This window comes from Brenneria populi (genome assembly GCF_036016195.1).
In the GTDB taxonomy this organism is placed as follows: Bacteria; Pseudomonadota; Gammaproteobacteria; order Enterobacterales; family Enterobacteriaceae; genus Brenneria; species Brenneria populi.
Genome location: NZ_JAYWTM010000033.1, coordinates 1 through 51,425, shown reverse-complemented (window position 1 = coordinate 51,425; position 51,425 = coordinate 1). Strand labels below are relative to the sequence as shown.

At 57.5% G+C, this 51,425-nt stretch carries 39 protein-coding genes and 1 pseudogene; 17 read left to right on the top strand and 23 right to left on the bottom strand.

The window, feature by feature from the left end:
• Positions 1–1,887, top strand: a 1,887-nt coding sequence (locus VSX58_RS20530) for a TonB-dependent siderophore receptor (RefSeq protein WP_327619730.1), incomplete at its 5' end; no start/stop codon positions are given.
• Positions 1,888–2,018: 131 nt separating this feature from the next.
• Entirely contained in the window at positions 2,019–2,885 is an 867-nt protein-coding gene (locus VSX58_RS20525) for an alpha/beta hydrolase (RefSeq protein WP_327619729.1), read from the top strand.
• A gap of 86 nt (positions 2,886–2,971) precedes the next feature.
• Here VSX58_RS20525 and VSX58_RS20520 read toward each other — a convergent pair whose 3' ends face one another.
• The gene (locus VSX58_RS20520; protein WP_327619728.1) at positions 2,972–4,591 is read right to left on the bottom strand and encodes a methyl-accepting chemotaxis protein; all 1,620 of its coding nucleotides are present in this window, start codon (positions 4,589–4,591) and stop codon (positions 2,972–2,974) included.
• A 542-nt stretch (positions 4,592–5,133) separates the two neighbouring features.
• Between VSX58_RS20520 and acnB the strand changes: the two genes are divergently transcribed.
• Positions 5,134–7,731 (top strand): bifunctional aconitate hydratase 2/2-methylisocitrate dehydratase, encoded by a 2,598-nt coding sequence (gene acnB, locus VSX58_RS20515; RefSeq protein WP_327619727.1) that lies wholly within the window; start codon positions 5,134–5,136, stop codon positions 7,729–7,731.
• Between the two features lie 336 nt (positions 7,732–8,067).
• A complete protein-coding gene (locus VSX58_RS20510) occupies positions 8,068–9,135 on the top strand; it encodes an alkene reductase (protein ID WP_327619726.1) in 1,068 nt (355 codons plus the stop codon).
• 30 nt (positions 9,136–9,165) lie between these two features.
• Here VSX58_RS20510 and VSX58_RS20505 read toward each other — a convergent pair whose 3' ends face one another.
• The 6 genes from VSX58_RS20505 to VSX58_RS20480 all read right to left on the bottom strand — a co-directional run bounded on the left by VSX58_RS20505 (position 9,166) and on the right by VSX58_RS20480 (position 16,439).
• Entirely contained in the window at positions 9,166–9,993 is an 828-nt protein-coding gene (locus VSX58_RS20505; protein WP_327619725.1) for an ABC transporter ATP-binding protein, read from the bottom strand.
• Between the two features lie 24 nt (positions 9,994–10,017).
• The gene (fepG, locus tag VSX58_RS20500) at positions 10,018–11,052 is read right to left on the bottom strand and encodes an iron-enterobactin ABC transporter permease (RefSeq protein ID WP_327619724.1); all 1,035 of its coding nucleotides are present in this window, start codon (positions 11,050–11,052) and stop codon (positions 10,018–10,020) included.
• An 11-nt stretch (positions 11,053–11,063) separates the two neighbouring features.
• Positions 11,064–12,068, bottom strand: a complete 1,005-nt coding sequence (gene fepD / locus VSX58_RS20495) for a Fe(3+)-siderophore ABC transporter permease (protein WP_327619723.1) — start codon at positions 12,066–12,068, stop codon at positions 11,064–11,066.
• A 419-nt stretch (positions 12,069–12,487) separates the two neighbouring features.
• Positions 12,488–13,507, bottom strand: a complete 1,020-nt coding sequence (gene fepB / locus VSX58_RS20490) for a Fe2+-enterobactin ABC transporter substrate-binding protein (RefSeq protein WP_327619722.1) — start codon at positions 13,505–13,507, stop codon at positions 12,488–12,490.
• Positions 13,508–13,683: 176 nt separating this feature from the next.
• Positions 13,684–15,975 carry an excinuclease ABC subunit UvrA gene (locus tag VSX58_RS20485; protein ID WP_327619721.1) on the bottom strand — a complete coding sequence of 764 codons (2,292 nt, stop codon included), beginning with the start codon at positions 15,973–15,975 and terminating at the stop codon, positions 13,684–13,686.
• Positions 15,972–16,439 carry a MarR family winged helix-turn-helix transcriptional regulator gene (locus tag VSX58_RS20480; protein ID WP_327619720.1) on the bottom strand — a complete coding sequence of 156 codons (468 nt, stop codon included), beginning with the start codon at positions 16,437–16,439 and terminating at the stop codon, positions 15,972–15,974. The genes VSX58_RS20485 and VSX58_RS20480 overlap by 4 nt, the downstream gene beginning before the upstream one ends.
• A gap of 367 nt (positions 16,440–16,806) precedes the next feature.
• On the opposite strand from VSX58_RS20480, the gene VSX58_RS20475 reads away from it, so the two are divergent.
• Positions 16,807–17,019 (top strand): hypothetical protein, encoded by a 213-nt coding sequence (locus tag VSX58_RS20475; protein WP_327619719.1) that lies wholly within the window; start codon positions 16,807–16,809, stop codon positions 17,017–17,019.
• A pseudogene (locus tag VSX58_RS20470) lies at positions 17,012–18,178 on the top strand (PDDEXK nuclease domain-containing protein). Before VSX58_RS20475 ends, VSX58_RS20470 begins: the two are co-directional and overlap by 8 nt.
• Positions 18,179–18,320: 142 nt before the next feature.
• Here the strand turns inward: VSX58_RS20470 and VSX58_RS20465 are convergent.
• On the bottom strand, positions 18,321–21,074 hold the full coding sequence (locus VSX58_RS20465) for a LuxR C-terminal-related transcriptional regulator (RefSeq protein ID WP_327619718.1): 2,754 nt from the start codon (positions 21,072–21,074) through the stop codon (positions 18,321–18,323).
• Between the two features lie 214 nt (positions 21,075–21,288).
• On the opposite strand from VSX58_RS20465, the gene VSX58_RS20460 reads away from it, so the two are divergent.
• The 5 genes from VSX58_RS20460 (at position 21,289) to yacL (ending at position 26,769) form a co-directional block, all read left to right on the top strand.
• Positions 21,289–22,251: a thiamine pyrophosphate-dependent dehydrogenase E1 component subunit alpha gene (locus tag VSX58_RS20460; protein WP_327612097.1), complete on the top strand. Its 963-nt coding sequence runs from the start codon at positions 21,289–21,291 to the stop codon at positions 22,249–22,251.
• Positions 22,252–22,261: 10 nt separating this feature from the next.
• On the top strand, positions 22,262–23,281 hold the full coding sequence (locus VSX58_RS20455) for an alpha-ketoacid dehydrogenase subunit beta (RefSeq protein ID WP_327612096.1): 1,020 nt from the start codon (positions 22,262–22,264) through the stop codon (positions 23,279–23,281).
• A gap of 2 nt (positions 23,282–23,283) precedes the next feature.
• The gene (locus VSX58_RS20450) at positions 23,284–24,816 is read left to right on the top strand and encodes a 2-oxo acid dehydrogenase subunit E2 (RefSeq protein ID WP_327619717.1); all 1,533 of its coding nucleotides are present in this window, start codon (positions 23,284–23,286) and stop codon (positions 24,814–24,816) included.
• Positions 24,817–24,824: 8 nt separating this feature from the next.
• Entirely contained in the window at positions 24,825–26,222 is a 1,398-nt protein-coding gene (lpdA, locus tag VSX58_RS20445) for a dihydrolipoyl dehydrogenase (protein WP_327619716.1), read from the top strand.
• A gap of 184 nt (positions 26,223–26,406) precedes the next feature.
• Positions 26,407–26,769 carry a protein YacL gene (gene yacL / locus VSX58_RS20440; RefSeq protein ID WP_327612093.1) on the top strand — a complete coding sequence of 121 codons (363 nt, stop codon included), beginning with the start codon at positions 26,407–26,409 and terminating at the stop codon, positions 26,767–26,769.
• An 11-nt stretch (positions 26,770–26,780) separates the two neighbouring features.
• Here the strand turns inward: yacL and VSX58_RS20435 are convergent, their stop codons facing one another.
• From VSX58_RS20435 to VSX58_RS20410, 6 genes are all read right to left on the bottom strand, one after another.
• A complete protein-coding gene (locus VSX58_RS20435) occupies positions 26,781–27,269 on the bottom strand; it encodes a YhcH/YjgK/YiaL family protein (protein WP_327619715.1) in 489 nt (162 codons plus the stop codon).
• A complete protein-coding gene (locus tag VSX58_RS20430) occupies positions 27,269–27,994 on the bottom strand; it encodes a TerC family protein (RefSeq protein WP_327619714.1) in 726 nt (241 codons plus the stop codon). Before VSX58_RS20430 ends, VSX58_RS20435 begins: the two co-directional genes overlap by 1 nt.
• Before the next feature lie 188 nt (positions 27,995–28,182).
• Positions 28,183–29,469, bottom strand: a complete 1,287-nt coding sequence (locus VSX58_RS20425; RefSeq protein ID WP_327619713.1) for an SLC13 family permease — start codon at positions 29,467–29,469, stop codon at positions 28,183–28,185.
• A gap of 479 nt (positions 29,470–29,948) precedes the next feature.
• Complete coding sequence (locus VSX58_RS20420) at positions 29,949–31,121, bottom strand: sialidase family protein (RefSeq protein WP_327619712.1); 1,173 nt, start codon at positions 31,119–31,121, stop codon at positions 29,949–29,951.
• A 105-nt stretch (positions 31,122–31,226) separates the two neighbouring features.
• Positions 31,227–32,114, bottom strand: a complete 888-nt coding sequence (locus VSX58_RS20415; protein ID WP_327619711.1) for a dihydrodipicolinate synthase family protein — start codon at positions 32,112–32,114, stop codon at positions 31,227–31,229.
• A gap of 38 nt (positions 32,115–32,152) precedes the next feature.
• A complete protein-coding gene (locus VSX58_RS20410) occupies positions 32,153–33,289 on the bottom strand; it encodes an iron-containing alcohol dehydrogenase (protein ID WP_327619710.1) in 1,137 nt (378 codons plus the stop codon).
• Between the two features lie 215 nt (positions 33,290–33,504).
• On the opposite strand from VSX58_RS20410, the gene dtnK reads away from it, so the two are divergent.
• The 3 genes from dtnK to VSX58_RS20395 are packed head-to-tail and all read left to right on the top strand — an operon-like array spanning position 33,505 to position 36,670.
• The gene (gene dtnK, locus VSX58_RS20405) at positions 33,505–34,836 is read left to right on the top strand and encodes a D-threonate kinase (protein ID WP_327619709.1); all 1,332 of its coding nucleotides are present in this window, start codon (positions 33,505–33,507) and stop codon (positions 34,834–34,836) included.
• 16 nt (positions 34,837–34,852) lie between these two features.
• Positions 34,853–35,809 (top strand): D-threonate 4-phosphate dehydrogenase, encoded by a 957-nt coding sequence (locus tag VSX58_RS20400; RefSeq protein WP_327619731.1) that lies wholly within the window; start codon positions 34,853–34,855, stop codon positions 35,807–35,809.
• A gap of 45 nt (positions 35,810–35,854) precedes the next feature.
• Complete coding sequence (locus VSX58_RS20395) at positions 35,855–36,670, top strand: DeoR/GlpR family DNA-binding transcription regulator (RefSeq protein WP_327612085.1); 816 nt, start codon at positions 35,855–35,857, stop codon at positions 36,668–36,670.
• Between the two features lie 73 nt (positions 36,671–36,743).
• Here the strand turns inward: VSX58_RS20395 and VSX58_RS20390 are convergent, their stop codons facing one another.
• From VSX58_RS20390 to VSX58_RS20365, 6 genes are all read right to left on the bottom strand, one after another.
• Positions 36,744–38,171 carry a coniferyl aldehyde dehydrogenase gene (locus VSX58_RS20390; RefSeq protein ID WP_327619708.1) on the bottom strand — a complete coding sequence of 476 codons (1,428 nt, stop codon included), beginning with the start codon at positions 38,169–38,171 and terminating at the stop codon, positions 36,744–36,746.
• Between the two features lie 42 nt (positions 38,172–38,213).
• Positions 38,214–38,891: a type 1 glutamine amidotransferase domain-containing protein gene (locus tag VSX58_RS20385; protein ID WP_327619707.1), complete on the bottom strand. Its 678-nt coding sequence runs from the start codon at positions 38,889–38,891 to the stop codon at positions 38,214–38,216.
• Between the two features lie 47 nt (positions 38,892–38,938).
• A complete protein-coding gene (locus tag VSX58_RS20380; RefSeq protein WP_327619706.1) occupies positions 38,939–39,553 on the bottom strand; it encodes a TetR/AcrR family transcriptional regulator in 615 nt (204 codons plus the stop codon).
• Positions 39,554–39,715: 162 nt separating this feature from the next.
• Positions 39,716–40,594: a metal ABC transporter substrate-binding protein gene (locus VSX58_RS20375; protein WP_327619705.1), complete on the bottom strand. Its 879-nt coding sequence runs from the start codon at positions 40,592–40,594 to the stop codon at positions 39,716–39,718.
• Positions 40,595–40,645: 51 nt separating this feature from the next.
• Positions 40,646–41,500, bottom strand: a complete 855-nt coding sequence (locus VSX58_RS20370; RefSeq protein WP_327619704.1) for a metal ABC transporter permease — start codon at positions 41,498–41,500, stop codon at positions 40,646–40,648.
• Entirely contained in the window at positions 41,497–42,201 is a 705-nt protein-coding gene (locus VSX58_RS20365; protein ID WP_327619703.1) for a metal ABC transporter ATP-binding protein, read from the bottom strand. Before VSX58_RS20365 ends, VSX58_RS20370 begins: the two co-directional genes overlap by 4 nt.
• 493 nt (positions 42,202–42,694) lie before the next feature.
• Between VSX58_RS20365 and VSX58_RS20360 the strand changes: the two genes are divergently transcribed.
• The gene (locus VSX58_RS20360; protein ID WP_327619702.1) at positions 42,695–43,318 is read left to right on the top strand and encodes a TetR/AcrR family transcriptional regulator; all 624 of its coding nucleotides are present in this window, start codon (positions 42,695–42,697) and stop codon (positions 43,316–43,318) included.
• 100 nt (positions 43,319–43,418) lie between these two features.
• Here the strand turns inward: VSX58_RS20360 and VSX58_RS20355 are convergent, their stop codons facing one another.
• Together VSX58_RS20355 and ssb1 are read right to left on the bottom strand one after the other, a co-directional pair.
• Entirely contained in the window at positions 43,419–44,567 is a 1,149-nt protein-coding gene (locus VSX58_RS20355) for an MFS transporter (protein WP_327619701.1), read from the bottom strand.
• A 497-nt stretch (positions 44,568–45,064) separates the two neighbouring features.
• A complete protein-coding gene (gene ssb1, locus VSX58_RS20350) occupies positions 45,065–45,595 on the bottom strand; it encodes a single-stranded DNA-binding protein SSB1 (RefSeq protein WP_327619700.1) in 531 nt (176 codons plus the stop codon).
• Between the two features lie 310 nt (positions 45,596–45,905).
• Here ssb1 and uvrA point away from each other — a divergent pair, with 310 nt between their 5' ends.
• Positions 45,906–48,743 (top strand): excinuclease ABC subunit UvrA, encoded by a 2,838-nt coding sequence (gene uvrA, locus VSX58_RS20345; RefSeq protein ID WP_327619699.1) that lies wholly within the window; start codon positions 45,906–45,908, stop codon positions 48,741–48,743.
• Between the two features lie 618 nt (positions 48,744–49,361).
• Entirely contained in the window at positions 49,362–51,032 is a 1,671-nt protein-coding gene (locus tag VSX58_RS20340; RefSeq protein ID WP_327619698.1) for a methyl-accepting chemotaxis protein, read from the top strand.
• Here VSX58_RS20340 and VSX58_RS22545 read toward each other — a convergent pair.
• The gene (locus tag VSX58_RS22545) at positions 51,024–51,200 is read right to left on the bottom strand and encodes a hypothetical protein (RefSeq protein WP_407654906.1); all 177 of its coding nucleotides are present in this window, start codon (positions 51,198–51,200) and stop codon (positions 51,024–51,026) included. The two genes, VSX58_RS20340 and VSX58_RS22545, sit on opposite strands and share 9 nt — an antisense overlap.
• Positions 51,201–51,425 lie beyond the last annotated feature (225 nt).

Here is a 51,425-nt window from a genome sequence, read left to right as displayed (position 1 = left end):
GGCAAGCCGGTTTCCAGCCGCAATGCCGTACGCTATGGCTGGCGCGGCGAGCGCGATACCCGCGGCGATACCAGCTGGGTTCCCGCCGATATGGTGGAGCGCATCGAAGTGTTGCGCGGTCCGGCGGCGGCGCGCTACGGCAACGGCGCGGCGGGCGGGGTGGTGAATATTATTACCAAACAGCCCACTCAGGAGCTGCACGGCACCTGGAACACCTATATGAATATGCCGGAGCATAAGTCTGAAGGGGCGACGAAACGTACCGATTTCAGCCTGATGGGGGGATTGACCGATACGCTCAGCTTCCGTCTGTACGGCAATATCAATAAAACCCAGGCGGACGCGATAGATATTAACGATGGGCATCAGTTGAATCCTAGCGTAACAACGATCCCAGCCGGGCGGGAAGGGGTGCGCAATAAGGATATCAATGGCCTGCTGCGCTGGGAGTTTATGCCGCAGCAGACGCTGGAGTTTGAGGCCGGCAGCAGCCGTCAGGGCAATATCTACGCCGGCGATACCGAAAACAACAACAGCAACTCGGCTTCGCTGGAGAAGTACGGCCAGGAAACCAACCGCATGTACCGGCAGAATTTTTCCGTTACCCATCGTGGGTATTGGGACAATGGCGTCAGCGCGCTCTCTTACCTGCAGTATGAGAACACCCACAATACCCGTATTTTTGAACAGCTATCAGGCGGCCCGGCCGGTCGGCCGACGGGAAATGACTACTCGACCATTAAGCTGAACACTTACACCGCCCACAGCGAGACGAATATTCCCCTGGATGTGCTGTTCAACCAGACCGCCACCGTGGGCGTCGAGTGGGTTGAACAGAAGATGACGGACCCCGCCTCCAATACGCAAACCACCACCGAAGGCGGCAGCATCGGCTCCATCAGCGACACGAACCGCAGCGACAAGATATCGGCGCGTATCGCTTCCATTTTTATGGAGGACAATATCGAGGTAACCGATAGCACGATGCTGACGCCCGCGCTGCGTTTCGATCATCACAGCATGGTGGGGAATAACTGGAGCCCGTCGCTGAACCTGTCTCAGCAGCTGGGAGAAGATTTTACCCTGAAGATGGGGATCGCTCGGGCCTATAAGGCGCCCAATCTGTATCAGTTGAATCCCAACTATCTGTTGTATAGCCGCGGCAACGGTTGCTATGGCGGCGGTTCCTGTTATCTGATGGGCAATGAAGATCTGAAAGCGGAGACCAGTATCAATAAGGAAGTCGGTATTGAGTTCAAACGTAACGGCTATCAGGCCGGCGTGACTTACTTCCGTAACGATTATCGCAATAAGATCGAATCCGGCACCCATTCGCAAGGCAGTGCGCAAGGCGGAACCGGAAGCTATGCCAACTCCACGATTTATCAATGGGAAAACGTCCCCAAAGCGTTGGTTGAGGGACTGGAAGGTACGCTGAATATTCCCGTTACGGATAGCATTAGCTGGAACAATAATATTACCTGGATGCTGCAGTCGAAAAATAAAACCACTGGCGATCGGTTATCCATCACGCCGGAATTCACGCTGAACTCCTCCGTCAGCTGGCAGGCGACCGAAGACCTCTCTTTCCTGGCCGATATGACCTGGTATGGTCGCCAGAAACCGAAAAAATATAACTATCAGGGAACTGAAACCACCGGCTACGACCGACATGAGGTGAGTCCTTATGCCGTCTTCGGGCTGAGCGGCACTTACGATATCAATAAATACGTAAGCGTAACGACCGGGGTGGATAACCTGTTCGATAAACGCCAGTTCCGCGCCGGCAATGCGCAGAGCCTGAACAATAATGGCGCCGGCGCCGGCGCGGCGACCTACAATGAACCGGGCAGAACCTTTTTTGTCAGTCTGAATACCCGTTTTTAAGCGGTTGCCGACAGGCATTGCACTATCACATCGTTACCTTTTCCGGTGCGGGCATGCTCCCCACCGGATTTTTACTTTGTGCCCGGTGAATATTACGTCAGCATAAATAAGAATACGGTCTGGGAGGATGCGTGTATCAGTTACGCAATACCACGGACGAGCTGTTTAGCTCAGCCGTGTGCGGGCGCTATCGGTTGATGACGTTTTGCCCCGATAGCCCCGCTCCGCCGCAGGGGTGGCCGGTTATCTATCTTTTGGACGGCGCGCGTTATTTTCCCATAGCGGTGTCATTGATGGCGTCGTTGTCCTATCCGCGTTGCGGCATGACGCCGGGCGTTATCGTGGCGATTGATTACGATGGGCCCACCCGACGGGAGCGGGATTACCGCCCGGCGGTAGAGCGTATCGTGCCGGAAGCGAATCCACAGGGCGGGTATTATCCGGCGGGTATGGCGGGCAATGCCGCGGGGTTTCGTCAGTTTATTCAAACGGAGCTCACGCCATTTATCGCCGCGCGCTATTCCATTAATTGTCGGCGGAGCGCGTTATTCGGCCACTCTTATGGCGGATTGTTCACTGTCGATACGCTGCTTGTTTCCCCGAACGCCTTTCAACATTTTTATGCCGCCAGCCCGTCCGTCTGGTGGAATGGGGAGTATCTTATCCAGAAAATCGCGCCTTTTCTCACCGATGTCCTGCCGCAAATGACGCGGCCCGTCGGTTTGGCTCTATCGGTCGGCGAATATGAGCAGTCTCTGGATCGCTGGGAGATGAGCCTGCCCGCTGAGCAGCGTTTGGCTTTATGCCGGCACCGGCATCAGCGGCGAATGGTGGACGGGGTTAGAGAGCTGGCGTGGTCGTTGCAAAACCGCTCGCCGAATCTATGCGTAACGCTGGATATCTATGCGGAGCAGTCGCATCAATCGGCCCCCCTGTTTGCTTTGCAGCACGCGCTGCGCGCTCATTTCCAGTATGTTCCCGCCGGAGCTGAACCGTAACCGGCCCGTCCGGGCCGGTTCAGTCCATCGATGCGCTTCTCGCCGTTCAACGCGCGTTGTCATCAAACGCCGGCGATGCTCAACCGTCAAGACGCCATCATCGACAGCCGCGGCGCCGCCGGCGCGTTTGACGGCGCTTCGTCGTGCGCCTGCTCCTGCTCCAGTTGGAAAATAGCGACGGCCTGCATCAGCTGGCGCGCCTGTTCTTCCAGCGACGCGGCGGCGGCGGCCGACTGCTCCACCAGCGCGGCGTTCTGTTGCGTTACGCCATCCATTTCCGTCACCGCCTGACTCACCTGGCCGATTCCCTGATTTTGCTCGTCCGAGGCGGCGGCGATCTCCGCCATCAGGTCGTTGACCTGCCGGATGGAGGCAATCACGTCGTCCATCACGTTGCCGGTGCGCGTCACCTGGCTGGCGCCCGCGTTCACGCGTTCGACGGACTCGGCGATCAGCCCCTCTATCTCTTTCGCCGCCTGGGCGCTTTTTTGCGCCAGGTTACGCACTTCTCCGGCCACTACGGCGAATCCCCGCCCCTGTTCGCCGGCGCGGGCGGCCTCGACGGCGGCGTTGAGCGCCAGAATATTGGTCTGGAAGGCGATGCTGTTGATCATGCCGGTGATCTCGTTGATTTTGCGCGAGCTGGTGGCGATGTCGCCCATGATCTCTCCGAGCTCGCGTCCCATTTCCCAGCCCTGTTTAGCAACCGAGGAGGCCTTTTCCGCCAGCCCGGTGGCCTGATGAACGTTATCGGTATTATGTTTTACCGTGGCGCCCAACTGCTCCATGCTGGCGGCGGTTTCCTGCAGGGCGGCGGCCTGCTGTTCGGTGCGCGAAGAGAGGTCGTTGTTGCCTGCGCTGATCTCCGCCGTGCCCTGATAGATGGCGTCCGCGCCGTTGCGAATCGCGGTTACCGTTATTTTCAGGCTCTCCTGCATTTCCCGCAGATAGGGGATGAGCTGTCCGGCGTCGTTGCGGCCGAACTCTTCCAGCGAATGGTCCAGTTTGCCTGCCGCCAGCGTGCGGAAATGATCTCTGATGCGCCCCAGGGGCTTGACGATAAAGCCCGTTAGGTAGCGGTCGGTCAGCAGTAGAATGACGACGCCGGCGATCATCGCCGCCACCAGAATTTTTTTACACCAATCGACCAGCGTATAGACGTGCTGCACGGTGGAGTTATCCGAGGCGATATGCTGATAGTCGCCCGCCGCGCTAATGAAGGTTTCGTTCAGCGCCTGAAAATCGTCGCGGAACAGGCGCCGGTATTCGGCGAACCTTTTTTCCAGCAGGGCGGTCATCATCGGCTGCAGACCCTGCTCGATCAACTTGCTCCATGACGTTACGACGTTATCGACGATGCGCCGATCGATATTGGTATGCGCCTGATGTTTAAATTTTTCGAGATTTTCCTGACTGCTTTTCAGCGCCTCGTCGGCCGATGATACGGTCGCATCGATATCATCCAGCTTGCCGCTTTGCATTAGCGTCATCGCCCGGTTAATGCGGATTACCGAGCGCAGCGCCTGATCGGTGCCGTTCGTCAGGGTATTCAACGCGTCTACCTGCGTATTGCCGAGCGTCAGGTAGTGGGTGGCCTGATTAAGGGATGACAGCGTAAACCACGATACGCCGCCCCATAGCAGAAGAAAAAGACTGAGGATGACCAGTAAAACCTTTCTGATAGTAACATTCCGTAAAAAGGACATATGCACTCCCAATGGCGTTGATATCAACCTGCCCCTTAGGAAACTATCGGCAAACGGGCGGATAGTTTGCATAGCGATTTATTATGCCGCCATACCCTAACGCCGATCGTTTAAGCATCGAGATACACGGGGCGGCCACAGGGATGAGGCGTCCCTACGGGAACCTCCCCCGGTGTTTCCCCTAAAAACCGACTTAAGTGAACGGCATTACTTAAGTGACCCGCATTTCCGCCTGCCGCCGCTGCGTAGGCGCGCTTCGGCCGCCTATCGGTAGCGCCATAATTTATGGTCGATTTTACCGCCGGCGTGTTAATCTTCGGACGTCGGCCGTTAGCGGATTAGCGCGATATACGGCGGTTAAAATTAACTTAATGTTGCCGTTATGTTAATTAATTAACAATCAATTCAAATTATGATAGGCTGACGAGGCTGAGCCGGTCACTCTTTTACCTTACAATCCCGTGCCGGAATGCCGGCTGGACATTAGAATCAGGACAGGAGCACCGGGCGTAAATGAAGACAATAAGAGCGAGGAGAAAGTCGTGCTAGAAGAATATCGTAAGCACGTAGCCGAGCGGGCTGCACAGGGGATTGTCCCCAAGCCGTTGGATGCCGCGCAGATGGCGGCGTTGGTGGAGTCATTAAAACATCCCGCGGCTGGCGAAGAGGACGTGTTGCTGGATCTGCTGATCAATCGCGTTCCCCCCGGCGTTGACGAAGCGGCATATGTTAAGGCCGGCTTTCTGGCGGCGATCGCCAAGAGCGAAGCCGTTTCCCCGCTGATCGATCCGAAGAAAGCCGTCGAACTGCTGGGCACCATGCAAGGCGGTTATAATATCCATCCGCTGATCGACGCGCTGGATAGCGAAACCCTGGCGCCGATCGCGGCAAAAGGGCTGTCCCATACGCTGCTGATGTTCGACAACTTCTACGATGTGGAAGAGAAGGCGAAGGCCGGTAACGCCTACGCCAAACAGGTCGTTCAATCCTGGGCCGACGCCGAGTGGTTCCTTTCCCGTCCGGCGCTGGCGGAAAAAATTACCGTTACCGTATTCAAGGTGACCGGCGAAACCAACACCGACGACCTGTCTCCCGCGCCCGATGCCTGGTCGCGTCCGGATATCCCGCTGCACGCGCTGGCGATGCTGAAAAACGCCCGCGAAGGCATTGAGCCCGATCGGCCGGGCGTGGTCGGCCCAATCAAACAGATTGAAGAGTTGAATAAGAAGGGCTTTCCGCTGGCCTATGTCGGCGATGTGGTCGGCACCGGCTCGTCCCGTAAATCCGCCACCAACTCCGTATTGTGGTTCATGGGCGACGATATTCCCCATGTGCCGAATAAGCGCGGCGGCGGGGTGGTGCTGGGCGGGAAAATCGCGCCTATATTTTTCAATACCATGGAAGATGCCGGCGCCTTGCCGATCGAGGTGGACGTCGGCGATCTGAACATGGGCGACGTTATCGATATTTACCCGTATGAAGGGGAAATCCGTCGTCACGACAGCAACGCGGTGCTGGCGACCTTTACGCTCAAAACCGATGTGCTGCTGGATGAAGTGCGCGCCGGCGGCCGCATTCCGCTGATTATCGGCCGCGGGTTGACCGCAAAAGCGCGCGAAGCGCTCGGGCTGCCGCCGAGCGCCGTGTTCCGTCTTGCCAAGGCGGTGGCCGATAGCGGCAGGGGCTTCTCGCTGGCGCAGAAGATCGTCGGCCGCGCCTGCGGCGTCGCCGGCATTCGCCCGAATGAATACTGCGAACCGAAAATGACGTCCGTCGGTTCTCAGGATACCACCGGGCCGATGACGCGCGATGAATTGAAAGATCTGGCCTGCCTGGGCTTCTCCGCCGATCTGGTGATGCAGTCATTCTGCCATACCGCCGCCTATCCCAAGCCGGTCGACGTGACCACGCACCATACGCTGCCGGACTTCATTATGAACCGCGGCGGGGTATCGCTGCGTCCGGGGGATGGGGTGATTCACTCCTGGCTCAACCGCATGCTGCTGCCGGATACCGTCGGCACCGGCGGCGACTCCCACACGCGCTTCCCGATCGGCATCTCCTTCCCGGCGGGCTCCGGGCTGGTGGCGTTTGCCGCCGCGACCGGCGTGATGCCGCTGGATATGCCGGAATCGGTGCTGGTGCGCTTCAAAGGCAAAATGCAGCCGGGCATTACCCTGCGCGATCTGGTGCATGCGATCCCGCTGTATGCGATCAAACAAGGGCTGCTGACCGTCGAGAAGAAAGGCAAAAAGAACATTTTTTCCGGGCGTATTCTGGAGATCGAAGGCCTGCCGGATCTGAAGGTCGAACAGGCGTTCGAACTGACCGACGCATCGGCGGAACGTTCCGCCGCGGGTTGCACGATCAAACTGGGTAAAGAGCCGATTATCGAGTATCTGAACTCCAATATTGTGCTGCTGAAGTGGATGATCTCGGAAGGTTACGGCGATCGTCGTACGCTGGAGCGCCGTATTCAGGGGATGGAGAAATGGTTGGCCGATCCGCAATTGCTGGAAGCGGACGAGGATGCGGAATACGCCGCGGTGATCGATATCGATCTGGCGGAAATCAAAGAGCCGATTCTCTGTGCGCCGAACGATCCGGACGACGCGCGCCTGCTCTCCGACGTGGCCGGCGCGAAGATCGACGAAGTCTTTATCGGTTCCTGTATGACCAACATCGGCCACTTCCGCGCGGCCGGCAAATTGCTGGATAGCCACAAGGGACAGTTGCCGACTCGCCTGTGGGTAGCGCCGCCGACTAAAATGGACGCCGCGCAGCTGACCGAAGAGGGGTATTACAGCGTGTTCGGTAAAAGCGGAGCGCGTATCGAAATTCCCGGCTGCTCGCTGTGCATGGGGAACCAGGCGCGCGTGGCGGACGGCGCGACGGTGGTTTCTACCTCTACGCGTAACTTCCCGAACCGTTTGGGGACCGGCGCCAACGTTTATCTGGCTTCCGCGGAACTGGCGGCGGTGGCTTCGCTGCTGGGCCGGCTACCGACGCCGGATGAGTATCAGACCTACATGGATCAGGTGGATAAAACCGCGCTGGATACCTATCGCTATCTGAACTTCGACCGCTTGCATCAATATACCGAAAAAGCGGATGGCGTGATTTTCCAGACCGGCGTCTAAATCCCGCCGCCGGCGATCGTCAATCAGGCTTCTGACATTCTCAGAAGCCTTTTTTTATGCGGAAAACGCCGGCGGAAATCTGATGAACGCCATAGTCGGCAACCTTCCCCGCCATCCCCGCGGCGATAGGCGCGGATCTCTGACGCCGCCGGCGTAAGTTGGCGTATAGGTCGGTATTATATTTTTTTGTTACTGAGTTAGTTATTAATTGTATAGCCGTAGCGCACGCAATGTTGCGTGTTTCCTTGCCGGCTGGGCCATTATAGCCTGTGGTCGCTAAGTTTTACCTGCATATAACCCTGTATTTATTGTGGTTTAAGACTTAAGGAAAATGCTATGCCAGATTTGTTTGATCCCATCAAGATAGGCGCTATTCCGTTATCCAATCGTATTGTTATGGCGCCGCTCACCCGTATGCATGCTTTTGAACAACGCATTCCCAGCGAACTGTCGCTGGAATATTACGCGCAGCGCGCCGGAGCCGGCCTGATTTTGACCGAAGCCACCGCCGTCACGCCGCAGGCGGTGGGGTACCCCAACACGCCCGGCATCTGGTCGGAAGAGCAGATCGCCGGTTGGAAAAAGATCAATGACGCGGTGCACCAGGCCGGCGGGAAAGTGGTTGTTCAGCTATGGCATGTCGGGCGCGTTTCCGACCCTATCTATCTGGACGGCGAACTGCCGGTGGCGCCCAGCGCCATTGCGCCGGAAGGGCACGTCGCCACGATTCGTCCCTATAAGCCTTATGTGGTGCCCCGGGCTCTGGAGACGGGAGAGATCGCCGGTCTGGTGGCGGATTTTCGCCGCGCGGCGGAAAATGCCGAACGCGCCGGCTTTGACGGTGTGGAAATCCATGCCGCCAACGGCTATCTGTTCGACCAGTTCCTACATGACGGCTCCAATAAACGCACCGACCAGTACGGCGGCTCCATCGCCAACCGCGCCCGTTTCCTGCTGGAGACGGTGGACGCGATACTGGAGGTTTGGCCGGCGGATCGGGTGGGCGTCCATCTGAACACCATGTCCGACACCCACACCATGCAGGATTCCGACCCGCAGGCTCTGTTCGGCTACGTGGCCGAGCAGTTGAACGAGCGGCGGCTGGCGTTTATTTTCGTGCGCGAAGCGCTGACGACGCCGCTGCGCATTCTGCCGCTGATCCGCCAGCGTTTTTTCGGCGCGGTGATCGCCAACGACGGCCTGACGCGGGAGTCCGCCGAGCGACTGATCGCCGACGGTGAAGCGGACGCGGCCTCTTTCGGCCGGCTGTATATCGCCAATCCGGATCTGGCGGAGCGTTTTCGCCGCAATGCGCCGTTGAATGCGCTGAATAGCGCGACCATCTATAGCGCCGACGCTACGGGATATACCGACTATCCGACGCTGGAACAGGCCGACGGCTAAACGTTCCTCGCCCTTTCCCCGCCGGCCGCCTTAGGCGGTCGGCTTCAGGGCGTCGGCGTCGTCCGGCGCCGGATGGTAGCGTCCGCAGGGCACGATCAGCGGCGTATGGGACACCGGATCGTTAATAATGACGCAGGACATGCCGAACACCCGTTTGATGAGATCGGCGCTGATAATCTCGGCCGGATTCCCCTGGGCCATAATCTTTCCGGCCTGCATGACGATCAGGTTATCGGCATAGCGGCAGGCCTGATTCAGGTCGTGCAGCACCGCCACCAGCGTACGGCCGTGCCGCTGCTGGAGATCGCGAAACAGGTCAAGCAGGTCGATCTGGTGCGTCATATCCAGCCAGGTGGTGGGTTCGTCCAGCAGCAGCAGCGGCGTTTGCTGCGCCAGCACCATGGCTATCCAGACCCGTTGCCGCTGTCCGCCGGATAGCTCGTCCACGCTGCGTTCGGCCAGCGTATGAACGTTGGTGGCGAGCATGGCCTGCTCCACCACTTCCTGATCCGCCGTACTCCACTGTCGCAGCAGGCTTTGATGGGGATAGCGTCCGCGCGCCACCAGGTCCGCCACCGTGATGTTGTCCGGCACGATGGCCTGTTGCGGCAGCAGGCCGATTTGTCGGGCCAGCGCCTTGGTGGGGATCTGGTGAATGTTTTTACCGTCCAACAGCACCTCGCCCGCCAGCGGTTTTAACAGCCGGCACAGCGCGCGCAGCAGGGTGGATTTTCCACAGGCGTTAGGGCCGATAATCACGCTGAATTGATTATCCGGGATGGTGACGTTCAATGCTTGCGCGATGATTTTTTTATCGTACGCGAGCGTGAGGTCGGCAGCGTGCAAGAGATGCGTCATCAATGTTGTTACCCTTCTCGATGGTTAACGACGTGCTTCACGGATCAGCAGCCAAATCAGATAAATTCCGCCGATGCTGACCGTCACCGCGCCGACCGGAAGCTGGATGCCGGTAAAGGCGTTCTGGGCCGCGATATCCGCCGTCAACAGCAGGATGGCGCCGACCATGGCGGAGGAGAACAGCGGCGTTCCGCTGGACTGGGTCATGCGTCGGGCAATTTGCGGCGCGGCAAGCGCGATAAAGGATATCGGTCCGGCGGTGGCGGTGGCCGCCGCGGTCAGACTGATGCCGAACAGCATTAGCCACAGACGGCTGGCTTCGGCATTTACGCCGAGCGACTGGGCGCTGTCGTCGCCCATCTCCAGCAGCCGCAGCCGTTTTCCCATTAATAGCGCGGCAGCGATCGTCAGGGGAATAATAAAGATGGCGGGCTGGGCCTTCATCCAGGTCATGCCGTTCAACGAGCCGGTTCCCCATAGCGCCGCCGTCATCGCGCTTTCCAGCGATCCGGTAATGATAAGCCAGGTATTGAACGCGGCCAGGATCGCGCTGATGGCGATGCCGACGATAATTAAGCGAAAGCCGACGATGCCGCCGCGCCACGCCAGCAGATAGACCAGCGCCGCGGTGGCGATCCCGCCCAGCATCGCGCCGCTGGCGATCTGGTAGTAGCCGCCGTTGAGCAGAATGATAACCAGCAGCGCGCCGGTATAGGCGCCGGTATTAAACCCGATGATGTCCGGGCTGCCCAGCGGGTTGCGGATAATCGACTGGAAAATCGCGCCGCTGACGCCCAGCCCGGCGCCAAGCAACAGCGCGACGATCGCCCGGGGGGCGCGCCACTGGGTGATGACGGTGACGACGCCGGACTCCCCGTGGCCGGCAAAGGCGCGCCAGACGTCGAGCGGCGAGAGCTGCAGGGTGCCGATGCTAACCGCCAGCGTGATCAGCATCAGGCTTAACAGCAGCAGTATGCCGTTGACGATTAGCGCGCGCAGCGGCAGACGGCCATAGATATCGCCCGACGGGCCGCGCAGGAGCAGTGTTCTGGTGTTCATATTGCGTTTCCTTACACCTTGCGCCGACGAACCAGCCAGATCAGCACCGGCGCGCCGATGAACGCGGTGACGATCGACACCCGTAATTCGCCGGGCACCAGTAAACGGCCGGCGATATCGGCGCACAGCAGCAGCACCGGCGCGAACAACAGGGAATAAATCACTACCCAGCGCTGATCCGGCCCCGCCCACCAGCGGGCGATATGCGGGATCATCAGCCCGACAAAGCCGATCGGCCCGACCAGCGCGGTGGAAGAGCCGCACATCAGCATAATCGCCACCACCGCTATTACGCGAATCCGCGTCACGCGGGTGCCCAGGGCGGTGGCGATATCTTCGCCCATCCCGAGCGCGTTCAACGAGCGGGATGCCGCCAGCGCCAGCCCGCAGCCGAGCAGAATGGTCGGCGTGACCAGGGCGATATGTCGCAGGGAGCGGATATCCAGCGTGCCGGCCTCCCAAATTCTCATCTGGTCGAACGCATCGGGGTTCAGCAGCGAGATTGACGAGGTGATGCCCGTCAGCACCGCGCTTAACGCGACGCCGGCCAGCGTCAGGCGAATGGGGTTGACGCGGCCGCCGCTGAGCGTGCCGATGACCCAGACCATCAGGCTGGTCGCCAGTACGCCCAGCCAGGCGAAACCAAGCCAGGCGGCTATACCGTTAATGCCGAAACAGGTAATTCCGACCACGATGGCGAAGCTGGCCCCGGCGTTCACGCCGAGAATGCCGGGGTCGGCGAGCGGATTGCGCGTCAGCGCCTGTATTACCGCTCCCGCGCCGCCTAGCGCCATACCGACGATAATGCCCGCCAGCGTGCGCGGCAGCCGGGCGTTAAGAATAATGGTGCTGTCCGCATTGTTGAGTTGTCCGCTTAGGCTCATCCAGACCACCTCCGGCGCAATGGGTTTGGCGCCGAGCATCAGGCTGGCGACCGCGCTGACGGCGATAAGCGCCAGGCACAATATCATACCGGGCAGGCGTCGCATGCTGTTGGGACGGGAGGGACTCGACATGTTATTGACGGCTTCAGGACAGGGATGGTGACATGACATCCTCAAGTAGCGCTCCCTTCATTCACTAAAGAACGGATATAATAATGAGTTTGCTGACAAACCCGTCTGTCGGATTGAGATACCCGGGGCGACCACGGGGGGCGAGGCGTCGTAAACGGGAACCTCCCCCCGTGTTTCCCCTACAAAAACGTGTGCGTTTTTGAACGCCGCTTGCGGCGGCCCGAAGGGCGAGCCCCGACAGCGGGGCGAGTAATATCTAACTGTGTCACGGTCTGATAATTATTATCATTACAGCCATGCTAGCACGCGCCGTTTAGCAAATACATTGACGTAAACCCGGTGTTTGGTCGCGCCTGGCGCCGACGGGCCTATTTCCCCGACGCCCGTTCGATTGGGCAGGCATCGGAAGCGGATTGCGGCTAGGGTTTGTGGAAGTAGCGCTCGATGCTATCCAGCATGTTATTGGCGCTGTAATAATCCAGCCGGAACGTATCCAATCCCATGGGCCACACCTGATTTTTTATCACCGGCTCCAGGTGGCTCAGGAACGGATTGCCTATCACTCTATAGACCGTTCTATCATCCGCGGAGAACAGCAGCAGCGATTTTCCGCCAAGGCCATCGGCCATATTCTCGCCGGAAATCTGTACGATATCCCGACGCTTGCCCTGGGTGGTTTCCGTTTTGATATCCGCGGGGAGGGGGGCGAGTTGAAATCCCAGTTCGTGTAGCAACTGCCCCTGCGCCGATGCGGCGGTCCAGAGGTTGACGCCGCGCCCGTCCTCATAATACACCAACGCGGAAACCGGCTGCGGAGGCAGTTGTATGGACTGTTTGACGGCGAGAACCCGCTGTTCGAACTGGCTGATGATATGGCGCGCATCGGCTTCGCGGCCGGTCGCCTCGCCGAGCTGCTGCGCCAACTGCTGCCAGCTTTTATCGCCGTAGTCGATCACCAGCGTCGGGGCGATCGCCGACAGCTGTTCGTACAGCTTGAGCGCCGAGTCTCCCCCCGTGGCGGCGATGACAATCAGATCGGGCGCGGCGGCGGCGATGGCCTCGGCGTTCGGTTCGGTGATGTAAAGCGGTTTGACGCCGCGCTCTGCGGCCTGTTGGCTCCACTGTGAAAAGAATCCTTGGCTATCCGCCACCGCGCTGCGGGGGCTGGTGGCGCCGGAGCCGATCAGCGGCGCGTTGATGGCGAGCAGGGTTCCGCTGATGGTCACGCTGGTGGAGACGATCCGCCGCGGCGGCTGTTGCAGCGTCAGCGGTCCTTTGAGGGTTTGCAGGGTTCGGGGCCAGCCGTCGAGATGCTGACCGGAGGAAGCCTGCGGCGGGGTCTTATCCTGAACGTCGCAGCCGCTGATAAACACGCCGGCGCATAAACTGAATACAAGCGCGAATAGGCGGTAAATATGCCGTTGACCTTTACCTTGCATAGCCGTCTGGTTGCTCCTTTACGGATCGGGAATGACTGACGAGGTAGAAGAGGTTAACGGTAATACTTCTCATATACAACAATCCCGTGGCGGCGCTATGGGAAAATGGCGCCGGCGGGCCGTCGTCAGCGGCGTTAAATCTTGCGGGCGGCTTCGCAGGCCGCGTCGGGTTGCCTTTACCCGCATCCCGGCTTGGCGGCGTAGTGTTCCAGAAACGGCGCGGTGATTGAGGCCGAGGACGTCAGCATTGCCGCCGGCGTTCCCTCGAAGATGATTTTCCCTCCCCGTTTGCCCGCGCCGGGGCCCATTTCTATCAGCCAGTCCGCGTGGGCGATGACATCCAAGTTGTGTTCCACGACGATAACGGTATGCCCTTTTCCGGTCAGGTCATCGAACACCTTCAGCAGGCGTTCGATATCCGCCATATGCAGTCCGGAGGTCGGTTCGTCGAAAATATACAGACTGCCTTCCTCTTTCAGCCGGGCGGCCAGCTTCAGGCGTTGGCGCTCCCCGCCGGAAAGCGTGCTGAGCCGCTGCCCCAGTTTGACGTACCCCAACCCGACGCGTATCAGGCGTTGTAAAGGCGCTGCGATCTCCTCCTGTCCGGCAAAGAGACGTACGGCTTCGGCGACCGATAACGACAATATTCCGGCAATATTATGACCCTGAACAATAACCGCCCGCGCCGCCTCATTGAATCCTGTCGCCGCGCACGCTTCGCAGGGCGTTTCCACATCGTCCATAAACGCCAGGTCGGTCTGAACCTGTCCCAACCCCTTGCATAGCGGGCAGGCGCCCTGGGCGTTGTTGCTGAAAAGCGCGGCCGGTTTCCCGCTGGCGCGGGCGAATAGCGCTCTGATCGGGTCAAGCGCGCCGAGATAGCTGATGATCGAGGATCGCCGCGTTCCCCCCAGCGCGCGTTGATCGATAAGTATCGCATGGGGGTAATAACGCGGCAGCAGGCGATTGACCAGCGTACTTTTGCCGGAGCCCGCGACGCCCGTGACGACGGTGAGAACGCCGGTCGGCACAGAGACGCTAACGTGCTTCAGGCTATACAGCGATACGTCGCATAGCGTCAGCTGTCCGGTCGGCTGACGAACGCGCGCTTTGAGCTTTAGGGTTCGGGACAGGCTGCGCCCGGTCAGCGTATCGGCGCGGCGCAGACCGGAATAGGTTCCCTGGTAGACGACGTTTCCGCCTTCTGCGCCGGCCTGCGGCCCCATATCCACCACGCGGTCGGCAATGGCGATCACGTCCGGGTCATGCTCCACCACCAGCACGGTATTGCCTTTGTCACGCAGCCGGCGCAGCAGCGTATTAAGCTGACGCACGTCGCGCGGATGCAGTCCCGCGCTGGGCTCGTCAAAAATGTACGCGATGTCCGCCAGACTGCTGCCCAGGTGACGCACCATTTTGACCCGTTGCGATTCGCCTCCCGACAGGCTGGCGGTTTCCCGGTTCAGGCTCAGGTAGTCCAGCCCGATGGCGACCATCTGTTCCAGCCGCTCAGCGATGGCGGCGCTCACGGTGGCGACGGGCGCCGCCTTGATGGCGCGGATAAACGGCAGCAGATCGGACACTTCCATCGCGGAGCAGTCGGCGATGGATTGACCCGCAATCCGGCAAGAGAGGATGGTTGGATTGAGCCGTGAACCGTGGCACGCCTGACAGCTCTGGCGAGCGATCACGCGGGCCAGGCCGTCGCGTTCGGCCTGCGTCAGCCGGCTGGGCTCGTGATCCAGATAGGCGCGGCGCAGGCGCGGCAGCACGCCTTGAAAGCGCGCGCTGGCGGGCCAGCCCGGCAGAGGATGGGATACCGGCAGATCGTCGGCGTACAGCAGCGTTCGCCATTCCTCTGCGCTGTAGTCTTTTAATGGCTTGTCGCAGTCGAACAGGCCGGAACAGGCGTAGCGTTTCCAACGAAAAGTGCCGGGGGCGAAGGTGGGAAAGCGGATCGCGCCCTGATTCAGCGATTTGCCGCGATCGAACAGCCGTTCTAAATCGGGCCGGTCGACGACGCCGAGTCCCTGGCACGTTGGGCACATGCCCTGCGGATGATTGAAGGAGAAAACGTTGGCATAGCCGACGAACGGCAGTCCGGCCCGCGAAAATAACAGCCTTAGCAGCGGTTGGATATCGGTTACGGTGCCTACCGTGGATCGCGCGTTGCCCCCTAGCGGTTTTTGGTCGACCACGATGGAGGCGGGCAGGTTACGCAGCGCGTCGGCCTGCGGCTGGCCGTAGTGCGGCAGCCGATGGCGAACGAAGGCGCTATGGCTTTCATTAAGCTGTCGCTGTGATTCGGCGGCGATGGTATCGAAAACCAGAGATGATTTGCCGGAGCCGGATACGCCGGTGAAGACGGTGATGCGGTGTTTGGGGATGCGCAGGTTCACGTTGCGCAGATTATTGTTGCGGGCGCCGATAATCTCGATATCCCGGTAATCTGTGTCGTCACCGCTCATGCTCGCTCGGCCTCATCACGCAGATCCGAACTCTCCAGCGCCGCGCTGGCCTTGTCGCATAGCTCGGTGAATATGGCCTGCTCGCCCGGGGTCAATGCCGCCATAACCCGCTGGGCGCCGTCCTGACGGCCAATCGCGGCGCGCGTCAGAAAGTCTAGGCCGTGTTCGGTCAGAATGGTGACCTGCTCGCGGCGATCGCCGTCGGCGGAGGTCTGCGCCACCAGATCCAGATCCTTCAATACCCGCAGGGCCTTGGATACGCCGGTCCGGGCAATAGCCAGCCGCTCGCTCAATTGCGAGGGGGTCGCCGCGCCGCGCAGGCGCAACAGCTCAAGGATATCGTACTGTCCCCAGGTAACGGTTTCCGGCGTGTAGCGGGAACGGCGAGCGACGAGTACGCACTGCAGTCTGGATAGGGCGTTTTCCAACGCGCCCGGCGATCGTGAGGAATCAGCCATGGTCATAACAGCGGCTCCTTTGAATGTTGTGTGTTAAATGGAAATTAAAATGGTTTAAAATAACGAGTAATTTAGCAAACTATTTTCCTTTTGGAAATTAGTTTGCCTGATTTATTCCGCCGTTACGAGCGGTCGTTATCGTGGGATGCCGGCGCACCGGGGAATATTGCAGGAAATATGCCGGAGGGTCGGATGGCGGAGAAAGCGCCCGGCGATTTTTTACTCGTCTCATCCCTGAGACTCGCCCTGTGGGCCGTCACTACGTGACGTTAAATCTTGCGGGGGGCTTCGCAGGCCGCGTCGGGTTATCTTTACCCGCCGTCGCCATGCGCTATCCTGCCGCTTGTAGGGAACGCTATCCGTCAGGGACGACATGCAATCACATGATAGGGTATGCAAGCTGTTTCTCAGCGATTTCAACACGCTGCGGCTGCTGTTTTATCAGGGAGAGCGCCGCCCGTATCCGTACCGTTTGCGTCGGCTGGCGGCGTTTGACGATCCGGGCGCAAGGCGGCTGAACTGGCGGCGCGTCGGCGTAAAACAATCACAAGGGCATCATGTTCTACGGAGGCAGCGGTATGAATAGTAAGAAGACGCCGCCTGCTACGGCGGTAAAAAGCTCCGCCTTGCCGACTAGCTCCGCCGGTATCCATAGCGATATCGTACAATTACTCGATACTACACGCCATGCAGCGGTGCGTAGCGTCAATGCGTTGATGACGGCGAGCTATTGGGAAATAGGTCGCCGTATCGTCGAAGCCGAGCAACAGGGGGAGCGGCGAGCCGGTTACGGTGAGTAGTTGATTGCACGATTGTCTGACGATCTGACGGCCCGGTTCGGACGCGGCTTCAGCGCGGACAATCTGGAAAACATGCGGAGGTTCTTCCTCGTGTATCCACAGCCTGTCATTTCCGCGACGCTGTCGCGGAAATCTGAAAGTGAGTTTCCAGCCGAGAAATCCGAGACAGTGTCTCGGAATTTCGATCTCGACGAACTGGCTCAGGTTTTCACGCTGCCGTGGTCCGCCTATGTCCGGCTGCTATCGGTCAAGGATGATCATGCCCGCCAGTTCTATGAAACCGAAGCTTTACAGGGAGGGTGGAGCGTACGCCAGCTAGACCGACAGATCGGCAGCCAGTTCTATGAACGGACTGCGCTATCCAGAGACAAGGCTGCAATGCTGGTCAAAGGTTCGACGCCGAAGCTGAAAGATACGGTCACGCCCGATGAGGCAATCAAAGCCCCGTATGTGCTGGAATTTCTGGATCTCAAAGACGAATATTCAGAATCCGACCTTGAAGAAGCCTTGATTCGGCGACTGGAAGATTTTCTGCTGGAGCTTGGCGATGGCTTCACGTTTATCGGGCGGCAGCGCCGATTACGTATCGATCAGACCTGGTATCGGGTGGATCTTTTATTATTCCATCGTCGGCTGCGGCGCCCGGTCATCGTCGATTTGAAACTCGGCGGTCTGACCCATGCCAATGCGGGTCAGATGCACATGTACTGCAACTATGCCAGAGAACACTGGACATTTGCTGATGAAAATCCCCCCGTGGGCCTGATTCTCTGCGCTGACAAAGGCCGCGCACTGGCGAGATATGCGCTGGAAGGGTTGCCCACCCAAGTCATGGCGGCAAACTATCGGACGGTGTTGCCGGATGCCGCGTTACTGCAAAAAGAACTGGAGAGCACACGGCGCATGCTGGAGTCGCGTGGCCTGATCCGTCGCCATTCTCGCTAACGATAATGGATGGTTTTTGTGCCCTCCGCAGAGTGTGGCGGCCTTGCTGTATTCCCGGACTGTACCAAGAGGTTCTCGTCGTCAAGGGCTGCGCGCGTCTCTTTATCCATCCCCGCCCGTCATTATCCCGGCTGCGTCTTTCTTACTCGGCGCAGTCGATTTCGCTTAGCATTTTGGCCCGGCCCATCGCCTGGGTGCGGCTGGTCACATCAAGCTTGCCGTAGAGGTTCTTTAAGTGCCATTTGACCGTATCCACCGAGATGGCCATGGTGCGGGCGATCTCTTTATTCGAACGGCCCTGGGCGATCAGCAGCAGCGTCTGATTTTCTCGTTCGGTCAGCGGAGGCAAGGGGCTCCAATCGGCGGCCGGCCCTGTTTCCATCAGCGGCGAAGCGCCTAACAGATTGGCGATATAGCTGCGATCGTCGGCGGCCATTTTCTCCTGCATGTGCTGAAGCAGCGGGCAGATTTCCGCGCCGGCGTCCAGCAGGCTGCGCTTCAGATTTTGACTTCTTGCCAGTTTTATCACCGGCAGCAGCACCTCTTCGGCCTGTTGCCGGTCGCCGTCGCGCCACCAGGCTACCGCGCACAGCGCGCGCTGCCTGAGCGCTTCCAGTATACAGCGGCGTTTTTCCAACTGTTGCACCAACGGCCACAGCAGACGCGCCGCCTTACCCGGCTCCTCATCCATAAGCATTTGGGCCTGCGCGGTGACGCGGCTGGTTCGCAGATAGTTGGCGAGCGGCAGCGTCTGCCGATATTGTTCGCTGAGCTCGGTAAGCTGACGCATCGACTCCTGCGCCTGGCATCTCTGGTTTTGCAGTACCGACATGCGGATCTGTTCCGCCAGCAGCATGCCTTGCAGCCGCGGCCAGCCGCGGCCGATCGCCACCCGCAGCGCGTGTTCGAGAAGCACCTTCGCCTGTCCCGCGTCGCGCGGCAACGCCCGCCGGATCAGCGCGCGGTAGGCGCTGAATAGGGCGTCCGGCGGCGCGATGATATCGATTTTGGCCAGATGGGGAGCGACCTGCGAATCCAGCAGCAGGAGATCCTCCTCTTCATAATGGATTTCCGCCAGCAGAGCCTGCAAGGTCGCGCTGCCGCAGGAGCCGACGCCGGTCAGGCGTTCGGCCTGTTTTAACGCCTGCCGGTAATAAATTTCGCCGGTGCGCAGATCGGCCTGACGCACGTGGTTAATTCCCAGAATAAACGCCCGGTAGACGCTGACGAACAAATTATCCTGCGGGGCGGAGGGCGGGGGCATATGTTGTTGTACCGCGGCGACGTCCCGATAGCGTTCCTGTACCAGATAGTTATAGCTGAGGATATTGCATACCAGGCCGTCGACCCAGCTGTCGCCGCAGGGAACCTGGCTGAGCAGCGGCTTGACCAGCGCCTCGCTTGTCAGAATCTCTTCGGCGAACGAGGCGGAAATGGCGCTGATCACCTGCCATTTGATGCGTAGCCGCGCGCTTAGCCGACGAAGCGCGGAGCCGGACTGTAGCCGGTTCAGCAGCGCCCGCGCTTCATCGAAACGAAAGTAGTGGGCCAGCGCCCAGGCCAGGTTCAGCTGTAGCTCAATACGCTCTTCGGGGGCGCCCTCGGTTAACGGCAACTGTTGCAGCCAGCGCACCAGCGTGTCGATATCGCCCTCCTCGGCCAGCGATTGCGCGCTCGGCGCGGCGTAGGCGGCGCTCTCTTCCAGTTTGCCTGCCGCCAGCGCGTGGCGGATGGCTTCGGCCCAGTGTCCGTTGGCCGCCAGCCAGTTGCCGGCGCGCTCATGCAGTTCGGCGATGTTGCTCTGCTCGTTGGCCAGGCGCTCATATTGCGCCTCGGCGAACAGCGAGTGGTAACGGAACCAGCCGCCCTGTTCGTCCAGCGGCGAAATAAACAGATTATGCTGTTCGATAAAGTTCAGCATCTGTTTACCATCGCTTCGCAGGGTGACGGCGTTGCACAACTCCGGCGTAAAGCGAGTGAGGATGGATGTCTGTAATAAAAACTGCTGTATTTCCGGCGGCAGAGGATTCAGCACCACTTCCTGTAAATAGCGCGCCATCTGCTTGGCGCCGGCCGGGCCTTCCAGGGTTTGAAACAGGGCGTTGCCGCTGCCGGCGGCGGAGAGCGCGGCTATCTGGATGCCGGTGATCCAGCCTTCGGTGATAGCCAGCAGCCGTTGAATATCGGCCTGGTCGAGGTCCTGATGGGCGGTTTCGGCGAAATACGCCAGAATTTCCGCCGGATTGAAACGCAGATCGTTGATATCGATAATCACCATCTGGTTGCCCGCCAGCATGCGCGCCAACGGCAGCGTCGGCAGGCTGCGGCTACCCAGCAGCAGATGCAGGCAGGCCGGAGCGTAGGTCACCAGTTCGTTGATATCCTGCAAAATCACCGGATTGCGAATCAGATGAAAATCGTCGATGACGATATACAGCGGGGTCTGGCGCTGGCTGAGGCTATTGATCAGGTTACGCATAAACCCGTCTTCGGTACACAGCGAGGCGCCCGGCGCGATGGGTTCAAGCTGGCTGAACAGCTCGCCGCAATAAGGGTGCAGGGCGGCCAACAGATAGCGCCGGAAATCATGCAGCGCATTGTCCTGCTCGTCCAGGCTCAGCCAGGCCACGCAGTGCCCCTGGGCGATCATCTCCCGCTGCCATTGGCTCAGCAGGGTGGTTTTGCCGAATCCGGCGCCGGCGCAGACCAGCGCCAGGCTGAGCTGATGCGCCCGATCCAGGCGAGACAACAGGCGATCGCGGCGCAAAACGGCGGCGGAGGCGCGTGGCGGAGCGAGTTTAGTCGCTATCAGCGGCAGGCCGTGGCTGAGGGTAAATGACTTCTGGCGATAGTCGATGGCTGACGTTAGCGTCGGGTACAAAAGGTTCTCATTCATGGGGCGCGATCCTCATGTGGTCCTATTGTCATCAGGTTGTGATTCGCCGGCGTAATGGCTGCTTTTTTATCCCCCCCAATTTAGCCGCTTCGACTACCCGTTCGGGTAGTTACCCTCGCCGTTTCATCCCCTTATCTTAATCTCTGGCGAGGGTGGATCCCGTGACAGGGGTCACCGTTAACAACGGTAAAACCAGGCAAGTGAGGGCAAAATCATGTCTTTAAGCAAACAGGCGTTATTGCAGGCCTATCGCAAAATGCGCGAGATCCGCGTTTTCGAGGAGCGACTGCATAAGGAAAACACCACTGGGGATATTCCGGGGTTTATCCATCTGTATAGCGGTGAAGAAGCAATCGCTGTCGGCGTTTGTCAGAACCTGAGCGATCGGGACTATATCGGCTCCACCCATCGCGGACACGGGCATTGCATTGCCAAAGGCTGCGATATCCACGGCATGATGGCGGAAATTTTCGGTCGGGAAACCGGCTTATGCCGCGGAAAAGGCGGTTCGATGCATATCGCCGATTTAACCAAGGGCATGCTCGGCGCCAATGCGATTGTCGGCGGCGCGCCGCCGCTGGTGATCGGCGCGGCGCTGACGGCGAAAACGCTGGGCACGACGGATGTGGCCGTCTCCTTTACCGGCGATGGCGGTTCCAACCAGGGGCTGGTGTTCGAAGCGATCAATATGGCGGTAGTCTTGCAGTTGCCCGCTATTTTCGTGTTTGAGAACAACGGGTTCGGCGAAGGCACCGGCCATGACTATGCGGTGGCCGGGCGGGATATCGCCGGGCGCGCCGGCGGTTTCGGCCTGCCGGCGGTGAAGGTGGACGGCACCGACTTTTTCGCCGTTTACGCCGCCACCGAAGAGGCGGTGCGGCGCGCGCGCAGCGGCGGCGGCCCGAGCGTTATCGAAGCGTTCGCCCCCCGCTGGCACGGGCATTTCGAAGGCGATCCCATGCTTTATCGCCAGGAAGGCGAGGTCGAGCGCCTGCGTGAAGAAAAAGATCCCCTGCAAATCTTCAGTAAACAAGTGAAAGGGCAGGTTTCCGCCGACGAACTGGCCGCTATCGATAGCGAGGTTCAGGCGCTGGTGGACGACGCGGTTCTGAAGGCCCGGGCCGCGCCTTTCCCATCGGTGGATCAGGTTCTTACTGACGTTTATGTCTCTTACTGAGGGCACGACTATGGCGATCAAAACGTATCGTGAAGCGATAAAAGAAGCGCTGGCGCAGGAAATGGAGCGGGATGAACGCGTGGTGCTGATTGGCGAGGATGTCTGCGGCGGTCAGGCGGGGACGGTGGAAGTCGGCTCCCGCGGCGAGGCGCTGGGGGGCGTATTCGGCGTCACCAAAGGGCTGTGGACGCAGTTCGGTTCGTCCCGGGTTATCGATACGCCGATAACCGAGTCCGCCATCATCGGCATGGCGGCGGGGGCGGCGCTCACCGGTCTGCGGCCGGTAGCGGAGCTGATGTTTATGGATTTCTTCGGCGTCAGTCATGACATGGTTTATAACCAGGCGGCGAAATTCCGCTACATGTTCGGCGGCAAGGCCAAAGCGCCGCTGGTGGTGCGCGGTATGATCGGCGCGGGCTACTCGGCCGCGGCCCAGCACTCGCAATCCCCCTACAATATTTTTGCCTCCACGCCCGGCCTGAAAGTGGTGGTCCCGTCTTCGCCCTATGACGCCAAGGGGCTGCTGATCCAATCCATCCGCGACGACGATCCGGTGATGTTCTGCGAACACAAAATTTTGTACGACACCAAAGGCGAGGTGCCGGAGCAGGCTTACGCCATCCCGTTCGGCGTCGCCAACTACACCCGCGAAGGGACGGATGTCACCATTATCGCGCTGGCCGCGATGGTGAATAAGGCCAACCAGGCGGCGGATCAGCTGGCGAAAGAGGGGATCTCGGTGGAGGTTATCGATCCGCGCACCGTCTCTCCGCTGGATGAAGAGAGCATTCTGGAGTCGGTGGCGGCAACCGGCCGCGTGGTGATCGTCGATGAGTCGGCGGCTCGCTTTAGTTTCGCCCACGATATTGCCGCGCTGATCGCCTCGGAAGCGTTCTATCAGCTGAAAGCGCCGGTTGCGATGGTCACGCCGCCCCATACGCCGGTTCCCTTCTCAACCGTGCTGGAACAGGCCTGGATACCCAGCGTCGATCGCATCAAGGCCGCGGTTCGCAAAGTAATGGAGGAGTGACTATGAGCGCCATCCGGGTAATCGAAGTACCTAAATGGGGACTGTCGATGGAAGAGGGAACGCTTAATGTCTGGCTGATTAAAGAGGGGGAGAGTTTTAGCGCCGGGCAGGAAGTTTGCGAGCTCGAATCCAGTAAAATCACCAACGTGCTGGAAGCGCCTTTTGCCGGCGTGCTGCGGCGCATTCTGGTGCAGCCGGGCGAGACGGTGCCGGTCAGCGCGCCGCTGGCGTTGGCGGCCGACGCCGATGTCGGCGATGACGAGCTCGATCGCTTCGTCGCCGAACTGCAAGGGGGCAAGCCGGCCGAAAACGCCACGGCGCCGCAGAGTGAGAGCGCGCCGCGGCAAACGCCGCCGCTAGCCGCGCCCGCAGCGGCGGCGCCGGTCGCCGTCGGCGACAAGGCGGATAAACCGGCGCAGGCGTCCGGCGCTTATCAGGTGCCGGCGGCGCTGCTTGGCGACGGCGGGCAGGACAGTTTCGCCACGTCCTATGCGCGGCGTCTGGCGGCGTCGCTAGGCATCGATCTGAGCAAAATCGCCGGCAGCGGACGGGACGGGCGAATTTCGCTCGCCGATATTAATGCGGCCATCGTTCAGCACGGCGGCAAAGTTAAAACGCCGGAGCGTCAGGCGCGGGCGGCGCGTCAGCCCGGTTCGCGGCAGGACGACGCCCAGGTGGCGGCGACGCCGGTGGCCCGCCGTCTGGCGGCGAAACTGGGCATCAACCTGCACGATTGCCGGGTGACGGGCAGCCGGGGCCGGGTATGTCAGGCGGATGTCGAGCAGGCGGCCGCGCGTTTGGCTATTCCGACGGCGGCGGGGGATACGGCGCCAGGAGAGGCGGCGCCGGGCTATGAAACGACGGCCATGAGCGGTATGCGCCGGGCGATCGCTTCTCGTCTGCAGGAGTCCAAACGCAACGCGCCGCATTTCCGGCTCCAGGTGGATCTGGAGCTGGATCGCCTGCTGGCGCTGCGCAAAGAGATCAATGCGGCGGTACCGTCGGTCAAACTTTCGGTCACCGATATGCTGATCAAAGCCTGCGGCCTGGCGCTGGTTAAGGCGCCCGGCGTCAATGCGCTGTTCGATCAGGATCGCCAGGAGATCCAGCGCTACCACGATGCGGATATTTCAATCGCCGTGGCGCTGCCCGCCGGCCTGATCACCCCGATCGTGCGGGCGGCGAATCGCAAGTCGCTGTCCGAGATCGCCGCAGAGATGTTAACGCTGGTGACCAAAGCCAGGGCGGGGACGCTGAAGCCGGAAGAGTTCCAGGGGGGCACGTTTAGCATTTCCAATCTCGGCATGCACGGCATACGCCAGTTCGACGCCATTATCAATCCGCCGCAGGTGGCGATTCTGGCGATCGGCGCCGGGGAGCGCCGCGTGGTGGCGGAACAGGATCAAATGGTGGTGCGCACGCTGATGAGCGTGACCCTCTCCTGCGACCATCGGGTGGTCGACGGCGCCAGCGGAGCCGAATTTCTTAACCAACTCAAGCACCTGGTGGAAAACCCCACCGCGCTGCTGGTATAGGAGCGGAAATGAAAGATACCTATGACGTTTTGGTTATCGGCGGCGGCCCGGGCGGCTATGTCGCCGCCATCCGCGCGGCGCAGCTCGGGCTCAACACCGCGCTGGTGGAGAAGCAACACCTGGGCGGGGTATGCCTCAACTGGGGCTGTATTCCCACCAAGGCGCTGCTGCGCGGCGCCGAGTTGGCTCATCAGCTGGCGCATATGGATGAGTTCGGATTCAGCGCGGAGGCGGTCCGTTTCGATATCGGCACGCTGGTCGCCCGCAGCCGCAGCGTGTCGGCGGGGCTGACCGCCGGCATCGCCTCGCTGATGAAAAAAAACGGCGTGACCGTTATCACCGGCACGGCGAAACTGACCGGAAAAGGGGAGGTCAGCGTCAGCGCCGGTGAAGAAGAAGGCGCCTATCGCGCCGATCACATTATTCTGGCTACCGGCGCGCGGCCGCGCGGGCTGCCCGGCATCACGCCGGACGGCAAGCGTATCTGGAACTATATGAATGCGCTGGTGCCCGAGACTGTGCCGTCCTCGCTGCTGATTGTCGGCACCGGCGCCATCGGCGTCGAGTTCGCCAGCCTGTATAACGATCTGGGCTGCGCGGTGACGCTGGTGGAGCTCGCCGATCGCATTATGCCGCTGGAGGACGCCGAGGTTTCCGCCCTGGTCGCCCGTCAGTTTACCCAACGCGGCATCAGCATCATAACCAAGGCCAGCGTAACCGCGGTCGAGACGGACGCCGAGCGCGCCAGATGCGCTATCCGGCTGGCGGACGGCAGTCAGCAGACGCTGGATGTCAGCCAGGTGCTGCTGGCGGTCGGCGTGCGGGCCAACTATGAGGATCTCGGGCTGGAGGCATTGGGGGTCGAGATCGCCGGCGGCTACATCAAAACCGACCCGTGGTGCCGGACCAACGTCTTCGGCCTTTACGCCATCGGCGACGTCGCGGGGGCGCCCTGCCTGGCGCATAAGGCCAGCCATGAGGCGGTGATCTGCGTGGAGAAACTGGCGGGCGTCGACGGCGTCGCTCCGCTGGATAAGCGCGCGATCCCGGCCTGCACCTACTCCCGCCCGCAGGTGGCCAGCTTCGGCCTGAGCGAGGCGGCGGCGCGCGCCGCCGGCCGGGCGATTTCGGTCGGCCGTTTCGACTACCGGGCCAACGGCAAAGCGTTGGCGATGGGAGAGGCCGTGGGCTTTGTGAAAACCATTTTCGACCAGGAGAGCGGCGAACTGCTCGGCGCGCATATGGTGGGGCCGGAAGTGACGGAGCAGATCCAGGGATTCGGCATCGCCCGCTACCTTGAGGCGACGGAAGCGTCGCTCAGCCATGTGATTTTCGCCCACCCGACGCTAAGCGAAGCGATGCATGAGGCGGTGCTGGCCGCCTCCGGCAAGGCTTTACACCAATAGGAGAATCCGGCGCGAGCTTCCCGAGCGCCGGATAACCTGCTATCGTTTTTCCCTCCTGAACGCCATCCTTGCGGGCAGCATCGCCGCGCCTGAAATTTTTGCCGCTAAGTATGCGAGCCATCACTGTGGTATGGCAGGGGAGCGATTACACTGAAAAACGAGCACTATCACAGAGGGTGGCATCATGGACTATGAATTCTTGCGGGACGTTACCGGCCAGGTAATGGTGCGAATGTCGATGGGACATGAGGCGGTGGGCCATTGGTTCAATGAAGAGGCCAAAGGCCAACTGGCGTTGCTGAACGAGGTGGAGGAGGCGGCCCGCTCGGTGGCGGGAAGCGAAAGGGAGTGGCGGAAAGTCGGACATGAATACACGCTGTCGCTGAATGCCGAAGAAGTGATGATTCAGGCCAACCAGCTGGCGTTCGTGGTGGATGAGCTGGAAGAGGGGATGAGCTACTACGATGAAGAGAGCCTGTCGCTGTGCGGCCTGGAGGACTTCCTCAATCTGGTGGCGCAATACCGCGATTTCGTGCAGCGGCATTGAGCTACCTTGGCTTAGGGGCGTTGCAGGGCGGGAATTAACAGGGTCGCGGGGATTTTAAACACGGCTTTTTTGACCGGGGCGGGGATGTCATTCACCGCGCACAGCGCACGATGCGCTTCCCCCGGATAAAAGATTGCAAAATCGCCGGCGCGCAGGTGGATTTTGTGAGGAACGCTTGGGTTATCAAGAATGTACAGATCCGGTTTAGGCTCCGTCGCCGCTTGGCCGTCTACGTCGTTCAGGCCGTAGCCGATGATCTCCTCTCCCGCCAGAATCAACTGGATATCGAGGTAACGACGGTGAAACTCGGTGCGCCGTTGCGCCTGCGGCGCGGTGCTCAGGGTGCCGATATTGTAAAACCAGTCAGCGCCTTCCGGCTGATGGCGGCCTTCCGCCAGGGCGTTCAGCTCCGTCAGCGTCATACCCGGCGCGGACAAAATATTCCATAATGGCGTGGGCAAGGCGGCCGGTTTCAGATGATTGAGATTACCTGCGATCACTATATTCTCCTTGAAAGTTGATATTCATTCTTGTTTCTTATGAGGTTTAACGTCTCTACGGAAATAGAGAAAAACATGGCGAAATAGATATATCCTTTAGGGACATGAATATGAATGCCATCAAGAACCAGGGTGAAGCCGACCAAAATTAAAAACGCCAATGCGAGCATTTTCACTGACGGGTGATTTTCAACGAAATCCCCGATGGGTTTGGCGGCCAGCATCATAACCAAAACGGCAATAATGACGGCTAACATCATAATCGTCAGATGTTCCGAGAGTCCTACGGCCGTGATGACGGAATCGAGACTGAAAATAATATCGAGCAGCATAATTTGAATGATGGCGCCGAAAAAAGAGGTAACATGGCTCTGGACCTGATGTTTTTCTGTTATTAGCGACTCTTTTATCTCCTTCATTGACTTAATAATCAGAAAAAGCCCGCCGGAAAAAAGAATCAGATCTCTGACGGAAACGCTATGATTGAGAATCCTAAATAAAGGATGATTCAGGTGCATAAGCCAGGAAATCGAGGCCAGTAATGAGAGTCTCATCAGCATCGCCGCCGTTAATCCGGTTATTCTGGCGATATTCTGTTTTTCTTTAGGGAGTTTCGCCACCACCAGCGATAAAAATATGATGTTATCAATACCCAGTACAATCTCCAGGATCGTTAATGTACTCAGCGTCAGCCAGGCATTGGGATCCGCCATCCACATAAACATCTTTTTTCCTCTTTATTTCACTTTATTCAGTGTGAAACGGTATTATTTATAAAATAGGGTAATCGACTTACCCTATTTCTACTCTAAATAATGCGAGTCGCGGAAAAGCCAACGCGCATGCAACTTGAAATATCGCGGGTATAAGCGCCTCAATTAATCCGCATTCATGCGGAGATCCTGCCCTGCAGCTACTGATACAGCGGGAACATAATTACCGCGCCGACGCACAGGGCGAAAATACGAATTAAATACATCGGTACGGTGAATTTCCAAAATTCCGGAAGCTTATATTTTCCCATTCCTAAGATCATGGCGGGCATGCCGTCTACGGGCATATAGCCGCCGTTCCATCCAGAGATAACGACCGCGGTCGCGGCTGCCACGGGATTAAGCCCCAGGCTTAGGAAAGTCATGATGGCAATGGGCGCGAAAATATAGACAGAGCCCATATTTGAGCCGGTGAAGGTTGCGCAGGTGCTGGTTAAGAGCGCGAAGATAAAAATAAGAATGAATGGATGGATATTCGTTCCCAACGAGCCGGCCACGACATCACCGATCATCACGGTGAAGCCGGAGTTAGCCAACGCATCCGCTACGCCGATAACGCCCGCCATCATCAGAATGACCGGGGCGAACATGTTTTCGCGAAATTCTTTGAAATCAATAACGTTGATTATCATCATGATGACTCCGGCAATGCCGGGAATGACATAGGCCGACTCGCCGATCGTCCCCATCAACATCATGCCCACCACGCTGATGGCAAACAGCGCGATCGTACAATTCTCCTTCCATCTCGGCAGGCTCGCCGCCGCGCTTTTTTCTACGAGCTCATCGTCTCCGGAATGTTCGTTGATTGCATGGTCGGGTAAAAGACGATAGGCAACCAAACTCCAGATTAAGAAACCCAGCGCCAAAATAAAGTTTACTATGGCGAATTTTGGCATCGAGAGTGAAGTATGGTGGCCGGCGGTTTCAAGAACGCTGACGGTAACGCCGTAGAAGAGCGCGACATTGAAAGGGACCAGCGGATGATTGGTTGCAAAGCCTAACGGCATCATCAGCTTGGATGTCGGCATTTTTTTATTGTAGGGGATCGTCGATACTAAAGATAAAATCAGGACGTAATAACCCGTGGAACCAGAACCCGTCAGACTGGCCCCAAGCATGACCACGATGAGTAAAAGAACATAGCTCTTATATCCGCCTTTATTGACTAAAGTCACCATGGCGGACTGCACTCGTCCTATTAAGCTGGTCTTCATCAGCCCCGCCATTACCACCATGAAGCCTGCAACCATAATCACGCTTGAATTGATAAATCCGGCGAATGCTTCCTGAACGGTAGATAAACCTGTGACCACGAGTAAAAGACAAGCAATAACAGGCGGTGCGCCAAACGCAAATTTGTCGCACATAATCATTACAATCATTAGAACTAAAATAACAAGGGCATGGATCATTTCCATTGTCATTTTGTTTTCCCCTTATTTTTATAAAATAATTAACAGGTTTATACTCGTCATATTTCAAGTTGCATGTGCGTTGGCTTTGTTACTCGCCCCGTTGGGGCCGCCGCAAGCGGCATTTAAAAACGTTTTGGCGCTGTTGTCCTGCAATTCGAGTTATTTCGAGTACATGTTGATTGCGAACCGTAATTAAAAATAACCATTGAATGCGATTTCGTTAGATGTTCTGTATGGCCCGACCTTTCTCATCTGGCCACGCATTCCTACTAAATTTCGTTCACATTAGAAGGCGTATGGAAAAGACCTAATGTGAGGCCGAAATAAATTAATATTCACTTTCTACCCTTCATCCTTCAAGCCGCAGGCGCGTTGGCTTTCCTCACTCACCCCAGTCACTTACTGGCGTAAGCTCCTGGGGATTCGCTGCGTCGCCGCCTTCTTGCAACTTGAATTATTTTGGGCATGGCGAAAATCCAACTGGCTGATTATTTATCCACTCCTTCGCCTGATGTTGGGTTGTACAGGCCTTCTGTTTCACGTTTTTCACCGAATAAATCTTCTACGGTAAAGCGGACGTATTTAACACAAAGCCTATTTTTGTAGGCATATGTCAAATGCAAGGTGCCTTTGCTGTCTTGATAAAGCGTCGGGTATTCATATTGTGAGTTATTGGTCTTGTTTTCTATCCCAATATAACCTTCGGCCGGTTCGAAAATTCTACCGATGGGCCATGTTTTGCCAAAGTCTTCTGTGACAGAAACGGCTACGGGATTACGCAGGCCTGGCCAGGCTACTTTCCCAAATTCAGCGTTATTGGCTGAATTAACGTTGTAAGCTAAGGCGATTTCTCCAGATTGCAATTTAATAGCGCTGATGCTGGCGTTATTATTCGGCAATATATTGGCTTGCGGAACACTCCAGCTATCGCCGAAGTCATGCGATTCGCTTGTATACACGCGATCGGCGAAACGGCTGCGCATAAAAGCGACTAAATGGCCTGACTCTACTTCAATAACATTCGCATGAACGCGTCCGCGGCTTTCCGGCATACGTACCGCTTTCCAGGTTTTCCCTTTATCATCAGATAGTTGAAATTCTGTCGGGTCGTTTGTCAAACCCTCCGGCGAGTCCTCGCATAGCCAGGTGCTGAATATCCAGCGTCCGTTGCTTAAAATTTGAATCGCCTGCCTTGAAAAAGTCCCTTCTTTGGCAAACAGTACCTCAGGTTGTTCCCAGGTTTGACCTTCGTCATTGGATTTTTGCACCATAATGATCGAAGTGAACTGCATATTGTCCTTGCCTTCCTGCCGGCTTAATTGCGAGGTATAAATCAGCCAAATCTGGCCGTTAGGCGCTCTAAAAAAAGCGGGGTTCTGTTCACTGCGATCGACGCCTTTGGATACTATTTCTGGCACCGACCAGACCTGCGTTTCCGGAGATAATTTAGAGACGGCGATGGAGATATCGCCGCTCCCCTCAAAACTGCCGGCAAACCAGGCGCACAATAGACCGCCATCCTGCGTTTCGATTAATGCGGGCGCATGGGCCGTGTTATTTCCACCCGTTGGAATCAAGGCAAAGTCCACATTTAAAAATTCGTCACGATATACCACGCCATTCGGTTCGGACTGCCTTACCGTTGGTAATTTTGTCGCCATTTTTTATTTCCCCGTGTCATTTTTGAAAGATAAATTTTCTTTATTTCTTATCAAGCTATATCCGCCCTCTTTCAAATCTCAGATGTATCCCCTAAATAATTCGAGTTAGCACAAGCGATGACGCTGAATAATATTTTTAATGGCGGCGTTCATACTGTCGTCAAATTCAACCGGGTAGCGGCTGACGCCCACCTCTTCTCCCATCAGCGTCAGCGCTCTTTTCACCGCCGACGGAGAGAAGGCAATGGCGTACAGCGTCTTACGCAGTTCGCTCACCTGTTCCTGCGCAGCGCGGGAGCCCTCAATATCACCGGCATGGAAACGATGCCAAATCTGGCTGACGGCCTCGGGCGCGACGTTGGCCAGTCCGGAAATGCAGGCCGAACAGCCGTCGACAAATCCCTGATGGATAAGCGAGTCCGGTCCATTCAGCACGTCGAACCCCGCCAGATCCCGTACCGCCTGCAAATAACCGCTCAGGCTTTCATAACTGCCCGCGCTGTCTTTAATGCCGATGATGTTGGGATGGTCCGCCAGAATGCGTACGGTTTCAGGCGCCAGCGTATTGCCGGTGCGCGCGGGGATATTGTAGAGAAAGACCGGCACGGTCAGCGCGTCCGCCACCGCGCGGTAGTGGGCGACTAACTCCTCTTGTTTCAACGGCACGAAATAGGGAGTAATAACGGAAACCGCGTCGACCCCCAGCGCGGCGATGCGCTTACCCAGCCTGATGGTTTCACGGGTTGAAATTTCGCCGATATGTCCGACAACCGGGACTTTCCCGGCCGCTTCGTCAACGCAGGTTTCGGTCACCGCGACTTTCTCATCGGTATGTAAAACGAAAAACTCGCCGTTGGTGCCGTTGCAGAAAATACCGTTGCCGTATTTCATCTGGCGCTGTACCTGAAGACGCATGGCCGCCGGATTAAATTCCCCCTGGGCATCGAACGGGGTAACGATCGCGGTCAGTACGCCGGCAATTTTTTTACTCATTATTGTTCCTTATTCATTCGTCGGCAGGCGCCGGCGCTTTAAAACAGCGTTAAATAAATTTCGCGCACATCGTCGGCGCTGACCTGCGTCGGCACGTTTTTCATCAGACGCTGCACCTGTAACGCGGCGTCGACCAGATAAGGCAGGTGGCTTTTTTCTACCCCGAGCTGCTGCAGCGTATTCGGTAGGGCGAGCCGCTTCACCAGATCGGCGAAGTAGGTCACCAGCGCCTGGGCCTTATGCGCCGAACTGAGCGTCAGATCCGCTTCCGGCAGCAGGTCGTAGGCTTGAGCGAACTTTTCCTGCGCGGCGGGTTGTACAAAACGCATGCAGGGCGCGAGCAAAATGGCGTTCGCCACGCCGTGGGGAATGTGGTATTTGCCGCCCAGCGGATAAGACATCGCATGGACCAGATGGGTGCCGGCGTGGGCAATCGCCGCGCCGCCGTAGTATGACGCCCAGAGCATATCCAGCTTTGCCGCCAGATTTCCCGGCTCGCGTACGGAAGTTTCAATATTGGCAAACAGCTTCGCTAAGCCAATCAACGCATAGTTATCGCTGACCGGGGTGGCGACGGTGGCGGTAAAGCACTCAATCAGATGGCATAGCGCATCAATGCCGGTCGACGCCGCGATATGCGGCGGCATGCTGGTGGTTAATTCCGGCGACAGCACCACATAATCCGGCAGCATGACCGGGCTGATAATACCGACTTTGGTCTCCTTTTCCGGAATGGCAAGAATGGCATTCGGCGTGGCTTCCGAGCCGGTGCCCGCCGTCGTCGGGATCAATACTGAGGTTGTCCGCCGCGTAGGTTTCTTGCCCGCCAGCAGCGCGTCGAGGGTGACCGCGTCATCGCCCGCGCATAGCACCGACAAGAGCTTGGCGACATCCAGCACGCTGCCGCCGCCGACGCCGATGACCAGATCGGCGCGCGTCTGCGCCAACTGGCCCAAGATCTCCGCCACATCATGCTGACTGGGCTCGGCGGGAACGTTATCCACCAGTAATACCTGCGCCACCGTCTGTTTCACTTGTTCAATCAGCGCCTGAACGTCGGGCAGGCCAACGATATTCTTATCCGTGATAAACAAGGCGTGCCGTTTGCCCGCCATAAGGTGGCGAATATCCTGGAGCGCCCGATAGCCGCTGATAATAGTGCTATTGATGTTCATGCCGTTACCTTGCCTTTTCCGTCAGAACCACAGCTCGATAGCGTGTGATTTTTTTCAGTCACTAAGATCGTACCCACTCACTCATGAGCGCCTAATCGCCCATTTCAGGGATATTTTATAGGTTAAAATCATTTTAAATAATTTGATGTTGCTCACATATAATCAATCATGATTTAATATAATCATAATCACTCAATCGATACCGGGGATGAAGTATGCCGAACGCGCAGCGGACAGGGACTCAGATATTGGTCGTGGCGGATGATTTCACGGGAGCAAACGATGCGGGCGTCGGCCTGTCTCTGAATGGCGTCCGGGTCAGCGTGATATTCGACGTCAATAAGCTGTCCGCGGGCGCGGCGGGAAACGCGCTCGTTATCAACACCGATAGCCGGGCGGCGAGCGCCGAGGTTGCCGCGCAACGCACCGCCGCAGCGATCGGCGCCTGGCGTTCGCTGGGGGGAAAAGGCCGTATTTTCAAAAAAATAGACTCCACGCTGCGGGGCAATATCGGCGCGGAAACGGCCGCGGCGCTCCTTGCCGCGCAAAGTCCGATGGCGTTGATTGCGCCGGCGGCGCCCACGTTGGGGCGCGTCACCCGCGGCGGTCAGGTTTGGGTTAACGATCGCCTGCTGACCGAGACGGAGTTCGCCAGCGACCCGAAAACTCCGGTTTTTTCCGCGGCGGTGGGCGCCCGTCTGGCTGAACAAAGCGATTTGCCGGTGGCGGAGGTTCCTCTGGCGCAGGTTCGTCAGGCTGATCTGGCCCGCTATCTAGGCAAACTGGCCGACGAAGGGATCCGCCTGGCGGTTTTGGATGCGGAGCATCAGCGCGATCTGGAGAACATCATCCTCGCCGCCGAGGCCTTGCCTTTTTCGCCCCTGCTGGTGGGGTCCGCCGGGCTGAGCGAGGCGCTGGCGAAGCAGATCGGCGCGCAGCCGCCCGTGGACAAACCGCTGCTGGCGATAATCGGCTCAATGAGCGATATCGCTCAAAAGCAGATTGCGTTTGTCAGCCGGCGGAAAAACGTCGCGCTCGTTGATATCGATATCAATACGTTATTCACCGCTTCGGCGCCCGCCGCCATGGAGCGGTGGCGCCGCGCCGCGCTTACGGCGTTAGCTTGCGGGCAGCACTGCATTATTCGTACCTGCCACGGCGGCAGCCAGCGCTTTAACATCGACCGGCTGTGTCAGCGGCATCGGCTAAGCCGGCAGCAGTTGGGCGAAACCATCAGCCGGTCCCTGGGGGAGCTGTGCCGAAATATCGTCCTGAGTGAAAACATTTTTCCGGACGACGGCGGAATTAGCCGGCGTCCGCCGGGCGGGTTGTATTTATCTGGCGGCGATATTGCGATTGCGGCGGCAACCGCGCTGGGCGCCAGCGGTTTTCAAATTAAGGGGCGGATCGCATCGTGCGTGCCCTGGGGACGGCTGCTGGATAGTGCCCTCGGCGACCTTCCCGTCATGACGAAAGCGGGGGGATTTGGCAACGAAGCCACTTTGCTGGACGTTTTGCGTTTTATTGAGGAGAAAGTCAGTGAATAACATTATTGCGGTAACGATGGGTGACCCGGCGGGCATTGGCCCGGAAATTATTATCAAATCGCTGGCTGAGGGAGAACTCTCCGGCGCCCCCGCGGTGGTGGTCGGCTGTATGCGCACGTTCCGCCGCATTCAGGCGCTGCATGCCGCGCCCGCGGTTGAACTGAGGGCGATAGCCAAACCGGCCGATGCGGTCTTTACTCCCGGCATTATCCATATCATCGACGAACCTCTGGCGCACCCGGAGGCGCTGACGCCGGGGAAAGTGCAGGCGCAGGCGGGGGATTTGGCTTACCGTTGCATCAAGCGCGCCACGGAGCTGGCGTTGGCGGGAGAGGTGAAGGCTATCGCCACCGCGCCTTTGAATAAAGAAGCGCTGCATTCGGCCGGTCATATGTATCCGGGGCACACGGAGCTGTTGGCGAAGCTGACCAATAGCCGTGATTACGCCATGGTGCTGTATACCGATAAGCTGAAAGTGATCCACGTATCGACGCATATCGCATTGCGCAAGTTCCTCGATACGCTCAGCTGCGAACGCGTCGAAACCGTGATTGCCATGGCCGATGCCTTTCTTAAACTCGTCGGTTTTACCCATCCGCGTATCGCCGTTGCCGGCGTAAACCCGCATGCCGGTGAAAATGGCCTATTCGGCGATGAAGAGATCAACATTGTTTCCCCCTCGGTCGCAGCCATGAAGGCCAAAGGGATTGATGTGTACGGTCCTTGTCCGCCGGATACCGTCTACCTGCAGGCGTACGAAGGGCTGTATGATATGGTGGTGGCGATGTATCACGATCAGGGGCATATTCCGCTGAAACTGCTGGGCTTTTACGACGGGGTGAATATTACCGCCGGCCTGCCCTTTATTCGGACCTCCGCCGATCACGGCACCGCGTTTGATATTGCCTGGACAGGCAAAGCGAAGTCTGAGAGCATGGCGATCTCAATCCGGTTGGCCATGCAACTCGCTTAATATCGGGATGATTTTCGCCGACTAACCGGCATCTTGGTTAAATAAATGGATATCGTCGTGGGGCAAACATTCAGTGATGCTTTCCGCGTGAGCGGAGATAAAGTGAAAGGGCAGAGCCGTCTTGATCAAATTATGGACTATCTGAAAAGCCATAATCTGGTGACGGTGGATGAACTGGTTACCGTCATTGATGCTTCCCCGGCGACGATACGCCGAGATTTGATCAAGCTGGATGAGCAAGGGGCCATCAGCCGAACGCATGGCGGCGTCACGCTTAACCGCTTTATTCCCTCCCAGCCGACCACCAACGAGAAGCTTCAGCGCAGCCTACAGGAAAAGCAGGCTATCGCGCGCTATGCGGCGACGCTGGTGCAGCCGGGCTGCGCGGTGGTGCTGGACGCCGGCACGACGATGCTGGAGCTGGCCCGAAATTTGACCCACCTGCCGCTGCGGGTGATCACGGCCGATCTGCAAATCGCGCTGTTTTTGTCGGAATTCAAACAGATTGAAGTGACCATCATCGGCGGCCGAATTGATGACAGCAGCCAGTCGTGTATTGGCGAGCACGGGCGGAGGTTGTTACGCAGCATCTACCCGGATATCGCGTTTATTAGCTGTAACTCGTGGAGCCTGGAAAAAGGGATTACCACGCCGACGGAAGAGAAGGCCGGCGTGAAACAGGATCTCGGCCTGAACGCCAGCCGGCGCGTGCTGTTGGCGGACAGCAGCAAATACGGCGCTTATTCACTATTTTGCGTCACGCCGCTATCCGAGCTATCGGACATCGTCACTGACGGCGGACTGCCGCCGGAAGTACAGGAGCAGCTTAAGGCGCAGCCGTTCAACCTGACGCTGGTGTAATCAACCTCATCTCCAATCCCTCCTCTTCGCTCCGTCTGACGGCGTGTCCGGCTCGCGGCCGATGCGTTGAGACCTACTGTTTGTCGGCGGCCAGCAACGATTCAATCTCGGCCAGTCCGGGGGCGTACGGCGCGCGCATGCTCAGGTTCATTTCGCCATTCGGGCTCTGCACCACAACGGCTTTGGCATGGCTGAAGCGGCGGAACCCGTGGATGCCGTGATAGGCGCCGATGCCCGACGGCCCGACGCCGCCGAACGGCAGGTTTTCCACGATCGCATGGGTCATGACGTCGTTGACCACCAGCGCGCCGGAGGTGGTGTGCTGACTAAACCAGCGCTGGCGCGCCGGATCCTGGCCAAAGTAGTAGGCGGCCAACGGACGCGGATGGCTGTTGATATATTCCAGCGCCTCATCGCGGCGGCGATAGGTTTTGATCGGCAGAATCGGCCCGAAGATCTCCTCTTGCATGATTTTCATCTCATCCGTGGCGTCCAGCACCAGCGTCGGCGCCAGCCTGCGCGCGGCCGCATCGGCATGGGGCTCTCCCTGAGGCTGCAGCGCGATTAGCGTCGCGCCCTTGGCTTGGGCGTCGTCCAGCAGCGCCAGCAGGCGCTGGAAGTGGCGATCGCTGACGATGGCGGTGTAGTCCGGATTGCTCTGTATGGTCGGGAACGCGTCGGCGATGAATCGGCGCGCCTGATCGACGAAGGCGTCGCGGGCCGTTTCCGGCATCAGCACATAGTCCGGCGCAATACAGATTTGACCGACGTTGAAGGTTTTAATCGTCAGCACGCGTTCGGCGGCCGTCTGTACATCGGCGTCGTCATCGATAAGCACCGGCGACTTGCCGCCCAGCTCCAGCGTTACCGGCACCAGATTCTCGGCGGCGGCGCGCATGACGTGGCGGCCTACGCCGGTGCTGCCGGTAAACACCAGATGGTCAAACGCCTGCGCGCTAAAGGCCGCGCCGACCTCGGCCTCGCCCAGTACCGTACTCAGCTCCAGCGGATCGAAATAGCGCCCGATCAGATCGGCCAGCAGCTCGGCGGTGCGCGGCGTCAGCTCGGAAGGTTTGAGCAGCGCGCGGTTGCCGGCGGCCAGCACGCCGGCCAGCGGGCAGAACGCCAGATTGAGCGGGAAATTCCACGGACTGATAATGCCGACGACGCCCAGCGGTTGATACTCCACGCGGGTTTGCATGCCGGCAACCGGCGCCGGTTGCTCTTCCGGCTTCATCCATAGCGCCAGATTTTCCCGAGCGTAATTCAGTGCCCTGATTGGGGAGATCACGTCGGCCAGCAGGGTTTGATAGGAGCTGCGGTGGCCGTAGTCGGCGCTGACCGCGGCGGCCAGCTCCTGATGGTGCCGGGTAAGCAGTCGGGCGGCGCGATCCAGACGGTCGCGGCGTAGCTCAATGCTCGCCGGGCCGTCTTGGGTATGGGCGCGCTTCATGGCGGCGACGGTGGTCGCCAGCGTTTGTAGGGTAACAGGCGTATTCATAATGGATAGGCTCCGAAATAGACTGAGACGGCCTGAGCGGGCTCAGGCCAGTTGTTTAAGCAGGGCTTCGGCCACGGCTTCGGAACTGGCCGGGTTTTGACCGGTGACCAGACGGCCGTCGGTCGCCGTATGGGGCTGCCAGTCGGCGCCTTTTTCATAACGGGCGCCCAGCCTTTTGAATTCATCCTCAATCAGAAACGGCACTACGCCGCTGAGTTGTACCGCGTCCTCCTCGCTGTTGGAAAAACCGGTCACCCGGCGTCCTTTGACCAGCGGCTCGCCGTCGGCGCTTTTGGCGTTACGCAGCGCGCCGGGCGCATGGCAGACCAGGCCCAGCGGCTTGCCTGCGCGGTCAAAGGCTTCGATCAGACGGATGGAGTCCGGATCGTTCGCCAGATCCCATAGCGGGCCGTGGCCGCCGGGGTAGAACAGCGCATCGAACCCGGCTGGATTTACCGTCGACAGTTTTTCCGTGCGGGCCAGCGCGGCCTGCGCCTGCGGATCGCGGCGAAAGCGCGCGGTTGCGGCGGTCTGGGCGTCGGGTTCGTCGCTCTTGGGATCGAGCGGCGGTTGGCCGCCGGCCGGCGAGGCCAGCGTGATCTGCACGCCGGCGTCCTGGAAAACATAGTAAGGCGCGGCGAACTCCTCGAGCCAGAACCCGGTCTTTTGGCCGGTATCGCCAAGCCGATCGTGCGAAGTCAGTACCATCAGGATCTTCATATCGGGAACTCCTTTTTCAGCGTTAATGAAAAATCGGCCGCGGCGCTTCAGAGGGCCGCCGGCGACCCCGGCGCGGCCAGTAAATGTTCGGTCGTCGTCAGCGCCTGATGCAGCGGCGCTTTGTCGCGCGACAGCTTGGATAACAGCGCGGCGCCCAGCCACAGTTGATAGAGCGTTTGCGCCAGCGGACGGGGCGCCAGGTTTGAAGGCAGTGAACCGTCGCGCTGGCCGTCCGCCAGCGTTTCCGCGATGCGGGAGATCAGCTGGTCCACGCCCGCGCACAGGATCAGGCGCATATCCTCCGACAGATCCGCCACCTCCGCGGCCAGCTTGACCACCAGGCAGTGCTCGGCCCAGCCGCCCAGTTGCGGATCGTCAATCCAGGCTTTCCAGTAGCGCATCAGCCGTTCTCGTCCGCTGCCGGTTCCCGGACGCAGCAGGCTCTCCAGACGCCGTTGGTAGTCGTCGGCGTAGCGTTCCAGCAGCGCGCAGCCGAAGTGCTCCTTGGATGAGAAATAGTGATAGAACGAGCCCTTGGGCACGCCGCTGGCGCCAAGTATCTCTTTCAGCCCGACGCCGACAAAACCCTTGTGCAGTACAAGTTTGTGGCCGGTGTCCAGGATGTGTCGGCGCGTAAGTTCGCCTTTATCTGTGGTATTCATGGGTTGTAGTGTAGATAAGAATAGACCGGTCGTCTACTCAATGGTGATAATAAGGACGATAATAAATATGTTGCGTGGGGCGGTAAACGCATAGCGTTTATCTGCGAAATGACGGAGGAGAGGCGGGGAGAAGGCCGGCCCGCGAGCGAGCCGGCGCAGGGGCTATTTCATACTGGAGGCCATGGTATCGACATTGTGCTTAAAGGCCGCGGTGTAGGTGGCGGCGGGACCGGAGGCATCGGTTAAGGCTTCCGGATAGAGCTCCCCGCCGGGCTGGGCGCCGCTGGCGCCGGCGATCTGTTTAACCAGGCGCGGATCGGTCTGGTTTTCAATAAAGTAGACTTTTATCTGCTCTTTCTTTATTTGCTCGATCAGCGAAGCCACTTTTTTGCTGCTGGCTTCGGACTCGGTGGAATAGCCTACCGGCGATAAGAATTTCACGCCGTAAGCCTGGCTGAAATAGCCGAAGGCGTCGTGGCTGGTCAGCACCTTGCGCTTTTCCGCCGGAATATCGGCAAAGGTTTTTTTCGCGTAGCGATCCAGCTCCTGCAACTGTTGGATATAGGCCTCGCCCTGTTGGCGGAAGTAGTCGGCGTTTTGGGGATCGGCGGCGGAGAGCGCCTTCACGATGTTGCGCGCATATATCACCCCGTTGCCCATGCTGTTCCAGGCGTGAGGGTCGGTGACGACTTTTCCGTCCTCTTCCATATGCAGCGGCGAAATACCTTCAGAGGCGACGATCGCCTTCCCCTGATAGCCGGAGGCGGCGATCAGCCGATCCATCCACCCCTCCAACCCCAGGCCGCTGACGAACACCACATCGGCTTTGGCCAGCGTTTTACTGTCTTTAGGCGACGGTTCGAATTCATGCGGATCGCCGTTCGGCGCCACCAAATCGGTTACCGTTACGCGATCGCCGCCGATATGGCTTACCATATCGCCCAATACCGAGAAACTGGCGACGACATCAAGATTCTTGGCCATCGCCAGCGGACTTAACAGCAGGCCGGATAAAGCAAGTGCGATTATTGAACGTTTCATTTTTCCCCTCATATCCCTTTTATTGGCGGGCGTAAACCCATTGATAACCCATCAGCGGCGGGCGCGTAACATGCCGCCGTTTTGACCGAAACAAACCGAGAAACAGAAAAACAGCGTGATGGTGAGAATAATGGCCGGACCGGCGGGCAGGTCGGCGTAGTATGACCACAGCAGGCCAATCAGGCTGGACGCCAGTCCGAGGATTACCGCCGTCGCCAGCATGACGGAAAGACGCTGGGTCCAGAAGCGGGCGCAGGCGGCCGGCAGCATCATCATGCCGACGGCCATCAGCGTTCCCAAAAGCTGAAAGCCCGCCACCAGATTCAGCACCACCAGCGATAAAAACAGCCCGTGGATCAGGGCGCGATAGCGGCCTGACGCGATGCGCAGGAAGGTGACGTCGAACGACTCAATCACCAGCGCTCGGTAGATAACGGCGAGCGCGATAAGCGAACCGGAGCCGATCAGCGCGATATCAATCAGCGCGGATCGATCGATGGCGAGAATCGAGCCGAACAGCACATGCAGCAAATCGATGCTGGAACCGCGCAGCGAAACCAGGGTCACGCCCAGCGCCAGCGAACCCAGGTAGAAACCGGCGAAGCTGGCGTCCTCTTTGAGCTCCGTCTGACGGCTGACCAAGCCGGACAGCATGGCGACCGCCAGCCCGGCGATAAATCCGCCGATCCCCATCGCCAGCAGCGACATGCCGGAGATCAGATAGCCGATCGCCACGCCGGGCAGCACGGCGTGCGAAAGCGCGTCGCCGATCAGACTCATTCTTCTCAGCAGCAGAAAACAGCCCAGCGGCGCCGCGCTTAGCGTTAGCGAAAAACAGCCGATCAACGCCCGGCGCATAAAGCCGAACTCGGCAAAGGGCGTCGCGATGAGATCGAATAACATCATGAGACCACGCTCCGTAGGGGCGGGAAGGCGCGGTCGGCCGGCGCGTCGGATAAAATAGCGTGGGCGGCTCCCCAGCGGTGACCGCCGTGGGCGAGCTGCAATACCTGCGGGAAATGCGCCGCCACCAGATCCAGATCGTGCAGCACCGCCAGGATCGTGCGGCCTTCGGCGTGCAGCCGGCTGATTATCTTCAGTAACGCCTGCGTCGTCTGGGTGTCGATGCCGGTAAAGGGTTCGTCAAGCAGCACGATCGGCGATTGCGTCAGCAACAGGCGGGCGAACAGGATACGCTGCAACTGCCCGCCGGAGAGCTTGCCGATATGCTGATGGGCGTATTCCGCCATGGAAACCGCTTCCAGCGCCTGCATAGCCTGGTGCTGCCACCCGGCGCCGATGTAGCGCAGTATGCCGCAGTGGGGCAACGCGCCCATCAGCACCAGATCGCGGACGCTAATGGGAAATTGCCGGTCGAACTCGGAGAGCTGCGGCAGATAGCCCAGCCTGTTTTTCCCCGCGTTATCGAGGGTGAAGGCGCCGGAGAGCGGTGGCAGCAGTCCGGCCAGCGTTTTCAGCAGCGTTGATTTCCCGCTGCCGTTTGTACCGATAATCGCCGTCAGCGATCCCGAATTAAAGCATCCGCTCAATGTTCCCAGCGGGGAGTGGCCACGGTAGCCAAACGCCAGTTCATGCAAGGCGATCATGGCAGCATCACCGCCCAGCCGACCAGCAGCCACAGCAGGGAAAGCAGCGCCAGCGCCAGCAGTACGCGTTTTGCCGCGGAAAGGGAGTATAGACTGATCATCATCGTCGGCTTATAGATTAAAAGTGTTATGATATAACATATCAAGATGGTTTGAAGGCGCAAGAGGTAAAAAAGTTTTTCAGCCGGCGCGGATTGCCTGAGGCCGATAGGGAGAATAACGCGGGCCGGTTGGCCGCTCGGCGCTGGAACGGCCCTTGAGACAACGTCGCTCAGGGGCGCTCAGAGTGCGGAGTGATTTGAGGTCGACGTGGTTGACGTGACGTAAGCTCAGCGGATTGACGCCGCCATAATTAATGGTAGATAAGGGTACCCCATTACCTTGACGCTTACCGTCATTACCCTATGTGATAAAGAGCAATTTGAGTATCAATTATCATTTAATAAAGTCATTCTTTTGATATAACATACATCATACTGCTAACGCTTATGAAATGAGAAAATCGACGTTGACTTTAAAATCGTTATCAAATTCTAAAAAATCAACCGTAGGGCGTAAGCGTAGTAATAAGTCGCATTCTGCTATTATCAAGGCTACTCAAGAACTGCTTTATGAAGTCGGATTTGATAAACTCTCTATTGAAAGGGTTGCTGCAAAGGCCGGCGTTGGAAAAAGCACCATTTATCGTTGGTGGGAAAGCAAAGCGTCATTAGCTATTGAGGCTTTTCTCGAATATCTCACCCCTATAATTGAATTCCCGGAAACCGGCTCTGCCGCAGATGATTTATTAAATCAAATAAATAAAGTCGCTGAGGCCTACAGAGAAAAACCGGGCAAGATAATAAGGGAAATTATTGCCTTAGGCCAGTTTGACGAAAGCACTATATCTTATTTCGTCACCGGTTATTTAGAGCCCCGGCGTACAGCAGCAAAAATAGTTTTGAAAAGAGGAGTAAGTAATAATGAATTTAACAACGATATTGATATTGATATCGTCGTTGATTCTCTATACGGTCCTATTTTTCATCGTATGCTAACAAGACATGCGGCAATAGACGAGGCTTTTGTAGATAGCCATGTAAAGCTGATTCTTCGGGCTATAAAACCCGACGATTAAAAATAGAATAAATGTACTGCTTAAATTATACGTTTATAGTCATTGATTTGGTTTAAATTATATCATTATGATATGGGTGTGGTCATAATCATATAAGTATTCACACTTCTATTTTTTCACAATTAATCCCTCCCAGGATCCCAACGGCGGCGCCGACAAATGGAATGCTGGTAAAACCGTATTTGGAAAATAAAAAACCGCCACATGCCGCTCCCAGCGATGTCCCCAAATACATTATGCTACTATTCCAGGCCATTATAGACCCGGTTTCGCCGGGAAACTTCTCTATCAAATATCCCTGATACGCAGGAAGACAAGGGTATGCAACAATGGAAAAAAAGCCTAATACCAGAACGGTAATGATCCTTAAGGAAGGGGGCAGTTCTAGAAGAAAAGCAATAAGTATCCCGGCCAAAGAGAGAAAAATAAGGCTGAATGCAGCAACTCTTTTGGCACCCAATATATCCGAAAGTCTACCGCCGCTAAGGCTTCCTATGACTGCGCCAATACCATAAACAATCAACGAAATGCCTATCATTCTGGAACTATAATTGCCTATAGACTGAAGACCTGCTGATAAATAAGTATATAGAGAATATACGCAAAAACCCCAGATTCCTGTAATGGATACCGCTTTAATCTTTCTGGTTATATTATTTCCATTGTTAATGTCCGCCGTTGGTGTTTTTTGTATGTTAGAATGCCAAATACGGAAATTTAAAATTGCCAATAATATGGATGCCGCTGCGATTACCATAAACACGGTATTCCAATTGCTAAGCTGTGAGATATAAATACCGGTTGGCGCGCCAGTAGTGAGTGAGATAAGAAAACCAGCAACGGCGATCGACATCCAGGTGCCTTTACGCTGATTGGGGGCGTTAGTTCCTATTAACGCGTATATCGATGGGCTAATTGCCGCGGCTGCACTACCGGCAATTCCGCGAGCTACGATAAATATCTCATAGCTTTCCGACATTGCCGTTATAAAATTTGCTAAAGAGAAAATCAGCAACCCTACAATAAGAATTGTTTTCTTTTCAAATTTATCACCAATCATTCCAAATATGGGGGCGGATAACAAATATGTTAGAGAGAATATAGTGACAGATATTCCGGCCTCTCCAACGCTGACGTTTAAGTATTCGGCAATCATCGAAAGCAAAGGCGATACGACAAAAAGGTCCGTCCCTACTATAAGCATGGTGATGAAAGCGACGATTAACGGTAAAAATTTTTTGTCTGACATGTTACCCGCGCCTCCATCATGCTGTCAGTAAATAATCAGCGATCTTATAAATTTTTATTTTTTTACTTTCCATTTATTTTATGTCTGTAATTTTTTTAAGTTACGGTAGTTTTAAATCACCAATTCGATACTTACCGTATCACAATACGCTTGGATAATGTAACATTCAAGAATATTATTAAAATACCGCCTGGATATACTGACTCGGTTAGTGAATATTATAAATATTTCAATATGATACGTTTAGTGTCGAATTCGGGGTAGTGTTTTTCCGTCATTATCAGCGGGGATGGAAATGATCAATTAACTGAAGTTTTTTTGCGCAATTTTCTCAATCGTTATAAAACTTTCGTCCGATTTTAGCGCCCTCATGAACATAAGACATATAAAAAAACCTCTCAATGCTTACACATTCAAGAGGCTTCACGTTTCTAAAAAAAAGCCCCGAATCACGGGGCTCACAAATGAAAACTTTACAAAAAACGCTAGGGTATTTTTTAGAACGGAATATCGTCGTCGAAATCCATCGGCGGTTCGTTGCTTTGCGCCGGCGCATTATTCTGCGCCGGACGTGAAGGCTGAGCCTGCGCGCCGCCGCTGAACTGGTTGCCGCCCTGCGGCTGCTGCGGCTGTCCCCAGCCGCCGGACTGTTGTCCGCCGGCCGGCGCGCCGCCGCCCTGACGTCCGCCCAGCATCTGCATGGTGCCGCCGATGTTGACCACCACTTCGGTGGTATAGCGGTCGGCGCCGGACTGATCGGTCCATTTGCGGGTTTGCAGCGAACCTTCAATATAAACTTGGGAACCTTTACGCAGATATTCGCCGGCGACTTCGGCCAGCTTGCCGAACAGCACTACGCGGTGCCATTCGGTTTTCTCTTTCTGCTCGCCGGTCTGCTTGTCACGCCAGCTCTCGGACGTGGCCAGCGTGATGTTGGCGACGGCGCCGCCGTTCGGCATATAGCGGACTTCCGGATCCTGCCCCAGATTTCCGATAAGAATCACTTTATTAACGCCCCTGCTGGCCATGCTTGTCTCTCCTGATAAATCAATTTATATAAAAGTATAAACGATCGATTTTAGCATGATAAGAGTATCTATCATACCTGCGGGACTGAATCAAAAATCAATGGGCGAATTGCAGCGATTGCATTCGACACTGTATATCCATTCAGGATTTTTGGTGGTAGGCTAGTCGGGTTCGGCGCCTGTAAGGGTCGTGTCAATCAAGGTTAAAAATGCGCCTGACGTTTTTTTTGTGCCATAATTGCATGTTTCGTATCGGTTGTCTCCGTCCGCGAGATGATGCAAGACCGTATTTATTCCGGGAAGTGTGTGAATGGATAATATCGAAGTTCGTGGTGCCCGTACCCATAATCTTAAGAATATCAATCTGATAATCCCACGCGACAAGCTGATAGTCATCACTGGATTATCCGGTTCAGGCAAGTCGTCGCTGGCGTTTGACACCCTGTACGCCGAAGGTCAGCGGCGTTACGTCGAGTCGCTTTCCGCCTACGCCCGCCAGTTTTTGTCGCTGATGGAGAAACCGGACGTCGATCATATCGAAGGGCTGTCGCCCGCCATCTCCATCGAGCAGAAATCGACCTCCCATAACCCGCGTTCCACCGTCGGCACGATTACCGAAATCCACGACTATCTGCGTTTGCTGTTTGCGCGCGTCGGCGAGCCGCGCTGTCCGGAACATGATGTGCCGCTGGATGCGCAAACGGTCAGTCAGATGGTGGATAACGTGCTGTCGCAGCCGGAAGGCAAAAGGCTGATGCTACTGGCGCCGATCGTGAAAGAGCGCAAGGGCGAGCATAGCAAAACGCTGGAGAATCTGGCGACGCAGGGGTATATCCGCGCGCGTATTGACGGCGAAGTCTGCGATCTTTCCGATCCGCCGAAGCTGGAGCTGCAAAAAAAGCACACCATCGAAGTGGTCGTCGATCGCTTCAAAGTCCGGGATGATTTGGCGCAGCGTCTGGCGGAGTCGTTTGAAACGGCGCTGGAGCTGTCCGGCGGCAGCGCGGTGGTGGCGGATATGGACGACCCGACCGTGCCCGAACTGCTGTTTTCCGCGAATTTCGCCTGTCCGATATGCGGCTACAGCATGCATGAGCTGGAGCCGCGCATGTTCTCGTTCAACAACCCCGCCGGCGCGTGCCCAAGCTGCGACGGACTGGGCGTTCAGCAGTTTTTCGACCCGGCGCGCGTGATACAGAACGAGGAGCTGTCGCTGGCGGGCGGCGCGATCCGCGGTTGGGATCGCCGCAACTTCTACTATTTCCAGATGCTGCGCTCGCTGGCGGAGCATTATAAGTTCGATGTCGATGCACCGTTCGACAGCCTCGGCGACTCTGTGCGGCAGCTGATTCTCTATGGCTCCGGTAAGGAAAACGTCGAATTTAAATATATCAACGATCGGGGCGATACCTCGGTGCGCCGTCATCCGTTTGAAGGGGTGCTGCATAATATGGAGCGCCGCTATAAAGAGACGGAGTCGACGGCGGTGCGTGAAGAATTGGCGAAATTTATCAGCAATCGCCCCTGCGCCAGCTGCGGCGGCACGCGGCTGCGCGAAGAGGCGCGCCACGTGTTCGTTGAGCAGACCACGCTGCCGGAAATCTCTGATATGAGCATCGGCCATGCGATGCGCTTTTTTCAGAATATGAAACTGAGCGGCCAGCGGGCCAAAATCGCCGAAAAGGTGCTGAAGGAGATTGGCGACCGGCTGAAGTTCCTGGTGAATGTCGGGCTGAACTATCTGTCGCTTTCACGTTCGGCGGAAACCCTGTCCGGCGGCGAAGCGCAGCGTATCCGCCTGGCAAGCCAGATCGGCGCGGGCCTGGTCGGCGTGATGTACGTGCTGGATGAGCCTTCAATCGGCCTGCACCAGCGGGATAATGAGCGTCTGTTGGAAACGCTGATTCATCTGCGTAATCTGGGTAACACGGTGATTGTGGTCGAACATGACGAAGACGCGATTCGCGCCGCCGACCACGTGATCGATATCGGCCCCGGCGCCGGGGTCCACGGAGGCGAGGTGGTCGCCGAAGGGACCATCAAGCAGATTATGGCGGTGCCGGAGTCGCTCACCGGCCAGTTTCTCAGCGGAATACGCAAGATTGACGTGCCTGAGCATCGGGTGCCGGCCGATCCGACCAAGGTGCTGAAGCTGGTGGGCGCGAAGGGCAATAACCTGAAAGACGTGACGCTGACGTTGCCGGTAGGGCTATTTACCTGCATTACCGGGGTCTCCGGGTCGGGGAAATCGACGCTGATTAACGACACCCTGTTCCCGCTGGCGCAGCGTCAGCTTAACGGCGCCACGCTGGCCGAGCCGGCCGCCTACCGCGACATTCAGGGGCTGGAGTATTTCGATAAGGTTATCGATATCGACCAAAGCCCGATTGGCCGCACGCCGCGTTCCAACCCGGCGACCTATACCGGTATCTTTACGCCGATTCGCGAGCTGTTCGCCGGCGTGCCGGAGGCCCGCGCCCGCGGTTACAATCCCGGCCGCTTTAGCTTTAACGTCCGCGGCGGCCGCTGCGAAGCCTGCCAGGGCGACGGGGTGATCAAAGTGGAAATGCACTTCCTGCCGGATATTTATGTCCCGTGCGATCAGTGCAAAGGCAAACGTTATAACCGCGAAACGTTGGAAATTAAGTATAAAGGCAAGGGGATTCATGAGGTGCTGGAGATGACCATTGAAGAGGCGCGCGAATTCTTTGATGCGATCCCGGCGCTGGCGCGCAAGCTGCAAACCCTGATCGATGTCGGCCTCTCCTATATTCGTCTGGGGCAATCGGCGACCACGCTATCCGGCGGCGAGGCGCAGCGCGTGAAACTGGCGCGCGAACTGTCGAAACGGGGCACCGGGCAGACGTTGTATATTCTGGATGAACCGACCACCGGCCTGCACTTCGCCGATATTCAGCAGTTGCTGGCGGTTCTGCACCAGTTGCGCGATCAGGGCAATACCATCGTGGTTATCGAACATAATCTGGATGTGATTAAAACCGCGGACTGGATCGTCGACCTGGGGCCGGAGGGCGGCAGCGGCGGCGGCGAAATTCTGGTCTCCGGCACGCCGGAGACGGTCGCCGAGTGCGAACAGTCATATACGGCGCGCTTCCTGAAGCCGATGCTGGCGCGCCAACCAGCGTAACCTTCCCGTATCCGCTATTTGAAAGGCGCTCCGTTCGGGAGCGATGCCGTTAGGGGAAACGGAGGGGAGGTTCCCGCTTACGACGCCTCGCCCCTGCGGCCGCCCGGCGTATTTCGATGCTTAAACGTTCGGTATTCGTCTATATTGGGAGCGGCCTGAGGCTCCCGCACGGCGGCGCCCAGTCCATAGTCTTTTCGACTTAAAATTTCCTATTTCAACCAGCTGATTATATTGACGGTTATGGACTATCCCATGATTCGTTCGGGATATTTTAGCGATCGACCGGTAAAGAAATGCCGGGCTAGGCCGATAGAACAAAAAGCACAGTGAGAGAGACTGTTGCGGATGGATTTGAGAAAGGATACTGATATCCGATAGGTGTTTCTGGCTGGACATTCCTTACGTGAGTTTCTTATAGAGAAATCTGGTTTAAGCTATTTTCCTCAGGCTGTAAGCATTATTTTTTGAATCTCGGCGGTAGTGATTTTGTCAGAGTCGCTGTTTTGCATTTTTTGTGTTAATGCATAGCGACCGTTCTCCTTCATAGCTGCACATCTTGTTGACATCCCTCACGTGTTTTCAGAAATATTTTATTTTTTATGTGGTTAAGGGGGATGTATGCGTTTATCCGACTGGAAAATCGGCACACGTTTGGTGGCCTGGTTTATCCTTCTCGTCATTATGATCTGTGTTGTCAGCCTGACCTCGATCGCCAGATTGTCCGACTTTTATAATGATGCGCGCGGCATCGTTGAAGATGTCTATCCACAGACCGTGGAGTCAAGCCGGCTGATTGATCATGTGAATGCCGGGGTGCTGGCATACCAGAAACTCTTGGTGGTGCAAGGCGCGGAGAAAACCAAAGCGGTGCACGATGAGATCACCCAGGTGTCTAACGACATCGTCGCGTTAATGGATAAAATCGAAGCCACGGCGACCGACCCGACATCGCAACGCATTATGGCCGAGATTAAGCAGTATCGGAGCGACTTTAAAAATTCGGGTCAAAAAATCATTGAGCTGGTCGCTGCAGGCGATCGGGACGCCGCGATCAATGAGTTCAACACCAATACGGACTTGGCACAGAGCAAATACCGGGTGGCCATCAGCAAACTGATCGATCACCAGGATGACGCAATGAGCGCCACGGTTAGCGATATGGCGCAAGCCTACGGCTTTAGCCGTTGGCTGATGCTGGGGATCCTGCTGGGTTGTATCGTGCTGGGCTGCATCATTGCGGTGGCGATGACGCGCAGCATAACGGTGCCGATAAATCAGGCGCTGCAGGTGGCGAATAACGTGGCGAAAGGCGATTTAACGTCAAAAATCGACGCGCATGGCAAAGATGAAAGCAGCCAGCTGCTACAGGCGCTGGAACATATGAACGCCAGCCTGCGGGATATCGTCAATCAGGTACGCGAAGGGGCGGAGTCTATCACCACCGCCTCTTCCCAGATCGCGGCGGGCAACCAGGATCTGTCGGCGCGCACGGAAGAGCAGGCCAGTTCGCTGGAACAGACGGCTTCTTCGATGGAAGAGCTGACGTCTACCATTAAAAATACCGCCGACAATACTCGCCATGCCACCTCGATCGCCAATAAAGCGTCGGATTCCGCGCAGCGCAGCAGCGAGGTGATGACTTCCGTGACGCAAAAAATGCGCGGGATTCGCGACTCATCCCAGCGTATGGCGGAAATTATCGGCGTAATCGACGGCATCGCCTTCCAAACCAATATCCTGGCGCTGAATGCGGCGGTTGAAGCGGCGCGCGCCGGCGAACAGGGGCGTGGGTTCGCCGTGGTGGCGGGCGAGGTGCGCTCTCTGGCGCAGCGTAGCGCGACGGCGGCTAAAGAGATCAAAACGCTGATCGATGACTCCGTCGGAAAAATCCAAGAAGGGATGCAACTGGTGGATGACGCCGAAGGCAATATCAGCGACCTGACGACGCACGTGCTGGATGTGAACAATATCATTAGCGAAATCGCTCAGGCCAGCAATGAGCAGAGCGACGGCGTCAATCAAATCAATATCGCCGTAGGGCAGATCGATAGCACCACGCAGCAGAACGCCGCGCTGGTTGAGGAGTCCGCTTCAGCCGCGCTTTCGCTGCAGTCTCAGGCGTCGATATTGGTTGAATCGGTGCGCACGTTCAAGCTGGACGATGCGTCCGCGTTCGCGCGTCCTGGCGATATGCCCAAAGTTTCGCTGGCCACCGCGTTGCCGGCGGCCGAAAAGTTAGCGGCAGCGCAAAAACCGACGGATTCTTCACAGGACTGGACGTCATTCTAAGTCTGTCCGAACCGAAGCCATGTCCGTGCGAACATGGCTTCGTTCTTTTTGCGCGAACTCTTCTTTCCCTGACAAACTGCGAACGACGGTTATCATTGCTTGCGCCGCCGGCGATTTTAAAGCTGCTTGTACGGCAGTGAACGGGACGGCGCGGAACAGCAGTTCCATCGACTTTTTCTTAGCTGCCTGTACGGCAGTGAACTCCTGCCTGATCTGCTGCCGCTTCTGCCGAAATTTCTTAGCTGCCTGTACGGCAGTGAACATCACAATGGGCGGCAAAACGCTGTTATTGCTTTTCTTAGCTGCCTGTACGGCAGTGAACCATGTCAGTTCAGGACAATCAAAAGTTACGGCTTTCTTAGCTGCCTGTACGTGTAGTGGTCAACAAAAACT

Coding starts and splice junctions, on each gene's coding strand:
- VSX58_RS20520 (WP_327619728.1), bottom strand. CDS start 4,591: ATGTCCTTTTTACGGAATGTTACTATCAGAAAGGTTTTACTGGTCATC.
- VSX58_RS20510 (WP_327619726.1), top strand. CDS start 8,068: ATGCCAGATTTGTTTGATCCCATCAAGATAGGCGCTATTCCGTTATCC.
- VSX58_RS20505 (WP_327619725.1), bottom strand. CDS start 9,993: ATGACGCATCTCTTGCACGCTGCCGACCTCACGCTCGCGTACGATAAA.
- fepG (WP_327619724.1), bottom strand. CDS start 11,052: ATGAACACCAGAACACTGCTCCTGCGCGGCCCGTCGGGCGATATCTAT.
- fepD (WP_327619723.1), bottom strand. CDS start 12,068: ATGTCGAGTCCCTCCCGTCCCAACAGCATGCGACGCCTGCCCGGTATG.
- fepB (WP_327619722.1), bottom strand. CDS start 13,507: ATGCAAGGTAAAGGTCAACGGCATATTTACCGCCTATTCGCGCTTGTA.
- VSX58_RS20485 (WP_327619721.1), bottom strand. CDS start 15,975: ATGAGCGGTGACGACACAGATTACCGGGATATCGAGATTATCGGCGCC.
- VSX58_RS20480 (WP_327619720.1), bottom strand. CDS start 16,439: ATGACCATGGCTGATTCCTCACGATCGCCGGGCGCGTTGGAAAACGCC.
- VSX58_RS20475 (WP_327619719.1), top strand. CDS start 16,807: ATGCAATCACATGATAGGGTATGCAAGCTGTTTCTCAGCGATTTCAAC.
- VSX58_RS20465 (WP_327619718.1), bottom strand. CDS start 21,074: ATGAATGAGAACCTTTTGTACCCGACGCTAACGTCAGCCATCGACTAT.
- VSX58_RS20460 (WP_327612097.1), top strand. CDS start 21,289: ATGTCTTTAAGCAAACAGGCGTTATTGCAGGCCTATCGCAAAATGCGC.
- VSX58_RS20455 (WP_327612096.1), top strand. CDS start 22,262: ATGGCGATCAAAACGTATCGTGAAGCGATAAAAGAAGCGCTGGCGCAG.
- VSX58_RS20450 (WP_327619717.1), top strand. CDS start 23,284: ATGAGCGCCATCCGGGTAATCGAAGTACCTAAATGGGGACTGTCGATG.
- lpdA (WP_327619716.1), top strand. CDS start 24,825: ATGAAAGATACCTATGACGTTTTGGTTATCGGCGGCGGCCCGGGCGGC.
- yacL (WP_327612093.1), top strand. CDS start 26,407: ATGGACTATGAATTCTTGCGGGACGTTACCGGCCAGGTAATGGTGCGA.
- VSX58_RS20430 (WP_327619714.1), bottom strand. CDS start 27,994: ATGTTTATGTGGATGGCGGATCCCAATGCCTGGCTGACGCTGAGTACA.
- VSX58_RS20425 (WP_327619713.1), bottom strand. CDS start 29,469: ATGACAATGGAAATGATCCATGCCCTTGTTATTTTAGTTCTAATGATT.
- VSX58_RS20420 (WP_327619712.1), bottom strand. CDS start 31,121: ATGGCGACAAAATTACCAACGGTAAGGCAGTCCGAACCGAATGGCGTG.
- VSX58_RS20415 (WP_327619711.1), bottom strand. CDS start 32,114: ATGAGTAAAAAAATTGCCGGCGTACTGACCGCGATCGTTACCCCGTTC.
- VSX58_RS20410 (WP_327619710.1), bottom strand. CDS start 33,289: ATGAACATCAATAGCACTATTATCAGCGGCTATCGGGCGCTCCAGGAT.
- dtnK (WP_327619709.1), top strand. CDS start 33,505: ATGCCGAACGCGCAGCGGACAGGGACTCAGATATTGGTCGTGGCGGAT.
- VSX58_RS20400 (WP_327619731.1), top strand. CDS start 34,853: ATGGGTGACCCGGCGGGCATTGGCCCGGAAATTATTATCAAATCGCTG.
- VSX58_RS20395 (WP_327612085.1), top strand. CDS start 35,855: ATGGATATCGTCGTGGGGCAAACATTCAGTGATGCTTTCCGCGTGAGC.
- VSX58_RS20390 (WP_327619708.1), bottom strand. CDS start 38,171: ATGAATACGCCTGTTACCCTACAAACGCTGGCGACCACCGTCGCCGCC.
- VSX58_RS20385 (WP_327619707.1), bottom strand. CDS start 38,891: ATGAAGATCCTGATGGTACTGACTTCGCACGATCGGCTTGGCGATACC.
- VSX58_RS20380 (WP_327619706.1), bottom strand. CDS start 39,553: ATGAATACCACAGATAAAGGCGAACTTACGCGCCGACACATCCTGGAC.
- VSX58_RS20375 (WP_327619705.1), bottom strand. CDS start 40,594: ATGAAACGTTCAATAATCGCACTTGCTTTATCCGGCCTGCTGTTAAGT.
- VSX58_RS20370 (WP_327619704.1), bottom strand. CDS start 41,500: ATGATGTTATTCGATCTCATCGCGACGCCCTTTGCCGAGTTCGGCTTT.
- VSX58_RS20365 (WP_327619703.1), bottom strand. CDS start 42,201: ATGATCGCCTTGCATGAACTGGCGTTTGGCTACCGTGGCCACTCCCCG.
- VSX58_RS20360 (WP_327619702.1), top strand. CDS start 42,695: ATGAGAAAATCGACGTTGACTTTAAAATCGTTATCAAATTCTAAAAAA.
- VSX58_RS20355 (WP_327619701.1), bottom strand. CDS start 44,567: ATGTCAGACAAAAAATTTTTACCGTTAATCGTCGCTTTCATCACCATG.
- ssb1 (WP_327619700.1), bottom strand. CDS start 45,595: ATGGCCAGCAGGGGCGTTAATAAAGTGATTCTTATCGGAAATCTGGGG.
- uvrA (WP_327619699.1), top strand. CDS start 45,906: ATGGATAATATCGAAGTTCGTGGTGCCCGTACCCATAATCTTAAGAAT.
- VSX58_RS20340 (WP_327619698.1), top strand. CDS start 49,362: ATGCGTTTATCCGACTGGAAAATCGGCACACGTTTGGTGGCCTGGTTT.
- VSX58_RS22545 (WP_407654906.1), bottom strand. CDS start 51,200: ATGGAACTGCTGTTCCGCGCCGTCCCGTTCACTGCCGTACAAGCAGCT.